The organism is Nonlabens sp. SCSIO 43208 (genome assembly GCF_050703575.1).
GTDB classification, from domain to species: Bacteria; Bacteroidota; Bacteroidia; order Flavobacteriales; family Flavobacteriaceae; genus Nonlabens; species Nonlabens tegetincola.
The window spans coordinates 2,249,046-2,306,716 of record NZ_CP065365.1 but is presented as its reverse complement, the minus strand read 5'-3'; the positions used below and the strand labels follow the sequence as shown (position 1 = coordinate 2,306,716).

The following is a 57,671-nucleotide window of genomic DNA, read 5'->3' as shown; positions in this document are numbered from 1 at the left end:
TCGATAAGTCGCTGGTAGGATAATGCAATTTCAATAGGATCTAAATCCTGACGTTGAATATTCTCAACAAGCGCCATTTCTAGCGATTCTTGATCATTTGCTATACGTACATAGGCTGGAATAGTGGTGAATCCTAGCATTTTTGAAGCACGACAACGACGTTCTCCCGATACTAATTCATATTTTCCAAACCCTTTTTTACGTACCGTAATGGGTTGAATAACACCTAATTCTTTGATAGAAGAGGCAAGCTCTTTTAAATGCTCTTCATTAAATGAGGTACGTGGTTGAAACGGATTCATCTCTATGTCTTCAAGAGGTAAATCAACTACGTTTCCTACAATTTTGTCTGCGTTTTTATCTTGTGCGGTATTTATTTCATTTGTCTTATCATTTAATAAGGCAGATAAACCGCGACCTAAGGCCTGTTTTTTTGTTGCTTTGGCCATGAGTTATGCGTTTTTATTTATCAATTCGTTTGCTAGACTCAAATAGTTCTCCGATCCCTTGCTGGATGCGTCATAATTAATGATACTTTCTCCATAACTAGGAGCCTCACTTAAACGAACATTACGTTGTATAATTGTTTTAAAGGTCAAACCTTCAAAATGCTGATTAACTTCTTCTACTACTTGATTGGATAATCTTAATCTACTGTCGTACATGGTAAGTAGTAATCCTTCTATATCTAAATCTGGATTGTGAATTTTTTGAACACTCTTAACTGTGTTTAATAATTTGCCTAATCCTTCAAGAGCAAAGTATTCACATTGAATAGGTATTAACACAGAGTCACTTGCAGTAAGAGCATTTAAAGTAAGTAATCCTAGAGAAGGAGCGCAATCTATAATTATAAAATCAAAATTATCCTTAATAGAGGATAAGGCTTGCTTCATCATGTATTCTCTTCGGTCAATATCTACTAATTCAATCTCTATAGCGACTAAATCAATATGAGCTGGAATTATGTGAACGTTAGGAGCATTAGTTTCCTTAATTAATGACATGGCCGGAGTGGAATTCTCTATCAACTGGTAGGTTCCTGCTTCTATAGTCTCTACATCGAGTCCTAATCCCGATGTCGCATTAGCTTGTGGATCAGCGTCTATCAATAAAACCTTTTTTTCCAATACACCTAGCGATGCCGCTAGGTTTACTGCTGTTGTTGTTTTACCTACACCACCTTTTTGATTAGCTATTGCTATAATTTTACCCATGCTTTTGTAAAGAAAATGTGAGCGATAAAAGTAATTATTTAGTTCTTATTTTTACTAGTCTGTGACGGCTATTTATTAACCTAGGTTTAAGCTGTTTTAACTCAATCGTTTATATAAACCTTAAAAACGTAAATCCATTGCAATCTAATAAAAAGCTATTAATTATTGGTGCTCATTGGCCTAACCCCAACGGATCGGGTACTGGTACAAGGATGATTCAATTAATCGAGACTTTTCAGTCTCAATATGAAATTCATTTTGCAACTGTTTTACCCGTTGATGATAACTTTTGTAATCGTCATACTATATATGGTCATCGTATTGAACTAAATAATCAATCTTTCAATGAATTTGTTGCAGATTATTCTTTCAGTCATGTTCTTTATGATAGGTTTATGATTGAAGAACAATACAGCTGGAGAATAAGAAAAGTTTTACCAGAGTGTATTCATATACTAGATACAGAAGATTTACACTTCTTAAGGAAGGCTAGGGAAGAGGCTTATTTAAAAGATGCTACTGTAAATTTTGATAATGAATTCACTTATCGAGAGATTGCTGCAATTCTTAGAGCTGATTATTCTTTAATCATAGCTAATTATGAAATAGAGTTGCTCAAGTTACACTTTAATATTCCATTAGAAAAATTAGTATTTGTCCCTTTCTTATTTGAAAATATTGAATGTCCAATAGTCAATTTTGATGAACGTGAGCATTTTGTTTTTGTAGGCTCAGGAAAGCATAGACCGAACTTAGAAACGATAAAATTGCTAAAAAATAGTATTTGGCCCTTAATAAGGCAATCTCTTCCTAAAGTAGAATTACATATTTATGGTTATGAATTACCGGCATTTGTGAATCAAATGTATTCAAAAGAAGAGGGCTTTATCGTTAAAGGATACTGTGAAAATATAGAGGAAGAGTTAACCAAATATAAATTAATGTTGGCTCCTATTCCATATGGTGCAGGTATTAAGACAAAAATATTTGATGCACTAAAGTGCAGTTTACCGATAAACGGGTCGGTATATTTATGGGAAGGGATTTCATCTGAAAAAATAGCTTTATACAGTATAGAAACAATTGATAAACAGTTATTTGTAAGTGAATCTGTTAAATTGTATAAAGATCATTCTTCATTAGTTGAACTGTTAATTTATCAGCTTGAACTATGTAATACTTTGTTAAAAAGACAAACAACTGTTAAAAAATTACTATTACATTCAGTACTAATTGGTAGTTCGTCGAAAATATCAATAGAACAACGCATGATCAGATATTTTAGTCAAAAACAATACGAATTTTTCTCACGTTTTTTAGAACAAAAAAATATAAATTCTTAAAACCCTTAAACTTTTTATCGATGAAATGCATCGATAAACTGTTATGCAGTAAATAATAAAAATAAGATAAAAAACTGTATATCAATATTTTAAATTTGTTTTTTGCGTTTTTTTAAGAAAAAATAATTTTAATTCAATTTGCAAAATCCATTTTCTCCATAGGCTGAAATTACTTTGTACAGTAGTTAATTATTAAGGTATGAAGAAGTTTTACTTAATTCTAGTTTTATTATCAGGAATAGCAAATGCACAGGTTACTATTTTCAATGCGGACTTCACGACCGGCCTTGGGGATAATGCTTGGACTGATGCTGCCAATCGCGGGCAATGGAGAAGAGGTTCTGATCTTGCAGCTCATGGAGTAGGTTTTTACAAATACATACGTAGAACGAGGTCTAATGTAACTTATGAGGAATTTGCCAGAATGTCAACAACAACTCCATTGATTGACTTATCCGGTTATGAAAGGATGGTGTTAAGTTTTCGATATAATCTAGATGTTATTCCAAATGGAGCTGATGGATTTAGAATTGAATTTGATAATAACGATGGTTTAGGTTGGAGAACCTTAGGTAGAGTAGGTGAGCCTGATTCTGTTAATTGGATGACAACTGATGACGCTAGTGCAGTAGGTGGTTATGGTGCATGGGCAAATGATTCTAACGGTTGGACAACTGCAAGTGTGAACTTGCCTTCACAAGCTTTTGACGATCAAAGTGATGTGCGTTTTAGAGTTTGGTTTCAGTCTGACGGTGCTGCCTATAATGCTGATGGTCTAGCTATCGATGACTTTAGGATTGAAGGATACTTACAGCTTGCAAAGGTTTATGTAGATTGCGGTAACGGAGTAGGACCAGACTTAGAACTTTGGTTAAATCCAGCAACTTTAGCAGATAATTATAATGATGGTGATCTGATTAGTGAGTGGAGAAACTCTGTCGCAATAGGTAATGTGACAATTGATGGATCTTATACTAATGCCACATCGAGTGGATCACAACGCCCTATTTACCAAGATAACGCCGCTGCAAATGCAAATTATAATCCGGTAGTGACATTTGACGGAAGCAAATCTATGTTTGGTAAAGGTGGCTTTTATTATAACGATATTTATGTGGTAATAAACCCTACCCAAGGCCTTAATGCTTCTCGTGGAACTGAAGATGTTTTCATGGGTGATGACTATAATACAAGCGGAAATAATCAAGATGTTACAGGTATTTCTATCAATAACACAAGTGCTAGGTATGGAACTAATCCTGACATTGTAGCTTACAATCAAGGTGCACAAAATGATTATGGTAAGGCAATTGTACATCCTACTCTTAATTATGACAGACCAGTTGTTTTTAATGTAAGAGTTAATGATTCCGGTGATGGAATGGAATTGTATCTAGATGGAGTCAATCTTGAAAATATTCCAGCTTTATCTGGTTTAATTCAAGAGGTTAATAGTACAACTATAAAGGAAATTTTAAATTCGAGATATTGGTTAGGAAGATCAGAATTTTTTGGATCTAGTTTTAATGGAGATATTTTAGAAATCATGTCTTTTTCTGAAAAGAAGTCAGATGATGAGCGTGAGAAAATAGAATCCTATTTTGCTATGAAATATGGAATAACTTTAGGGTTATTTCCTATAGATTCTATAGGTCTGCCTCATGTTCCAGGTTCTTATTATGATAGTTCAGGTAATGAATTGTGGAATGCTTCTATAGATCCTGGTTTTACTTATAATGTTACCGCGATAGGAAGAGATGATTGTATGCGATTAAATCAAAAACAGGCTAGAAGTATAGATCCAAATGCTTTTGTCTCAGTTGGTTTGGGTGATTTATATAATACGAATAACGCTAACCCTAATACATTTGAAGACGATTACGACTTCTTGGTTTGGGGAAGTACGTCAGAGGATCTTGACCCAATGCCAAGTCCTTTGGCTGTTACATTAGGTCCTGATTTAGTTACTACGTTTACTGATGTTACTAAAAGAACATGGAAATTTAAAGAAGTTTCTGAACAAGGAAATGACATACCTGAAGTAAAGGTAATCGTGGAAACAGCAGGTTTCTCTAGCTTGCCAGCCTTAGTTGGAAATGATGCTTACGTAATGATAGTTGCCAATGATGAAAATTTCAACGATGTATTGGAAACTATCTTTTTAGATGAAAATGGCGCTACACTTGAAACTACTTATGATTTCGATGGTGAAAAATATGTGAAATTTGGAGTAGCACATGAAGAAATTGAGCCTAGACATATTGATTTTGATGGTGAAAATGATTATGTACAAGTTGGAAATGAAATACAATTAAACGGAGCCTACTCAATTTCTGCTTGGGTTTTATCAAGAGGTGCTAATTCAGATGGAAATAATAGAACAATAGTATCTAAAAAAGGAACCGCAAATAATGGTTATTGGTTATTCCTTGATGCTGATAATCGAGTATCTATGAGACATCAAACCCAAACAAGAAAAAGCAATACTAGAATCGCCGATAATGTTTGGACATATATCACAGTTGTTTATAATGGGACATCAATTAATTTTTACATAGATGGAGTTCTTGATAAATCTCAAAATATAGCTGCGCTTACAACTAATAGTGAAGATTTTTGTATAGGAGCGAGATACATATCTAAAACAGATGTAAGAAATCAGTTTTATGGAAATATTGATGAAGTTAGAATTTTTACTACTGCTATAAATCAGGATCAAATCAGATTTATGATGAATCAAGAGATTGAAGAGTTTGGTGGCGGAATTAAAGGAGCTATTATTTCTTCTGGTGTAACTAAGAATGATATAGCAGCACTATCTTGGTCAAACCTAGAAGCATATTACAATATGAATACCTACATAGGTACGCACTTAAATGACGCTTCTGGTAACAAACACCGTGGTAGTTTGAGACAACCTTCAAATTTTACCATTATTGACCAAACAGCTCCTCTTCCATACATTTCTCAAACTAATGGAGATTTCTCTGATAATAGTACTTGGCAAAACGGTGGTGAACTATATAATCCAGGCAGTACTAGAGTTGTAGCAGGAGCTGTTTATGATATTGATTGGAACATCGTACAGTCATCTCATAATATAGAAATAACCGATAAGAACATTACACTTCTAGGCTTAAACCAACAGTCTAACGAACTTTCAGTAAAAAATGATTTAGGTTTAACAGTAACGCATATTCTGGAACTTGATGGTCTAATTGACCTGGAAGGTGAAGCACAATTAGTGCAAACTTTAGATAGTGATTTAATTGGTTCTAGTACAGGATCGTTAGAGGCAGATCAGCAAGGAACTTCTGATAAGTACAACTATAATTACTGGAGTTCACCTGTTAGTTCAACTACTAATGCTTTGAATAACGATGGATATACCATTCAAGGCTTTATGCATGATGGAACATTTGCCGATAATCCTAGACCTATGAATTTTACAAGTAGAAATGTAAGAGATGGAGCTCCTGGAACGGCTAGTACTGCTGCAACAATCTCTGGTAGATGGTTGTACAAATATTCCAACTTAAGTTCAGGAAATTATTCCAATTGGGAATATGTAGGTCCTAATGGATCCCTAAATACAGGTGAAGGATTTACAATGAAAGGTAATAGCGACAACATTTCAGGAGAGCAGAACTATGTTTTTATAGGTCGACCTAACAATGGTGTCATTGACTTACCTATTAACAATGGTAATGACTATTTAGTTGGTAATCCATATCCATCAGCATTAGATGCTCATGAGTTCATAAGAGATAATCCTCAGTTGGACGGTACGCTTTACTTCTGGGAACATTGGGGCGGAAACAGTCACGTGTTACTTCAATATCAAGGTGGTTACGCAACCTACAATTTCTCTGGTGGAGTTCCTAACGCTAGTATAGGAACAAGCAGTCCACAAGTAAATCAAGGTGGAGTTCCTACAAAAACTCCAGAGCAATTTGTACCAGTAGCACAAGGCTTTTTTGTAAGAGCAACTTCTAATGGTACTGTTAGATTTGAAAATGATCAACGTCAATTTATTAAAGAATCTACAGGTCCTAGTGTATTTGTTGCTGCACCTGGTAGCGGCGCTGCTGCTATTAGTCCAGACTTAGATTACAATGGACCTAATGATACTAGACAAAAAATAAGATTAGGTTTTGATAGCCCAGGGACAATACATAGACAACTGTTAGTTACTGAAGATGTAAGTGCTACGATGGGTTACGATAGAGGATTTGATGCTAAGCAACAAGATAATCAAATGGACGATATGTCTTGGTATTTCGGTGGAGACACTTATGTGATACAAGGTGTAGGTAGTTTTGATAACAATACCATCCTACCTTTGTCAGTAAAAATAAGTAACCCAGGTACAATCACTATTGGTTTAGATAATCTAGAAAATGTTAATCAAGATTTAAATATATTCCTGCATGACAACCTTACGGGTATGTATCATAATTTACGTAATGCTGATGCTTTAATCGATAATATGAGCGCAGGAACTGTCAATGATAGATTTGAACTTCTATTCAATGATCCTTCTACTTTGTCAAATAATACTGTGCAATTGGATAATCAAATTACAATCTATCAACCAGTTAATACTGATCAAATTCATGTTAAGGTTTCAAATGAACTTTTAGTAAATGGTATAACCTTATACAACACATTAGGACAAAAAGTAGTTCACATCGACAGTCCTGATTATCAAGATGTGATTACTATAGATACAAATGAAATGAGCGCAGGAGCTTATATTGTAACTATAGATTCAAATAGTGGCTCTTATAGTGAAAAGGTAATTGTAAAATAACCCAGAGAGTATATATAATAATTAACTACAAATGAAAAAGCCGCTTCTTATTGAAGCGGCTTTTTCTATTTATATAAATTATAATTTTATGGACTATACCTCTTGTTCAATGGATAAAGAAACCTCAACCTGATTACGTAAAATATCATCCATAGTTTCACGCTTTCTTATGACATGTGATTCTCCATTATACCACAAAATTTCGGCAGGTCTATATCTACTATTATAGTTACTCGCCATTGAAAAACAGTAAGCACCGGCATTTGAGAAAGCTAGTATATCACCTTCTGTAACCTCAGCAATTTGACGGTTATTACCAAAAGTATCTGTCTCACAAATGTATCCTACAACACTGTAATACCTCTTACGTCCATCAGGATTAGAAACATTTTCAATTTTGTGGTACGATCCGTATAACATAGGTCTAATTAAGTGATTGAATCCAGAATCAACGCCAGCAAACACGGTACTCGTTGTCTGCTTTACCACATTTACCTTAGTTAAAAAATAACCAGATTCACTAACTAAAAATTTACCAGGTTCAAATGCTATAGTTAGATCTTTACCATACTCGTTGCAAAAGGTATTAAATCGTTCAGTCAATTGTTCACCTAATTCTTCAATGTCGGTAGATACATCTCCTTCTTTGTAAGGAACTTTAAAACCGCTACCAAAATCTATGAACTCTAAATCATCAAATTTTGCTGCGGTTTCAAATAAAATCTCAGACGCATATAAAAACACGCCAATATCTAATATATCGCTACCTGTATGCATATGAATTCCATTAACACGCATACCTGTATTCTTGACAATTCTTAATAAATGAGGAATTTGATGTATAGATATACCAAATTTTGAATCTATATGACCTACTGAAATATTAGCATTTCCACCAGCCATCACATGTGGATTTATACGCACACATACAGGTACATCAGGATGTTTAGACCCAAATTGTTCTAGTATGGATAAATTGTCAATGTTTATTTGAACACCTAGAGCGGCTACTTGCTCAATTTCTTCGAGAGAAACACCATTAGGAGTGTAAATGATTTTTTTAGGATCAACACCAGCTGCTAGCCCTAGTTTGACTTCCTGCACACTCACGGTATCGAGTCCAGCGCCTAACTGTTTAAAAAGCTTCAAGATTGAGATGTTTGACAGGGCTTTTACAGCATAATGAATTCTTAGATTTTTCGCTTTCGCGAAAGCGGACTCTAATCGTTCATACTGTGATATAATGCGCTGTGCATCATAGACGTAGACAGGACTACCGTGCTCCTGAGCTACTGCAACTAAATCTTGTGCATTCATTTTATTAATGTTAAATTATTTAAGCTCACAAAAATAAGTGCACAGAGGTAGTTGATGTGAAAAAAAACTCTAATTTTTTGCCCAATCCTAGTAATTTACTAGGTAATATATGTATGGGTAACCTAATGTGTGTTTCTAGACCCAAAAATGGCACTACCTATACGTACCATCGTACTACCTTCTTCAATAGCTATTTTGTAGTCACCAGTCATTCCCATGGATAATTCTTTGAATTCATCATGAGTAAAGTAATCTTCTTTTAATTTGGAAAACAAGCTGCTTAACGATTTGAATTCCTTTCTAATTTGATCTAGATCATCTGTAAATGTAGCCATTCCCATTAATCCTGTGATTGAAACATGGGATAACTCCTTGAACGCTTCACTTGTGATGTAATCCAGTAATTCTTGTTTGTCAAATCCAAATTTATTCTCTTCTTGGGCAATATGAATTTGAAATAAACAATTAATAACACGATCGTTATTTTTTGCTTGCTTATTAATTTCCTTTAGTAACCTAGGTGAGTCTACACTATGAATTAAATGCACATAAGGAGCCATGTATTTAACCTTATTCCTTTGAACATGCCCAATCATGTGCCATTTGATATCTTTAGGCAAGTGTTCCCATTTTGACGTCATCTCTTGGACTTTATTCTCACCAAAATGTCTCTGACCAGTCTCGTAGGCTTGTTCAAGATCACTGATAGGTTTTGTTTTACTTACGGCAATAAGTGTAGCCTTGGGTTCTACGCTTTCGCGAAAGCGTAATATGTTTTCACTAATCTTACTCATTTTCAAATTCGTAAATTAATAGTCCGCTAGGAAGTTTAGGTTTTATATAAGTGCTTTTAGGAGGCATTACAAGATCTGCATCGGCGATTTTTTTTATTTGTTCTACCGTTGCAGGAAATAGACCGAAACCTACCGCGTATTCATTATTATCAACTTGCTCCTTCATGTCTAGTAGAGCATCCTTCCCATAATTGTAGGATAATCTGCGATCATTTCTAGGATCTTTAATATCTAAAATCGGTTGAAGCAGATAATCATATAACATTTGCGTATCAAGATCATCTAAAGGACTATCAATTGTCATGACCTGTTTACGCCAATATAGACTGTAGAATTCTCCATCCAAATACATACTGAAGTGGTGCTTTTTGGACGGTTTATACATTTCCTTACCTCGATTTTGAATTCTAAAATGTTGATCTAGTTTCATGAGAAAATTTTCCTTTGTAAGATCATTGAGATCTGTCACTAGTCTATTAAATTCAAAGATTTGTAGCTGACTTTCTGGGATTAGAAAACTCATGAAATAATTGTAGGAATCATGTTTGTTACCTAAATCCTGAGATAGTAAATACGAGCTAGCGCTGCGGTGATGACCATCTGCAATGTATAAATGGGGTAGAGCTGCAAAGGATTGTTCAATTTTATTACAATCCTTTGCATCATCTATGATCCACACTTTATGTTCATTGCGATCAGTTGTTTTAAAATGATATTCAGGCTCACGTTGTTTTATACGTGAAACGATATCATCAATATCCTGTTGATCAGGGTAAGTGATCAAAACAGGCTCTGCATTAAAGCCTACTGTTTTTAAATATTCTTTAAACAGTGTTTCCCTTACTTTAAGTGTATTCTCGTGCTTTTTAATCACATTGTTGTTATAGTCATAGGTGCTTGCGGCAGCAATAATTCCTACATACTCGTGACCGTTTTCTGTACATTGATACAGATAAAAACTGGGAACTGATTCACCTTTAAGAAATTGATCCTCTTTGAACTCTAAGTACCTGTTGCGAACTAGTTGAAAACGTTCATTCCCTGTACTTTCATGATTAAATTTATAACCAGGATTCAAAATATGCAGAAAACTAAACGGATTATATTTTAAGGTGCTTTTTAGCTCCTTTCGTTTGTAATCCTGATACGATCTGGATATTAAATGAGTAGCAATTTCTTTTGAGGCTCTTACACCTTTGAAGGGTTTTATTTTTGGCACAATTATGAGGTCTTAAGCAAAACTTGAACTTACCTTTTCTGCTTTTTTAGATTCTGAATAATCGTAAAAGCCTTCTCCAGATTTTACTCCTTTTTTACCTGCCATCACCATATTAACTAATAGTGGACAAGGAGCATATTTAGGGTTTTTAAATCCATCATACATAACCTCAAGAATTGATAGGCATACGTCTAGACCTATAAAATCGGCCAGCTGTAATGGTCCCATAGGATGTGCCATACCCAGTTTCATTACAGTATCAATTTCTTGTACTCCTGCAACACCGTTGTATAAAGTCTCTATAGCCTCGTTAATCATAGGCATAAGAATTCTATTTGCTACAAATCCAGGATAGTCATTAACCTCAGTAGGCGTTTTGCCTAATTGAATCGACATATCCATAATAGATTTTGTAACCTCATCACTGGTTGAGTAGCCTCTAATGATTTCAACTAGCTTCATGATAGGTACAGGATTCATAAAGTGCATTCCTATTACCTTTTCAGGTCGTGAGGTAGCAGCACCTATTTGTGTGATGGAAATTGAAGATGTGTTTGAGGCTAGAATACAATCTGCTGGAGCAAACTCATCCATTTGCCCAAAAATTTTCAATTTCAAATCAACATTTTCTGTAGCTGCCTCGACCACGAGATCAGCCTGTTTTACACCTTCTTTAAGATCTGTATAGGTGGTGATGTTATTAAGAGTATCTTGCTTGTCGGCCTCAGTAATTTTTTCACGGGCAATCATACGATCTAGATTTTTACTTATTGTACCTAGACCACGGTCCAATGCTTCTTGAGAGATATCTACAAGTGATACATTAAATCCTTTTTGGGCAAATGTGTGTGCGATCCCATTCCCCATGGTTCCTGCGCCGATTACTGTAATATTTTTCATTTTTTTATTCAAAATTTGATTCTAATAGTTCTGTTATGTTGACAAAGGTTTGCATTGCCTCTTTTGAGTTAATATCTGTGTTTACAAAATAAATAATTCCAAAATCATTTTCAGGTTTGAAGAACATGACTGTACCTACACCTGGATCTCCACCAGTATGGCCTATTCTTCCTTGTTCATAACTTAAGAAAATACCGTGATTTTGCTCATTTTTGAGATTTTTTAAGTTTTCCTTATTAGATAAATGTGTGGAATCTAAACTTTTAGTAAAAAAGAGTTTGTAAGTATTCTTATTAAGTAATGTACCTTGTCCTTGATACGCAGCTATTATTTCTGAAAATACTAATCCTAAATCATGAACACTGGTATACATCCCTCCATCGGCAAAAGTGATAAGCTTGTAGTCAGGATATCTTAAATCTATGGTGCTATATACCTTACTGCGCAACGTAGTATCTAGATCTGATAATCTCCAGCTCGTTTCTTTGAGTTTTAACTCATCAATCACATGCTGCTTACTATAATCTTTAAAGTCTATTTGTGTAGCTTTTTCAACAACATAGGCAGCTAGTGCTGCACCTATGTTTGAATATTCATGAATGGTACCAGGTTTATACTCGTTAAAAATATAATCTGAATGGGTACTGTCAGTGACTGTAAGTCCAGACTTAAGAAATTCTTCTAGACTGCGATCTTCTTCAATAGGCAGAAAGTACTCTAATTCTTCTTGATCAATCAAAGGATTTCCATTAGTGTCCTTTTCTAAATTTATATAGGAAGAACTGTAATATTCCCTATCACTAATTCCGCTTGTGTGATTAACTAAATGTTGGACTCTTATTGTATCGTTAGGAAATAAAGGATGCTTAACAGTAAACGGTAAGTATTTATTAATATCATCATCCAACTTTAGTTTTTCTTCTTCAATAGCCTTGGCAAGTGTAAGTCCTACAAATACCTTTGAAATAGAAGCTATGTTTTGAAAGGTGTGAGAAGTATAAGGTAAGCTTTTTTCAAGATCCCTATAACCGTATCCTTTGGTAAATAATATGGAATCTTTGTTGACAACCGCTACTCCAAAACCGTTAAAATAATTTAGATCGTTTATACTATCTAATTGTTTATCAATTTGTGATTCAAGTATCTGAAATTTATTCTCTACTGTATTTGAGTTTGAAACAGAGGATTCGGTATTATTTTGAGTTGCGGTATTCTTTTCTTGTTTACAAGAAAAACAAAGAAGTACTAAAAAACTACCTATTAAAATTCGTATCATAATGATTTAAAATTCTCAATCACCTTAAGAGCTACATCTAGTGCGCGAGTACCATCTTCAAGATTTACGATAGGTCTGGTGTTATTTTCAATAGCATCTGCAAAGGTTTCTAATTCGTCTAGGATAGCATTATTTGCACTTACCTCTGGGTTGTCAAAGTAAATTTGTTTGCTTTCACCTTCTGCATTTTTAAGAATCATATCAAAGTCGCCAGGCGTTTCAGGAGCGTCTTTCATTCTAACGACCTCGACAGCTTTTTCAAGAAAATCAACAGATATATAGGCGTCCTTTTGGAAAAATCTTGCTTTACGCATTTTCTTTAAACTTATGCGACTAGCAGTAAGGTTTGCTACGCAGCCGTTTTCAAATTCTATACGTGCGTTGGCAATATCAGGTGTTTTAGATATTACCGCAACACCACTCGCATTAATTGATTTCACTTCACTTTTGACAACACTCAATATAGCATCAATATCGTGTATCATTAGGTCTAGCACCACACTTACATCGGTACCTCGTGGATTAAATTCTGCCAGTCGGTGTGACTCTATAAACATAGGTTGGTCGATGTTATCCTTAACAGCCATAAAAGCAGGGTTAAAACGTTCTACCTGACCTACTTGACCTTTTACATTATGCTTTCGCGAAAGCGAGATTAAATCATTAGCTTCATCAACTGTTACTGTGATAGGTTTTTCTACAAACAAATGTTTTCCTGCCTCTAGAACTTTTACAGCACTGTCATGATGAAATGAGGTAGGAGTGACTACATCGATCATGTCACATGCCTGGATAAGTTCATCAACATTAGAAAAGTATTTGTAACCAAATTCTTTTTCAACTTGTTGAGCGTATTCTGGATTTGCATCATAAAAGCCTACTAGTTCGTAGCGCTCACTTGATTGAAGTAGTTTAAGATGAATTTTTCCAAGATGTCCTGCACCTAGTACTCCTGCTTTAAGCATATGAAATATGGTTTTCCACAAAAGTAACGAAAACAGCTCTTTATAAAATTGTAAAATTTGCCTAGTTTTTAAGGTATTTTATTAGAAACAGAAGTTTAAATTTGCCACCATCGAGGATAATTATATACATAAAGGTAAACGCAGGCAGTTAGTAAATTTACTAAGAGAAAAGGGTATTACTGATGAAAGAGTACTTGATGCTATTAATGAAGTGCCAAGACATTTATTTTTAGACAGTGGATTCCTAGAGCACGCCTACCAAAATAAAGCTTTTCCTATAGGAGCAGGACAAACTATATCTCATCCCTATACAGTTGCTTTTCAATCTCAATTACTGGAAGTGATGCCAGGCCAGCGTATCCTTGAAATAGGAACAGGTAGTGGATATCAATGTGCGGTATTGATCAAAATGAAAGCGCAAGTATATACTATAGAAAGGCAGAACGAGTTGTATAAAAAAACTACCCAATTATTTAAAAAACTGTTTTATCGACCTAGAAAATTTGTTTTTGGTGATGGGTACAAGGGTTTACCAGATCAAGGTCCTTTTGATGGTATTATAGTTACCTGTGGTGCTACCGATATTCCAAAAGCCTTGCTAGCGCAATTGAAAATAGGCGGAAGAATGGTTATTCCTGTAGGTGACGATTCTCAAATTATGACACTTATTGTACGCGAATCCGAGTCGAAGTTTGTTAAGAGTACATTTGGAGAATTTAGGTTTGTACCCTTTCTTGACGGAAAAGAATAGAGTGTTTAAATAATAGTGGTTGATACTGTCCTAACTCCATCTAAACTTAATAGTTTATAGAAATTCATTGATTAAAAACATTACAGAAAACTTTACTGATAGGTAAAACCTTTTTTGTAATAGGGTAGAAGTTACCTAATATAAAACATAAAAAAAACCGCCTTATTAAATAAGACGGTTGAACTTTTATAAAAGAATTAGAAATTATCCGATCACTTTTACATTAACGGCGTTGATTCCTTTTCTACCTTGTTGAGTTTCATACTCAACTTTGTCGTTTTCTTTGATTTCGTCGATTAAACCAGAGATGTGTACAAATACATCTTCTCCAGAATCATCAGAGGTAATAAACCCAAAACCTTTTGAGTCATTAAAAAATTTTACTTTGCCTTCTTGCATTGTTATTGAATTAAATTAAAAAAATGTTCTTCAGAACTTTTCACTCATGAGATACCGCAATAATTGCAGAAAAAAGTAATGATTGAATGAATAAGTAATGAAGAGAAGGCTCCTCTAAATACACCAATAAATAAAATAACTACTTTGAAAACAAGGTGTCAAGATTCCTAAGAATCATTGCAAAACTAAACTAATTTAATTGCCATACCTAGAATAGTATGTTTTATTTATGTAATTAAAGGGTTTTATAATTCTTAAGTTTTGTTTGAACCAGGCATATTAATGATTAAGGAAATCGTTGTAACAAATAAAAAATGAATCCTCCTGTTGCATAGCATACAAGATCCCATACATCGCCAGTATATCTTTCATTTACCTGTGGTAAATACCATTCAAAATAAATACTGTACAACAGGACTAGACTGGCTATACTTAACTCGTCCAGTCTTAAGCTTTTATTTCTTTTTATAAACCATAACACATGTAGACATATGACACTCACTATAGGTATTACCAATATATCATTCACATATCCCGTCACAAAATCACTGGCAACTTGATAAGATTTAGCGAGTTCGACTATAAAAAAACTAATGACACTTAATAAAAAATAGAGGTGTACAATTTTTAAAGGAAGTTTTTTGATCATGTTGCTAATAAGGCTATTAACCAAGCTAAAAACATCCCTATCGCCATAACAACAGTCCAAATGGATTGTAAAACTTTATAGGAAAAACGAGCCAATGGGTTGCTACTGTTTTCCCACCTATCCAAGAATGACTCATTCTTGGTAGGCTGCTTTGGGTCATTCTCACTATTCTTTTCGGCCGAATTAAGCATGTCAGAATCTTGCATTACATGGTTTTAAAACTAATTCAAAATTTTATTTGTGTACCACTACTGTTTTTACATTACAAAATTCTCTTATTCCATGATGGGATAATTCTCGTCCGTATCCTGATATACCTGTACCACCAAAAGGTAGGTTAGGGTTACTGGCAACTTTGGCGTTGATAAATACGGCGCCGTCTTTTATTTTTTTAGAAAGTTCTTGCATTCTACTTATGTCCTGACTAAATAAACTTGCGCCTAACCCAAATTTTGAATCGTTTACCATTTCTATAGCTTCCTCTTCCTCTTTAAAGGATAGAACAGCCATTAAAGGTCCAAAGGTTTCATCTTTAAAAACTGGCATGTCGCGAGTAATATCGGTCAAAATAGTAGGCTCAAAATAGGCGTTTTTACGACTTCCACCTAGGTGAACCTTAGCACCCATATTTACAGACTGATTCATGAGCTCTTCCAGCTCTTCTGCTAGATCTTTTCTAGCCATAGCTCCAATGTAGGTATCGTCATTTAACGGATCACCAGACTTGAGCTCCTTCACTTTATTGGTAAACTTATCTAGAAACTCATCGTAAACCTTTTCATGGATTATAAGTCTTTTACCTGCGATACAGCTTTGTCCAGTGTTTTGATATCTTGCGTTAACGCAAGTTTCAACAGATTTATCTATATCGGCATCTGGAAAAATAACTAATGCATTATTACCACCTAGTTCTAGTACAGTTTTCTTAATTTCTGAGCCAGCAGTACTTGCCACAGCACTTCCTGCAGGTTTTGAACCGGTTAATGTCACTGCCTTTATAATATCATTTTTAATAATATTTTCTACAGCCTTACTACTTATTACAAGATTTTGAAAACACCCTTCTGGAACACCTGCTTCAAGTAAACATTCTTCAATCATATTTGCTGTTCCCATCACGCTACTGGCATGTTTTAGAACGCCTACATTTCCTGCCATCAATCCAGGAATTATAAATCGCATTACTTGCCAGAACGGGTAATTCCATGGCATCACTGCAAGAACAACACCTAGTGGTTCATAACTTATATATGAAGAATGTGCATCATCTATATCTATGTGTTCACTAGCTAGGTAATCTTTTGCCTTACTAGCGTAGTGATCGCATAACCAAGCGCATTTTTCAAGCTCAGATCTTGATTGAGAAATAGGTTTTCCCATTTCCAGTGACATCTGCTTGGCATATTTCTCAATATTCTTTCTCAAAGTGTCACCTATAGATCGCACAGTAGCAGCCTTTTTATCATAGGAAGTAAATCTCCAATCATTAAATGCTTTTTGAGCTTTCTCTAGTTTCGATTGAATTTGGTCTTCGGTAAGTTCTTTATATTCTGCTAGCTTTTCTCCTGTATACGGATTGTAAGTAGTTATCATTTTTTATTTTAAAAGTACGATTAAAGCCAATAAAAAAGACTTCCTTTTGGAAGCCTTTAACTCGTTTTAGCATAGGTTTAGCGCTTACTGATTGGATAGCCATTGGTTCACGTTAGTTTCTATGCGTGACAGTATGTTTTCTGTGTCCGCTTTCGCGAAAGCGTGACCCGTTATATTTTCATACAACTCTACGTACCTATCACTCACAGAGTTTATATACTCATCGCTCATGTGAGGTATAGTTTGACCTTCTTTACCTTGAAAATCATTTGAAATTAGCCATTGACGTACAAACTCTTTACTGAGCTGTTTTTGAGGTTCGTTATTTGCTTGTCGTTCCTCGTAACCATCGGCATAAAAATACCTAGAAGAATCTGGTGTGTGAATTTCATCAATTAGAACGATTTTTCCATCTTTAGTTTTACCAAATTCATATTTAGTATCTACCAAGATAAGCCCTCGTTGCGCGGCAAGTTGGGTTCCTCGTTCAAATAACGCTCGTGTATATTTTTCCAATATCTCGTAATCTTGTTCACTTACAATACCTCTTTTAAGAATGTCCTCGCGAGATATGTCTTCATCATGATCTCCTTTTTCTGCCTTGGTTGCTGGTGTGATGATAGGTTGAGAAAATTTATCATTCTCTTTTAAGCCTTCAGGAAGTGGTACGCCACATAGCATGCGCTTTCCTGCTTTATATTCACGAGCTGCATGACCGCTCATATAACCTCTAATAACCATTTCTACTTTAAATGGTTCACATAAATGACCGATAGCCACATTAGGATCTGGGGTATCTATTAACCAATTAGGCACGATGTCCTCAGTGGCTTTCATCATTTGCGTGGCGATCTGATTCAATATTTGGCCTTTATAAGGTATTCCTCTAGGCATGACTACATCAAAAGCGCTGAGACGATCTGTAGCAATCATTATCAATAACTCATCATCAATGTTATAGACTTCTCTTACTTTACCTTTATAAACATTTTTTTGTCCTTCAAACTCAAACTGAGTATCCATTAAAGTATTAGGTACGCTCATGATATTTTAAATATGATTATAAAGCAAAGGTCTTATTATTTTATAAAAATTGAAATAGGATAACTGGATATTATAAAGAAGTTATACTAAGTTTTAAACAAGTTTTTGATACTGGTCAAACCATTTTCTTACTTGAGTATCGCCATACCCATATTGTGGGAATTTATCCTGAAATGCTATAAAGACTTGTTTAAAACTGAGGTTGGGATTTTGTTTAATTAGATTTTTCACAAATTCCTGTGGCTGCCCGTCACTATTGTTGTTAGGTAATCTATTAATGTGAGAATCTACCGCTGCTCGTACATGAGAATAATTACTTTTTAACTGTGTTGCAATTTGTAATAGGGTAGTGGTATTTCCATCCGAGTAAGATTTCCATAGATTACTCCATAATTCGAGTTGTTCTAATTTTTGTCTGTTAGTATAAATATGAATCAATTCATTATTTGAATGATGTCCATAACTATAAGGAAATGCGTTAAGTGGTCGAATCAAATAGAGTTTAATATTCTTTTTATTGATCTGATGGAACCTGTGTAAAACAAACCATAAATTAGATTGACAAAATAGATCGTCTTCAAACCAAAGATTCACCTCACTATTCTCAGGTATATTCGACAGCTTCTCAAGTTCCTTAATCACAAGATCGTTGTACTCTTGCTGAGTACTATTATACTCCTGTTTAATATACTGTGAACGATCAATTAATAATTGTTCGTAAGATTGTGCTTTTAAAGGGCCATCAATAAAACATTCTCTAAAAGTGATACACTTTCCGTTAAGTTCCGCAGGGAATCTATTTCTTAAGGAATCACCGTTGAGAATATGGTATTCTTGCATCAATAAGTTTAATCTAATTTAAATTCGCCACGAATATCCTCTACTTCCTTTTCTGGTAGTGAGTTAACAAATAAATACATGCAGCCATAAGCGATTGCTCCGCCACAAATTCCAACTGGAATCAAGGTTAGGTTATTTTCAACAGAAAACAACATTATGAAAATGAGTATCATAACAAATTCACAGAAAATCCATGAACCTACAAACATGGCTATATACCATCCTTTTTTATAGCCTTTCTCTTCAAGAATCTCTCCTAGCTTTTTAGAAAGCCAGATGACTAAAAATATTTCTAGCATTTTATTTGGGTTGTGTTAGTTGTCTCAAATTTAGGCTATTAAAACTTTTAAAATACACAATTGTTAAAAGAATTAACAAATTTTTAAAATCCTAGATTGAATCCTAAAACAAAAGCTCCGTAGTTTCTTCCAGATGTCATGCTGTATACGTAGTCGATTCTGAAAGGTCTAAAATTTCCAAAACCAATATTGTCGATCCCTGCGCTTAATTCAAAATAAGGTTTGCGTTCTGTAAAAAGTGCTTTTCCATTCAAAATCAAATCGTAATTTAATTGATTAAGCACTGGTATTTTTCCTAAAATAAATCCTTTGAAGTCATGTTGAACATGAAGTTGAGCATAATCCTTATTTGTACTGTAATCGTAATAGTTTAACAAACCGAAACCATAGGGATTAACTGCTTGTAGTTTATACCTTAATCTATTACCATTAAAATGTTGGTAGTCCACAAATGAAATATTATCGGCGTTAAGAAATGTACCAGCATTGGCATAATAGCTCGTTCTACCTAAATTTCCTAAATCAAAACCTTGGTACAAACTTGCCTTGAATTGATGGAAGTTGTAATTATCATTATTTGAAGCAAATCCACCTTCATAATTTAAAACAATCGTTGGGTATTTTTCATTGGAGATGTTGAATTTTTGGTTGGGATAACTTTGGTACTTTTGACCTGGACGTATGGTTAACGATACACCAGTTTTTAAAATCTCATGATCGTCTATTATCGCTTGTCTTCCTAAATCCAAACTCAAAGGATTATTGCTAGTGTAATCTATATCATCTTGAGGAAACCATACCTGATCTTCAGTATTTGTTAATGGTTGACGTCTTTCATATGAAACTGAGGTATTTACAAAAACACCATTTACCACTTCTTGTCCAAAGTTGATACTAGCAAAATCAACTTCATAGAACTTGGCAAAATTTCTTTCAAATAATAAACTACTTAATGAATTTTCTAGGTTAGAAATAGGGTTGCTATTATTTATTTGACGTACTTCAGTACCAGCTTTAAAGCCTAAATACCTACGATTGGTTCTATTGAATCTATAATTTCCAGTAAAGGTGTACCTTAACCTATCGTCACTAAATCCATAGTTGAATTTTGTCCCTAGGTATAAAGTTCTATTATAATCCTCGTCAAAGCCTTTAAAATAAGAGAGCCCAGAATTTATGGAAAATCCTTGTACTGTATTAAAACCAGAAAAGTTTGCTATACCATCGTATGTAATCGAGTAGTTTTTATTGCTATTTCGGTAGGAATAACCTGTAATGGGATCTAGTAACCTAAACTTATTGTTTACAGCATCAATTGAATCCTTGTATTTAGGATCGTTGCGTACTGCTGCAATACTGTCTTTTTTTATGTACTCTTTACTTTCTTCTGTATTTAAAGGAACAGGTCTTTGTTTTTTCCAAAATAGACTGTCTTTTTTATTGGCACCTTCTTCAAAACTCAAAACTTCAGCACCAAAAAAATCTTTTTCAAATTGTGGATTGAAATTATAATCCGTGTAGTTTGCGATAAATCGACCATTCCCTTTAAAACCTAAGAACTTAAATGAAAAGTCAATGCTTTGTGATCGTTTTACCCAATCCTTATTACTTTCTTCATAAGAAAAGTCTTGTTTAAAGGTTATCTCTTTAATGACAGGTACATTTATATTCATACCAGTTGTGGTAAGCTCAAGGCCGTAAATCGTCCATTGATCTTCTACTATGTAAATAATACCTTCAAATGTATTATCATTAGGCCTTTTACTTTTAACCTCTATTTTATTGATCAAAAAATTATTATCATCAAAAAAGGTTCCTAACAATTTATATTTATAATATCCAAAAGCATAATCTGCAATAGGAGATACGATTCGATTATTTAAGTCTATATTATTGTTGTAAAAATTAAAGTCGGCACTTTCGGCACTATTGGCACTAAAACCATTATCGTCACCACTTATCTTACTTGCTATTATGTGTTCCTTAAAATTATCAGGTGCTTCATAGGCAATTTTTGAAACCGTTTCAGATAGGTAGATAATACCCGATCTAGTTATAGAATCTAGTGATCCGTCAAGATCACCTATCTCTTGTCCCATAAAACTTTCTGGAACATCATTCATACGCCATAAACCACGCGAATAAAAATTTGCTTTATAACTGGAGAATTTTAATCTATTCTTTTCTCTATTATCAATAGCAGCTTGAATAACTCTATCTGCTGGGTTTTCATCACTATTTACAATTACTTCATCTAGTGAAGTGGCCTGTTCTTTTAAAATGACGTTTTGTACCTGATGTTCCTTTTGATAGTTGACTTTTATAGTTTTAGGAGCATAGCCTAAAGATTGGTATACAATTTCATAATCACCAAATTTGGGAAGCTTTAAAGTGTAAGCACCTTCATTATTAGTAGTTGTTCCCGTATAAGAACCTTTAATATAAATAGAGGCAAAGGCCAGCGAATCTCCTTGTGTTCCTGTAAGAGTTCCTATTAATTGCGCTTTGGCGAAAGCTAAACTGAAAACAAAAATGAGAGTAATATAATATTTCATAGAGTTGGTTTATGGATCCCAAAGTTAATTCAGAACCATAAAACTCTATGTCTTATAGAAGGAACTTAACCTTGTTTAACTACATAGACGTATATTGTTAAATAAGGTTGCCTAGATTGCATGAAATTACTTGAATTGTTTTTTTATTGCGTCTAGACGGCGTTTATTATCCCGATCTTTCATGGTTTCACGCTTATCGTAAAGTTTTTTACCCTTTGCTAGCGCTATGTCCATTTTTGCTAGACCATTTTCATTTACAAACAAGCGTAATGGAACAATGGTATTACCAGAATTAGTAACATCCTTTTCTAGTTTTTTAAGTTCCTTGCGGTTTAATAAAAGTTTACGCTCTTGTTTAGGTTGATGGTTAAAATAGGTAGCATGTGAGTATTCTTGTACTGTCATATTGATTACCCAAAGCTCGTTGTTTTGAAATTCACAAAAACTTTCGGCTATACTAGCTTTACCTAACCTTATAGCTTTAATTTCAGTTCCAGCAAGCACAATACCAGCAGTATACCTATCTAGTATCTCATATTCAAATCGTGCCTTACGATTTTTAATTTCTATTTTTTTGTTAATCTTCATATAATACTGCAAATATAAACAGACCAGCACATGCATGTCTTATATATTTGTGAAATGAAAAAGATTGTACTATTACTACTGTTGACAGCACTTGTTGCTTGTAAAGTTGATGATAAAGATTATACTGGTAAGGAGTTAATTCATAAGAGTATTCAAGCGCATGGCTCTCCTTTTTTGGACCAATCTACGATGGAATTCAAATTCAGAGGAACACAATACGAGGCTACAAGAAATAAAGGTGTGTTTCAATATTCTCGTGAGTTTATTCAAGATTCCTTAAGGATTAAAGATGTATTGAGTAACAATAAGAAAGAGCGCTATATAAACGATTCCTTAATTACCGTTGCAGATTCTTTACTTAACGGTTATGCCAGTAGCCTTAATAGCGTAGTGTATTTTGCACAATTACCGTATAGTTTAGATGGAGATGCTATAATCTCTAAAAAAATAGGGATTGATACGATTTTAAATAATAAATATTACGAGGTCAAGGTTACTTTTAAAGAAGAAGGTGGTGGCGAGGATCACGACGACGTTTTTGTCTACTGGATAAATAAGGACAATTATTTAATTGATTACCTGGCTTATTCTTATTGTGAGGAAGAATGTGGATATCGCTTTCGCGAAAGCGTAAATCGTAGAACGGTAAATGGTGTAATCATACAGGATTATAAAAACTATAAAGCAGTCAAAACAAATCCTGATTTATTGCAGTTGGATGATTTATTTGAAAAAGGTCAACTGGAGTTAGTCAGCGAGATTAAAACAGAGCAAGTAAAACTCACGTTAGATTAATACGAATATCAACTTATTGAATAGGTAATTCACTGTTCGTTACTTTGTAGTTTCTTGTAAAAAGCATGATTCTAGCATTTGGTAAATATCTGGATGTTTACGTTTCATAAGTTTTGGCCTAGAAAAGAAGTATTCACAAGCAACGGCAAAGAATTCGGCTTCACTTGTTCCACCGTAGGACCTTATGTCTGACTTGTCGTTATTGATTTGCTCCATTTCATGATGCATGATCTCTAACCAAGCTGCAACCATAGGTTGGTTCATCAATATTTGCGGAATGCCGTCTATTTTACCATCCATTTTATCTATGAGGTGAACAAACTCATGAACTGCGGTATTTAGTTTATCCGTATTGTTACGAAAACCGTGATAAAGCGCTTTTTGCGATAATATCATTTGATTCTCAAATCTTCCTGTACCTACTAATCCTAGGATATTACGGTTTTCATCTTTTTCGGCAAAGCCTAGTTCTTGATTGAATCGATCTGGATATAACCAGACGATTTTTAAGTTATTGTAATGCCAGTCTGGAAAATGAAATACAGGAATTACAGCGCTTGCCGCAATTAACATTTCATCCTTGTCTGCAACCTCAATGTGCACTCCTTCTATTTGAATCTCCTTTAAGAACAGTGCCATACGATTTTTAAATACAGATTGCTGCTCGTGATTCAAGGCCTTATAAAAAGGTACATATTTCAGTAAATCAACATGCCAAAAATTAGGTATTGATAATGCTGGGTTTTTCTTAGTGGTATTGAATTTAATTACAAAATAGATTAGAATAAGAGCTACAATAAATAACGTAGTTATCATAAGGTCATTTTACCTTGTAAAGGTACTAGCTACATTTCAGTCCACCTATTTTACAATTCGGTAACCTCTATTTTAAACTCATGTAGTTTGAATAGATATTTGTCACAGCTTTAAAGGAAAGACTTACTTTTAAGCTAGAAAAAAAGAACTCATGACCTTAAAAAAGTTTTTTAAATATTTTATTTATAGCATTTTACTTGCTTTTATTATCTTATTAATAAACGCATACGCTCGTGGTTATTTCTTCAACTTTCAAGAAGAAGCAATCAACTTTGGAATTAATTTCATGTTCACTGTAGTGTTAACAGCTGTAAATCAATGGTGGTTTAATTTCATATCAAAGTACTATGATTGGGAAACTCACACAGTAGGAAGATTGATTTTTGGTGCACTAGGTTCCATCATATTAACTATGATAGCTTTGTTTGTATGTTACATTATTGTGGTACTAGGGTTTTATCAAAAGTCCTTAGAGTTCTTCTGGGCAAATCAAAGTGCCGAGTATTATTGGTTGGGCCTCATAATTACGGTGATTGTGAGTTTGATCTACCACGCAGTTTATTTCTATAGACTATCATTAAATAAAAAGGTAAAGGAGCAGAAGGTAATAGCGCGCAGTGCCACAGCACAGTTCGATGCTCTTAAAAGTCAACTGGATCCACACTTTTTATTTAATAGTTTGAACGTTCTAGTTTCATTGATCGAGGAAAACCCCAAGGCAGCTACAAAATTTACAACGTCATTATCCAAGGTGTATAGATATGTACTAGAACAACGTAACAAAGAATTGGTAACAATTAATGAGGAATTACAATTTGCACGTACTTATGTGAATCTTCTTAAAACAAGGTTCGAGAATAGTATAGAAGTAATTATACCCAATGAAGCTAGCAATCCAGATGCACAGGTTGTGCCTCTATCTCTTCAATTACTACTAGAAAATGCAGTTAAGCATAACGTGGTTAGTGATACAAAACCACTTTTAATTGAGATTTTTGAAGATGGAGATATGCTTGCCATCAAAAATAATCTACAACCTAAACAAGTAGTAAAGCGCAGCAGTGGTGTAGGTCTTAATAATATAGCTTCTAGGTATGCTTTATTGAGCAACCGTAAAATGAGTATCGATAAACAGGATGATAACTTTAGGGTAAACATACCTATAATAACTGAAAAAGAAACAATTATGAATACAGTAGAAAACACAAGTGTCGAAGATATTAAACTAGTCAAGGCAAAAAGTAGAGTTGCCGATATAAAAGGACTTTACGATAATGCTTTTAGAAGCGCAGCCATTTTAATCTTCCTGTCTGCGGTGAACTATTTTACAAGTGATTTTCCTTGGATCATATTTCCTACCGTTGGGATGAGTATTGGATTAATTTACAATTATGCCAATGTTTACGATTATAAAATACCACTAGGTAAAGAGTGGGAAAATCGAAAAATCGAACAATTAATGAACGATAAAAACTTTTAATTATGAAACCACAAGAAACATATGAAGAACGCTACAAAAGGGCAAAAGAAAGAGTAGGAGAGATCCGTGGATTTTATTCTCACAGTGTGGTCTACATACTAGTAAATATAGGAATAGCGGGATTAAATTACTATCAAAATCAATGGGAATTTCCTTGGTTTTTGTTCACTCTTGGTGGATGGGGAATAGGATTAATTGCACATGCATTTGCTATTTTTGGCACTAATCCATTTACAGGTAAAAAATGGGAAGAGCGCAAAATTCAAGAAATTATGGAAAAAGAACTTAACTCTTAACAAAATGGAATCATTTACAACCCAAGAAGAGGCTCGTCAGAAAGCCGTAAAAAGAGTAAAAGAACTCAAAGGTTTCTACAACCATCTTATTTCATTTATGTTGGTTAATGGTGGTATTGCATTGCTAGTATGGTATTTTGGTGGTTCAATGGCATTTTTTATTTGGACCGTGACAATTTGGTGGGGTTTAGGACTGCTTATTCACGCTTTAAATACTTTTAAACTAAATCCATTTTTTGGTAAAAAATGGGAAGAGAAAAAAATCAAAGAATTATTAGAAAATGAGCATTAAAACCATAATAATAGAAGACGAAAAACCTGCTGCTCGCAGATTACAACGCATGTTGCACGAACTAGGTGTTGAGGTTATGACCATGTTACATTCTGTAGAAGAAGCTGTTAACTACTTTCACAACAACAGTTCTCCAGATTTAATTTTTCTTGACATTCAATTAAGTGATGGATTATCTTTTGAAATCTTTGATGAGGTTCAATTGGATAGCGCCATTATATTCACGACTGCCTATGATGAATATGCCTTGCAAGCATTTAAACACAACAGCGTAGATTATTTACTTAAACCTCTAGATGAAGATGACTTACAAGCTGCAATAAATAAGTTTGAATTACGCTTTCGCGAAAGCGGAAACTCATCATCCCAATCACCTCAAAATAGCCTAAGTAAAATAGATTTTTCACGCATAGCCCAAATGTTGGGTAACCCTATTGATAAGAATTATAAGAAACGATATACAGCTAAAGTAGGAGAACATTTAAAACTGTTTCATGTTGATGATATTCAATTGTTCTTTTCTGAAAATAAAGGAACTTATGTCAATCTATCTAATGGGCGCAATTACTTAATAGATAATAAATTAGAGTCTGTAAGTAATGAGCTTGATCCTGAACAGTTTTATCGTATTTCTAGACAAGCTATTATCAATATTAACGCTATAAAAGATATGATTTCATACACAAATTCACGTTTAAAGGTGAAAATTGATTCTTTTAATGAATTTGACCTTATCGTGAGTCGTGAGCGAGTAAAGGATTTTAAAAATTGGATGAATCAGTAAGACTTACAATAACAAAAACTAAGATTGTAACGACTACCGATTTTTAAATTAATTTTTCAAATTTATAAGGATCTCGATTTCCTATTTTTAAATTTTCCATAGCGTTTAAAGCAATATCCACCCTTTTTTGTTCTCCTTTTGCATTGTAAACCATAAAAATTATGTTGCGTTGTTTACCAGGTGTAAGCGTTTCAAATATTTCATAAGCCTCAAAATCACTCAATAGTACGGCTTCCAGCTCTTCGGTCATGGGAGCTTGATATTTGCTAGTGTCTTCTTGCATTTTTACCTTAACCGTGTCTCCTTGATCAACATCGAGTAATTTACGATTTGCTTTGGAAAACATGAGGTATACAGTCCCATGCTTTTTTGAAACGCCAGCGTGTAATTTTAGCTCCTTATTATTGGAAGTAATGGTTGCAACTACGCGTTTTATTTTATCTACTGCTAATTGATCGGCAATGTCCTCAGGAATTAGGATAGCTCCCATAAAGCCATCTGTTCCTAGAGTTGCTTCAAATTCAAAAACCATCTATTATAATCTATTTGTGATTACTTGTGTCTCACTGTGCAAGGTACGATGTACGGGACATTTATCTGCAATTTGTAACAAACGGTCAATTTGTTTTTCATCCAGGTCTCCAGTGATTTTTATAGCTCTTTTAAAGGTGTCAATCTTGGCAGAATTTTCCTCACAGTGTTCACAATCAGCTGCGTGTTCTTTACTATATGAAACATGACATTCAACATGATCTAGTGGCCATTGCTTGCGCCTAGAATACATGTGCAAAGTCATCACCGTACATGCAGCAAGACCAGATGATACCAGTTCATAAGGTGTTGGCCCAAAGTTATTGCCACCTACACTCAAAGGTTCGTCTGCTGTGATGTAGTGATCGCCTGCCTTAATAGAAGTAGTGTAGTCGTCACCAGCTTTTAAACTTGCAACAATTTCATGTTCGGATTTGAGTGATTGTTTTTCAGGAATGTTTAGATATCGCAAGGCCCATGCTGCGATTACTCTTCCTGTATAACTGCTATCTTTTTTGTTCATGAGTAGATGGTGAGCACCGTCTAGACTAATGAAGCTTTTAGGATGCCAGGCATTGACATATAATTTTTCTGCATGTTTAATACTTACATAATCGTCCTGCGGACTGTGCATGATGAGCACAGGTTTGCGTAAATTTTGTAGTACCTGAGTGAGATGATTTTCATTGAGACTCTTTACAAAATCGCTGGATATTGTAAATTCTCTTCCTGCTAATTGAACTTTTGCATTTCCTTTTGATTCAATTTCTTCCACTTTATCAGCAAATAAATGCTTCACATGTTTAACATCACTAGGAGTACCTATAGTAGCAACAGCCTTTATAGAGTTCGCTTTCGCGGAAGCAAAAATCGCAGCAGCACCACCCAAACTATGTCCAATAAGAAGTGAAGGCGCTTGATAGTGCTCTTCTAAATACTCAACGGCAGCCAGTAAGTCGTCAACATTACTCGAAAATGTCGTATCAGCAAAATCACCGTGAGAAGCTCCTAGACCGGTAAAATCAAATCGTAACACACCAAATCCTTGTGCGGTAAGTTCTCTCGAAATAATACGCACTGGAGTAAGATCCTTACTACACGTAAAACAGTGAGCAAATATTACAAAATTATGGGGTTTTTGAGAACTGGGTAATTCGACTATCCCAGTGAGTTTGTATCCTGTAGGACTATCAAAAGTTATGGTAGTAGCTTTCATAACTTTAAAAATACCAACTTTCTATTACAGGCTTAAAAACTTAACGTAATATTGTGAACGGAAAAAGACTTGAAATTATGAAATTGAAATCTCTTTGGGTGATTGTTATTATGATCGTTGTGAGTTCTTGTGGTAACACTAGTAAGCAAGAAGATAATAAGTTAACCACTTTTTATTTTATTAGGCACGCTGAAAAAGTCAAGGATCAAGGTAATGATCCAGAACTTACACCGAGCGGTATTTCAAGAGCAAATCAATGGGTGAATTATTTTTTCTTAAAAGATGTTGATAGAATATTATCCAGTGATTACAAGAGAACTAGACAGACAGCGGCACCACTAGCTAAATCAAAGAAACTACCCATAGAAATTTATGATGTAAGATCTTTGAATGGTGATAGCTTATTAAATAAATACAAAGGAGAGACAGTTGTGTTATATGGTCATAGCAACACTATTAATTCCTATACCAATGACTTACAATCTGATAGTATTTATAAGGAATTAGACGAGAAAGATTACAATCATTTTTTTAAAGTACAAATCGATAATAACGGTAAATCAAGGGCACAAAAGCTAGCCATGGATTTTATTGAATAACTTATGGAGCAACCTAATAATCCTTTACATGGTGTTAAACTAGCAGATATTCTAGAAAAACTAGTAAATCATTATGGCTGGTACGAGCTAGGTGGTTTAATACGCATTAATTGCTTTAATACAAACCCGTCAATTAAATCTAGTTTGAAGTTCTTAAGGCGCACACCATGGGCTCGTGAAAAGGTGGAGCAACTCTATTTAGACACTTTTCACTAGAATTGATTAAATGTTTAATGTATATTAAACGTATGGATCAAAAAGATTACAAAGGCGCTTATTATAGCTGCTATTATAGTAAAAAATAGAATACTTTTAAGAAGGTTATAATTGTTCTGACTTCTTATTCTAGAAGCTATTTTATTAAGGTCTTTTTTATCAATTGCTTTAGTTGCTATTTTAGCATTCAGCTTTGATTTAGTCTTGCCTAAAGGTGAATTGTCAAACCTTGATTTTCTTTCACGTTTGTTATTTTTTAAAGACAGCTGCATTGCAGAAAAGGAACTATGTTTCATAACGTGAGTTTAGTTATACGTAGCTTTTAAGCTTTAATTGTTACTTTGATAGATAAAAAAAACCTCAGAATAAAATCCTGAGGTTTAAGTTTTTTTATTGAAGTACAGTTTAAAACTGATAGCGAATACCTAACGCAACATCAAAATCATTTCCATCCCTAAAATCACCAAAATAAAATTCTGGTCTTACATCTAATGAAAGTATAAGTGGAATATCAAAGTTATATTCAATTCCTACCTGTCCACCTACAAATAATGAGGTTTCACTATCGTCAAAGCGATCACGTCCTGGAAAATCATCATCAAGATCTATAAAAGCAATTCCTGCACCTGGTCCTGCGTACCAATTAAAACCGCCATCGATATTCCAAACCCAGTGATAAATACCACTAGCCTTGAATCCATCAAAATTGTTTCCTGATTCAATACCCAAATCAATTTCTAAACGGTTGTTTCCTCCTAAATAACGTTGATAGGATATTTCAGTACCAAAACCATCACCATCACCAGCTCTAATTCCTATAGCATTGTTTGAGATTTCTTGTGCACTAATTAGACCACTTACTAGTAATCCAAAAAATAAAAATATTCTTTTCATGTTTATTGTTTTAACAAAAATCTTATTAAATCAATTTATTTATGGATATAAAAAGTTAATATTCTTAAATGTATTGTTAACCTTCAAACTCTATATCATCACCGCCGTCGTTGTTGAAGTTATTACGATCACGTCTTTTTTGTTCATTAAATCTGTAAACAAAGGTGACAATAAATTGACGCTCACGCCATTGGAATTCACTTTCTGAAATAAAATTTGGGGTAGTAACAGTTCCTTGTCTACGACGACTGTTTAATAAATCACTTACACTAGCTGTAATAGAAGCTCTTTCATCCCAAATATCTGTACTTGCAGCAAGGTTTATAGTTACAATACCATCGTTAGTTCCTTGAGCATTTTCACTTGCTCCACGATAATTAATTCTATTTTGAAGGTCTATTTTTCCAGGTAAGGTGAATTTTTGATTCAATCTGGCAAAATATGTGGTGTTATTAAAATCAAAACTTTGTCCGTTGAAATCTCCATCTGTCTCAACATTGAATACATTAAAATCAGAATTAATGGTCCACCATTTAAACGGTCTGTATGTTAAAGTGAGTTCGTATCCTAATCGATCTTGTGTAGAAAGGTTTACAGGAGTTCTTCTAATTATAGGATCTCCATTGTCTGTAAGCTCTCCAGTTTCTTCTTGAATAAATTCCCAATTGTCTTCACTACGATTAAAATAGACAGCTGTACTCAATGTAACTTTATTCCATTTTCTCAGGTAGGTAAGTTCTAAACTATTTGCAAAACTAGGATCAAGATCTACATTACCCTGGAAGATATTTGACTCGCTACTACGACTAGGAAATGGGTTTAAAAATCTTCCTCTAGGTCGTCTTACTCTTCGGTTATATCCCAAAGTTATATTCTCACCATCTCTAAACTCGTAACCTAAGTTTAAAGTAGGGAATAGGCTTCCGTAATTTTTTTCTGAAGTTACATTAGTTGTTTCTTGAAAAATATCAACATCTGTTATTTCATATCGCAACCCAGCTAGTAATGAAAATTTAGTCCATTTATGCCCATATTGCGAGTAAAAGGCATTAACTAATTCCTCATATTGGAATGTGTTATTTAAACCTGGATCTGGCACTAAGGGAGAATCTGGCGTGGTAAAGTCTAGTCTTTCAGCAAAAAATAAAGAAGTCGTAATATCCCTATAGTTTCCTCTATAACCAGCCTCAAAATTGGTGTTTTCACCAATCGGAAGCTCGTAATCTATTTGTAATAAAGCGTTTTGTTCTTCTGTTTCTTGATCTTGAAACTCAACATCATTAATTGTACTTGTAGTAGTTTCTTGTTCAATAATGTTAGCGATTTCCTCTTCAATTTCACCACCGTATTGAAAACTTATAGAAAGCTTTTGACCATCCTCATCAAGATCATTCAAATAATCTAGTGTGAACTGATAATCATCCTCATTTTCACCTTCCATTTCTCGTCGCAATGTAGCCTCATTCAAATTTCTATTAATATCAAATCTATCTATGGTATTAGTAGTTACATCGTCATCGTTACCATAGCGATAAACAAAGTTTGCAACAATATTACTGTTGTCATTTATATCATATCGAGCTCCTAAACTGGTAAAGAAATTACGTCCTAGTCTATCGAAATCTCTACGTTCATCCACAAACCTGTTGGCAGCATCAGGAGAAAAGAATTCTGTACTAGAGCTAGCATTTCCTGGAGTTGTTCTATAGCGCCATCCGGTATTTGTGAAAAAGTTCCAGTCGCCCGTGCGATAATTTCCATTAAAAGAAACTCCTAATCGTTCTGGTACACCTGATTCTAATTGTAAATTTCCATTGAAACCTTCCAAAGATTTTTTTCTTAAGATAATGTTTAAAATACCAGCGGTACCTTCGGCATCGTACCTTGCACTAGGCGAGGTGATTACCTCTATTTTCTCGATAGCCTCTGCTGGAATTTGTCTTAACGCTTCGGCGCCATTTAAACCGACTAGAGCACTAGGCCTACCATCTATAAAAATGGTTACGTTTTCATTACCACGTAAAGCGACATTTCCTTCTACGTCTACACTTACACTAGGTACATTATCTAATACATCACTAGCAGAACCACCTCTTACAGTAAGGTCACTACTTATATTATAAATCTTTTTGTCTAGTCGTATGTCTACGGTTGTTTTTTCGGCAATTACCACTGCAGCATCCAATTGTGCCACATCTACCACCATTTCCATGGTGCCAAAATCTTTGTCATTTTTAATAACAACATTTTGCTTTTCTATTGTTTTGAAGGTAATGTAATCCCATTTTACAGTATAGGTACCTGGACTTACTTTAAATTCATAGTTACCATCTAGATCTGTAACACCACCTTGAGCAGGAACATTTGGATCATTGCTTATAAAAGATATGGTAGCAAATTCCAATGGAGCTTTCGTGTTAAGGTCGACAAGAGTTCCTTTAATAGTATATTTTACTTCTTGTTTTTGAGCAATCGCAAATGATCCTATTAAGATCATTAATAACGTTAAGGTCTTTTTCATTTTTAGGTTTACAACTTTTGTGCAATGTATATCACGATAAGTTGACAAAAGCCTAAACTTAGGTTAAAGGAATATCAAATTATTTATAATTCGTCGCTAGGTTTCTCCTGACCTTGACTCATTAAGAAGGCCTTTAGAAAAGCGTCAATATCACCATTAAGTACAGCATCGGTATTTCCTGTTTCTTCATTAGTTCGTACATCCTTTACCAGTTTATAAGGATGTAAAACATAATTACGTATTTGAGAACCCCATTCAATTTTCATTTTACCAGCTTCAATTTCATCTCTGGCAGCATTACGTTTTTGTAATTCAATTTCAAAAAGCTGTGATTTCAGCATTTGCATGGCTTTTTCCCGATTTTCTAACTGTGAACGAGTTTCAGAATTGTGAATAACAATTCCAGTAGGATGGTGAGTTAGAATGGCCTTGGTTTCTACCTTGTTTACATTTTGACCACCAGCACCGCTACTACGTGCAAAATCCCAAGAAATATCAGCAGGATTAATATCTATTTCGATAGAGTCATCTGCTAGTGGATAAACATAGACTGATACAAATGAGGTATGTCGTTTTGCATTACTATCAAAAGGAGATATGCGTACCAATCTATGAACGCCATTTTCTCCTTTTAACCATCCAAAGCTATAATCACCATCAATTTCAAGAGTAACTGTTTTTACACCAGCAACATCACCAGCTTGAAAATTTAATTCCTTAACCTTGAAACCATGTTTTTCTGCCCACATCATGTACATGCGCATGAGCATCTCTGCCCAATCACAAGATTCTGTTCCACCAGCACCAGCAGTTATTTGAAGTACTGCACTCATGTCATCACCTTCATTGGATAACATATTTTTAAACTCAAGATTTTCAACTAATGAGGTTGCTTCATCAAACTTTTGTTGAACATCTTGTTCGGTTGCATCGTCCTCCTTAAAAAATTCATACAATACGTCCAGATCTTCTACTAGTGTAACCGCTCGTTGATAATCTGTGGTCCATTGTTTTTTATTACGTAACTGTTTCATAATAACTTCAGCCTCTTTCGGATTGTTCCAAAAGTCAGGAGAAAAGGTTTTCTCTTCAAGATTTGTGATCTCGATTTGCTTTGCTTCAATTTGTAAGTAGGATTTTAGATCTTTTACTCGATTCTCAAGATCTTTAATCTGTTCTGTAGTTACCATAAAAATTTATTGGACTCGCAAAAATAAAATTTTAAATATTAAGGGTACTATTATCCTCAATATATAAATGACAGTGTTTTTAGTATTCGCTTTCGCGAAAGCGTAATCCCACTTAGTATCTTTACATTTTAAATGTAATAAATAGAACATGATAGATTTACGTAGTGATACCGTTACCAAACCTACAAAAGGAATGCTAGAAGCTATGATGAATGCCGATGTAGGTGATGATGTTTATAAAGAAGACCCTACGGCAATAAAATTAGAAAACCGTATTGCCGAAATGTTTGGTATGGACGAGGCATTGTATTTTCCTACTGGTAGTATGGCAAACCAAGCTGCAATCAAATTACACACGCAACCTGGCGAGCAGCTTATATGCGATAAGTATGCACATGTTTATCATTATGAAGGTGGTGGCGTTTCCTTTAATAGTGGTGTAAGTTGTAAGTTATTGGATGGTGATAGAGGAAAGATCACCGCTTCACAAGTAGAAGCCGCAATTAATCCTCCTGATTTTTATCATAGTCCTCTTACGACCTTAGTAACTCTTGAAAATACAACTAATAAAGGCGGTGGTGCTTGTTATGATTTAAATACCATTAAAGAAATTAAAGAAGTTTGCAATAAACATGGGTTAGGTCTTCATCTTGATGGGGCTAGATTGTGGAATGCTCTAGTTGCTACTGGTCAAGACCCTAAAGAATATGGCCAATTATTTGATACTATATCTGTTTGTTTAAGTAAAGGATTGGGCGCACCTATGGGTACGGTGCTTTGTGGTAAATCTTCATTGATGAAAAATGCGATGCGAGTGCGCAAGGTGTTAGGCGGTGGTATGAGACAAATAGGCTATATGTGTGCTGCTGGATTATATGCTGTTGAAAATCATATCGATCGATTAAAAGAAGATCATCATAAAGCGCAAGAGCTTAAAGAAGTCTTACAAAAAATGTCATTTGTTAAAAAAGTTGAGCCTGTAGAAACTAATATCATCATTTTTGAAGTAAATGATCAAAATGAATTTATGACATTTTGTAATGCAAAAAAAATGATAATTAGTAACATGGGTGAAGGTAAAATGAGATTTGTTACTCATTACGATTATGATTCCTTACAACATCGTGAAGTAATTAACAATTTGATTGAATTTAATTCAATTAGTTAATCTTAAATATCGTGTATTTCACCGATAATAATGGTTATTTAACTAATGTAAAGTTTTTTTATTCTTAAATTTATGTTATAATAACCTGTAAATGGGACTTTTGTATCTCATTATTTAATTATCAAATTTCAATCAAAATGAAAAAATTATTACTATCAGTAGTAGCAATGGCGGCCGTAACAGCAGTTACCGCTCAGGATCTTCCTACAAATCCAGAGCCAGGTAAGTGTTATGTACGTTGTACTACACCAGATGTTTACGAAAACGAAGAAGTTAGTATCCAGTCGACTCCTGCTTATAAGAAGTTAAGAGTGGTTCCTGCTACTTATGAAACTGTTACAGAACGTGTTCTTGTAAAAGAAGCTTCAAAAAAATTACGTGTGATACCTGCAACTTATAAAACTGAGACTAGATCTTATGTTAAGAAGCAAGCAGGTTCTACCATCTCAATTGTTCCAGCTAGTTTTGGAAAGTCAACAGAGACTATCGAGATCAAACCTGCATATGCACAGTGGGAAATGAGTTCTGTACCACCAGCAGAATGTACATCTTCTAATCCAGATGATTGTCGTTACTGGTGTTATAAAGGTTACCCAGCAGAATACCAAACTGTATCTGTAACTACTCTTACAAACGACGCTTCTTTTAATAGAACAGCTGTACCAGAGCAAATGGGAACTTACACTGTACGTGTGGTTGATCAACCAGCTAGAGTAGAGGAAATTGAAATTCCTGCAGAATATGCAAATATCACAAAGACAATCCTTAAGTCTGATGCTTCTACAACTGAAGAAACAGTACCATCTACTTCTAAAACGATTACAAGAGAAGTATTAAAGCAAAAAGGTGGTCTTACTGTATGGAGTGAGGTTGACTGTAAGCTTGTAGAGTATAACGGTCTTCAAATCAACTGGAGATTAGGAAGTGCTACATTAACTGATGCTGATAAAGCTGAAATCGATGCTAAATTACTTTCTACTCTTAACAATACTCCAGGATCAAAAGTAGAGATCGCTTCTCACACTGACTCTAGAGGTTCTAAAACTTCTAACCAGGCTTTATCTGAAAGACGTGCACAAGCAGTTGCTAATTACCTTATCTCAAAAGGTATCAACGCTTCTCGTATTGTAGCAAATGGATATGGTGAGTCAAGATTAAAGAACAGATGTGCAGATGGTGTATCTTGTACTGAGCGTGAGCACAGAGCAAACCGTCGTACTGAATTCCGTTTAATCAATAACTAAGATTAAACCTTAATACATTAGAAAGCCTGACTTTTTAGTCAGGCTTTTTTTATTTTAATAAAAACTTTAAAGGGATTTCCATTCTTCTTTTCCAATTTACAGAATCCTCTATGAAGTTTTTATATTCAATCGAAAGGAGATTATCATCAGAATATCCTTTTTGCTTAAACTCCTTAAGGACTTTATTATTATTGCTTTTGTAATGGCTATCGGTCTTTAATGAATTGTGATCAAAATAGAACTTACTTGATGATGGGCTAGGAATATATTTTGGTAACGTTTCAACAAACGCGTCTCCTAAAATCGGAACATTCCAATAGGGTTCAAAGCAAGCAGTATTGCCAAAAATATCAGGATGCTTAATTGCTGCATACAAACTGAGTAAAGCGCCCATTTCATTTCCCATGATGACAGAGTCCTCTTTATTCGATGAAACTTGAAAATTCTTGATAATAAAAGGTCTTAACTCCTTCACTAGAAAATCTAAATATTCATCACTGTATAATTCATTATATCCTGTTTGTTTTTTTAATTCTGCTTTCGCGAAAGCGGAATTTAGAAGAGACTTAGGTTGCTCAGGCATATATTCATTAAATCTCTTGTCGCCAGAACTCCAAATTGCCACAACGATAGTTGGGGAGATGGAATTAGTAGCTTGTAGAGATCTAATTTGATTTCTAAAGTTTAGGGATTTATTAAATGATATAGTATCATTTTGAAATAGGTGTTCACCATCTTGGATATACAACACTTTATACAAAGTTTCTTTTTTAGGATACTGAGCTGGAAGTAATATTTCAATTCTCCTATCAGAAACGAATTTGGAATTAAATTTAGGAATGGTTACTAGTGTATCGCTGCTTGTGCTAATATTCTCATAATGAGGTAAGAGTTGCTTAATTTCATAGGTATTTGATGGTGAAGGATTATTAACGCAACTTATAAGAAGTACAAGAAGGGAACTACTAATAATGGCCGTGCTCCTGAATTGCATATTGAAGTAATTCACCTTTACCATGGAGATCTAATTTTTGCATCATATTTTTACGATGTTTAATGATCGTACTTACAGCAGTACCTCTGAAGTCGGCAATTTCTTGGTTGGTTTTACCTTGTGCTACTAGCTTAAGAATTTCCTTTTCACTACGAGATAACAACTGTTTACGTGAGGAGAATAACTTCAAATCCTTGATATTGAATTTAAGTTCGTTATCATAGTAATTTTTACCATCTGCTATTGTAAAAATTGCTTTTTTTAACTCGGTAAGTGGACTACTTTTAAGCATGTAGCCGTCAACTCCAGCGTCAATCATATCTCTAACTGCACCTTCATTTTCAAACATACTTAGGGCGAGAACTTTTGTTCTTGGGTATTCTTTTTTAATTCGTTGACACAGTTCAACACCATTCATTTCTGGCATGCTTATGTCTGTTAGAATTACTTCAGGCCTCATGCGTTCCAGTTTTAATAGCATTTCCTTGCCATTAGGAACTGTGAACATTACCTTGATGTCGTTATCTTGTTCTAAAAATAATTTGAGACCATCGCTTAGGGAAACATGATCTTCTGCAATTGCAATATGAATCATTATTTAAGGGGTATTTCTATCATTATAGTACTACCTTTTCCTGGTGCACTGTCAACTTCAAACGAACCATTCATGTTCTCAATTTTACGGGCTATGCTGTGTAGACCTATTCCATCTGTTTTATAATTAGGGTCGTAATTAAACCCTATACCATCGTCTTCAATGATAAGATCTAATTTATCTTGATAGCTTGTTATATTTATTGAGGCATTATTAGCCTGTGCGTGCTTAATAATATTATTTAGTAATTCTTGAATAATTCTAAACAAGTTCAATTCTTTAGAATTAGATATAGGAGTAGATAGTTCATTACTTACTACTTCGACATTGGTTTGCCCTGCTTGATTAATTTTGTCGCAAAGGTCTTCTAATGTATCTACCAGTCCAGATTCACCTAAAACACGACTATTTTGGGTATGGGAAATGGTTCTTACCTTAGAGTAGGTTTCACCTATAATATTCAAGGCATTGGTAAGTAAGGTTTGCGCGCTTTCTTCTTTGACGTTAGATTGAACCGATTCAATATACATTTTTACTGTGGTAAGTGAGCTCCCTAAATCATCGTGTAAATCTGATGCTATTTTTTTTCGCTCTTGTTCTTGACCGGCAATCATGGCGTCAATACTCGCAAGTTCTTGATCTTTACGTAATTTTTCCGCCTTCTCTTTTTCAGCAAGTTCTCTTGCTTCTAATACCTTCTTTTGTTTATAAGCATAAAGTATAAAAAATCCAGCTCCTGCTATTATGATTCCTAAAACTATAGAAAGTACATAAAGACTATTTTCAGCTTTTAATTTACCTGCTTTTAGTAAAGCATTTTCCTTTTCCTTTTCTGCTGTTGCGTATTTTGTCTGTAAATCTGCAATAGTACCTGCTTGACTTTCTTCTCCAACAGAGTCTTTTAAAATTAAATAACTTTGATAGTATTCAGCAGCTTCTTTGTATTTTTTATTAGCATATAAAATTTCAGCTTTGTTTCTTTTAATAAGAGCGTCCATTCCTACATTTTTGTAGTTTTTTAAATAAAGTTCAGAAATATTGATGGACTTAAGTGCTTCAGCGTTTCTTTCAAGTTCAAGTTGAACTTTTGCCATATTATTATACCGTTCCAGCATTGCGAATGAATCCTTAGCTTTCTCGTAGTATTCTATATTCTTTTTAAAGTAAAAAAGGGTTGAGTCAAAATCATTATTGTAATAATGAATAGTGCCTATAATATTTTCAATATTAATTTTCTCTCTTTCTAATTTCGCTTTTACCGCTATATTTTTCATTTGATAACTTAATTGAAGAGCATCAATAAAGTCTTCTTTTACAATGCTTTTATAGCATTGATTGTAAATACAATCTATAATTAATTTAGGTTGATTTAACTCGTAGGCAATCTTACAGTTTTCTTCGTCAAGAGCTTCAGCACTAGTACTAAATTCTGAAACCGTATTGGCAACTTTTTGAAGGTAATGATTTACAGTATAGATATTTCTTAAGGAAACATTTTCCTTATATTCTTTTGCTTTTAATAACGCTTTATAAGATTCAACGAATTTATCCTCTTGAAAAAACACCATTCCTTTGATTAAAAGAAATTTTACCTTGGAAGAATCATTTAATTTCTCAAAGTCTCTTAACTTCAATTGTTGCTCAACGTTTACAGCTTTTCCTTGATCTATATAGCTTATTATACTATCTAATGGGATTTCTTGAGAATAAGTCCAAAACGAGAATGTAAGGAATAAAATTGGAGTAATAAAATTGCGCATTTGATGGATAGTTGTATTACAAATATACAAGTTATTAAACAGCTAGTTATTTAAGTAATATCATCAAGAAGATAGATTTACAAGTCTTATTTAAGACCGTATTTTATTAATAGGAGTAACACAAAAAATCCTATAAACCCTATCAATACCCAAAATACACCACGATAATTTTTTTTGTGTAGTTTTTTATCCTTCCTGTACATAATGCTTATTATAATCACAAATGCAATAAAAAAAAGAAGTGCAAAAATTAATTGTCCGGTAGAGAACATAGGATCTTTTTGTAATAATATTGGGTACATCTGAAGTATTTTTTCAAATTTACAATCCTAAAAACTAATAAATGAAAAAACAATTAGAAAGCGTATATAAATTTCACGATTCATTTGGACTAGGAATCAAAAATTCACCAATTGCTGATATTTCTAGCAGGAGAATTAAACTAAGGTATGAACTCATGAAAGAAGAAAATGAAGAGTACCTTGAATCGGCTCAAAATAATGACATAGTTGAAGTAGCAGATGCACTAGGAGATATGTTATACATACTTTGTGGAACTATAATAGAACACGGCATGCAAGATATAATCACTAATGTCTTTGATGAAATTCAAAGTTCTAATATGTCAAAACTGGGTGCTGATGGAAAACCTATTTATAGAGAAGATGGTAAAGTATTAAAAGGACCTAATTATTTCAAACCAAATATTAAACAGTTTTTAAAATAGAATAAAAAAAGCGCCTTATTATTTATAAGGCGCTTTTACAATTTATCAATTAATAAAGTTATCTCTTCAGAGCAAAGTGTCCTCTAAAACTTCTTCCGTCACTTAATTCTACCATATACCAATAGTCACTAGAAGGCATAGGGTTACCATTATAAGTTCCATCCCATCCAGCACCTGTAGGACTTATTTGTTTTAATAACTTACCATATCTATCAAAAATATAAATGTTTGCATCTGGCACAGTTTCAATAGCAGTTACTTGCCATGTATCGTGATATCCGTCAGAATTAGGAGTGAAATAAGGTGGTCCACCTATAATAACGGCATCTTGAGAAACCGTTCCACACCCATTTTTATCTTTTACATAAACGGTATAAAATCCTGGAACTAGATTATTAAATCGTGGCGAATCTTGATATACAAAGTTATCCAAACTAAATTCATAATCTCCTGGACCAGTAACTATCGCTTCAAGTGTATTTGTATTTACTTCAAATTGGTTGACAGCAATTCTTTCTATAGTTGCTATATCAGATTCAATTACTCTAATGGTTGCTGTGGTATCACAACCATTGCTATTTGTTACCGTTACTGTATAGTCATCTTGTGAGTTTACTGTTATTGTTTGTGTGGTTTCACCAGTTGACCATAAATAACTTGAATAACCAGGACCTGCATCTAGAACTTCATCAATTCCTGCACAAATGGTTATTGGACCTTGATTATTGATATCTGGTCTTTCAAATACTTCAATTTCAAAGAAGGAAACATCGTAACAATCAGGGTTATTTCTGTTTTGAATTCTAGCATAAATTGTTTGAGCTCTTGATGTATTGGTATATGGCACGGGAAGAGCATTGCTATTTGAATCCGCATCAGCCTGATTTAAGTGATAAGTTATTTCAAAATCAGAAGCTGATTGACCGTTTAATACTGCACCATCTTGTTGCGAGAAATCAAAATCTTCAAAACCATCATTAGAAGGATCATCACAACCCACTATATCAGGAGCAAAACCAGCAGTTGGTTGTTCGCTTACTGTCAATGTAAAGCTCGTGAAATCCGCACAAACTGGATTAGCTACAGCTTCAATTCTAACGTATACTGTTTCTGGATTAGTACCATTATTATAAATCACAGGCAAAGTATTACTGTTATTATCCGCATCATTTTGTGTAGGATGGTAAGTAATGGTAAAATCTGATGGGTTTTGGTTACCTAAGACTTGACTATCTGCCATTGATAAATCAAAAGATTCTGTATCATCATTTGTAGGATCATCACATAGAACCATATCATTCACCGCATTTGCAGTTGGAGTAGGGGCAATGACAAAATTAAAACTGGTTGTAGTATAACAACTATTGTTATTTACATTATCAATTCTAACAAATATTCTAGGAGTAGAAGCACTTACAGAATAAGGACTTGAAAGTGGACTAGCGTCATTATCAGCGTCTGCTTGAGAAGCGTGATAGGAAACTACAAAGTCTGATGCTGATTGACCATTTAATATGGTAGAATCAAATTGACTAAGATCAACATCTTCAACACCATCATTGGAAGGGTCATCACATACTATTATATCAGCTTGAACACCTGCTTGCGGAGTTGTGTCCACAAATAAATTGATACTTATTGTATCATAACAGCTCGTGTTAGAATTAGTCTGTATTCTTCCTATTATAGTTGATGTTCCAGAGGTATACATGGTAGGTAATGCTGTTGCTCCGCCAACAGTTCCTAGATCAGCATCTGATTGATTAGCAAAATACTCAATGGTGAAATCTGCGGTATTCTGAGTATCTAAAATTTGAGGATTTAGAGTACTTAAATCAAAAGTTTCCTGACCATCGTTTGAAACATCGTCACACAATCTATAATCTGCTACCGAATTTGCAATAGCTTGTTCATTTAAAATAATAGTAATAGGTGCTGTAGCAGCACAACTTTCGTTATTTAAATTATCAACACGAACAACCAGATTTGTTGTTCCTAAACTTACTTGATATGGACTTGTCAACGGGTTTGAATCATTATCTGCATCAGTTTGATTGGCATGATAAGTAACTACAAAATTGGTAGAAGTTTGACCGTTCAATACATCATTATCAAATTGTACACTTAAATCCACATTTTCAACTCCGTCATTACTAGTATCATCACACAAGTCTAAAGTAGCAGGAGTATTGGCTAAAGGAAGTTCATCTACAATTAAATCAAAAGTAGTAGTGTCAAAACAATTTGTATTGTTAATATTTTCAATTCTTGCATACATGGTTTGCCCTGCACTACTATAATTTAAGGAAACAGGCGTTGCTCCACCAGCTGAACCTAAATCTGCATCGGCCTGTGAAACAAAAAATTCAACATTGAAATCTGCAGCGTTTTGTGATCCTAATACTTCCGAAATTTTTGTATTTAAGTCAAATACTTCTGAACCATTATTGGAAATGTCATCACACAGTCTGAATTCTGTTACTGTATTAGCAACTGCTTGAGTATCTAAGAATAAGTTTATAGATGTTGTATCGTAACAGTCAGTGAAATTGGTGTTTTCGATTCTAACATATATAGTAGTATTTCCTGTTAAAGCAAATGGACTTGTTTGAGGAGAACTATTTGTATCAGCATCAGATTGATTTAAGTGATAGGTTATAGCGCTATCTGAAGCATTTTGACTGCCTAAAACTGTTGCGTCAAAATCGGTTAAAAGAATATCTTCCGTACCGTCATTACCATTATCACAAAATCTTTGATCAGGTACAGGATTAGCTACTTTTGAATCGTATACATTTAATGTAATATCAATAGTATCAACACCTTGACAAGCAGTTCCAGGATCAGTAACAGCTCTTACATAAACAACTTCTGAGGTTGGTGTAGCATTTACATAGCTATTAAAATTGGTTATCGCATTAGTACCATTATTAGCATCATTTGATGTTGGATGGTACGTTACTTGAGCACCACCAGCACTTCCACCTGGAAATACCTGAGAATCGGAAGTTGTAAGATCAAATGTCTCAAAACCATCATTATCTGCATCACACAAATTTAATACCGCTGGTGACAAAGTAATACCACCTGCCTGTGATACTATAACGTCAAAAGTATCGGTAACAAAACAATCAATCGACGCAGGCGGATTTGTGTTATTAGAAATTCTTGCGTAAACGGTAGTTGTACCTAATGGAAACAGGTATGGACTATTAATAGATCCTACATTATTGTCGGCATTATTTTGAGTTAGAAAGTATGAGATAGTAAAATCGGTGGTACTTTGAGTACCATAAACAATAGGATCTATAACGGTTACGAGGTCTAATGGTTCGTCACCACTACCATCAGAATCACACAATCGTTGTATTGGAACTGGATTTATTATTGGATTTTCATAAACATTTATAACTTGAGTAGCCGTAGCAGAGTAGAAGCCGCTAGTTACCGTTAAAGAAACAGTGTAGACTCCAGGTCCAGCATATAAATGTGTTGGGTTTAATTGAGTACTTGTATTTCCATCTCCAAAATCCCAAAGAACGGTTGCTGTTGCACAAAGTCCACTAGCAGAACTATTAAATTGTATCGTACTACCATCACAATAGTCCGTTTGATTTCCATTATTACCGCCTCCAGAGCCATTATTAGCATCTTGTGCAAGGAATGAAGGTTCAAAAAATGAAGTGATAAATGGTGGTAATCCTTCTCTAGACTGCATAGGCGTAGCCAAAGCCACACCATCGTCAACATAGCCTGCAGCACCACCTAGTAAATTAGGACTTCTTATTACACCTAACCATGGTTGACAAGTACGTGCATGATAAATCATACCGTCAATACCTAATTGTAAAGCTCCACGACCAGAATTATTAGTTGCATTTGTAGGAATTACATTAGGTCTACTATTCCACATGGCTCCACCATTAATTTCATACTGTAGAATTTCTCTGGTGTTCCCAGTTCCACATCCATTACCAGTATCTTGGGTATTTCCATTTAAGTATACGAGTTGAGAATTTGGAGAAAACTCAGTACCATAATATCTTGAAGTGGTTCCAGTAGTGTTAGTAAGAGGTATAGGATTAGAAACAACACCAGTAGCGTTATCAAAGTCAGCTAGATAAGCCGTTCCAGCGTTCCCTATAGAGGTATTTGATACTTTTGATGCATCAGGTGATAATCTAATATAACCACGAGCATCACTCATTGCAGTTGTTGGTAATGGTGAGTCAACACCTTGGGCAGCAAGTATAATTCCGCCACCTGCAGGATAAGCACTATAAGTTCCATTTCCATCAAAAGTAAGAATCCAATAAAAAGTTTGAGAATCGTTGTAAGCTGCTGTAACTTTTTCCTGAGTACTTGCTTGTATTAATAAATCTCTTCTTCCTGCTACTACATCTCCTAATCCACTATTAAGGGACATATCTACGATACTATATCGCAATCCTGCACTAGAACTAATAGTAATTACAAAATACCTGACTGTGGACCCTAAATCGGGAATGATAATGGCAGACTGAGCACTAGAGGAATTACCGGATAGTCCGGTTCCATTAGGCATAGCATTACCATTTCTATCCCAAACTGTTGTTCCGTCTGAATACATTAATAAGGTACCACATTCATCTGATATGGTACTACAACCTTCAAATGTATTCAAGGAACCAGTTGGACCAGGAAGAGGTGCTCCACTATTAAAATCTAAACTTGCGTTTTGTCCAAAGAACCACCACGATGCCTCTCCTTGAGAATACATCGACAGAGGTGTCAATAAAATTAGAAAGAGTAAGAGTTTTTTCATTTTCGTCATTGATTAATCTACGCAAAGTAAGATTTTTTTATGACTTCAATGATATTATGTTAAGACCACCTTAAAATATATGATAAGTATTTGTTAATTAAATGTTTATGCTTTCGCGAAAGCGGAATAAAAAACGTTATGCATGTATAATAAATAGGGCTGGACGTTTATGAATATCTGGAATATTTTGCTTCCATTTTTTTACTGAAAAGGTTCTAATATATTCAGTTGGTAGAGTGATATCGCAGGCTATGCACAAACGCGTTTCTGGATGTAATGTGGTTAATAATTCTTCAATTAACTTATTATTGCGATAAGGCGTTTCTATTAAGGCTTGAGATTGATTTTCTCGTAAACTTAATGACTCTAATTGTTTAATTCTTTTTCGACGATCATGCTTATCAATAGGTAGGTAGCCATTAAACGCAAAACTTTGTCCATTCATACCACTAGACATCATTGCCATAAGGATGGAACTAGGTCCTACTAGAGGTTGAACTCTTATTCCTTGTTCATGTGCCATTGCTACAACCTGTGAACCTGGATCTGCAACACCAGGAACACCAGCCTCGCTCATAAGGCCTACATGTGTACCTTCATGACATGGTTTAAGAAAAGTAGGTAATTCACTAGGTTCGGTAAATTTATTAAGTGTTGAAAGTTGCAGGCTAGGTTGTGATTTTCCTGGGTGAATGCTTTTTATAAAGCGTCTAGCACTTTTTTCATTTTCTACTATATAATGATCAACTACCTCAATTACCTTTTTTACAGATATAGGTAATACCTCAAGAGGATTAATTTCACCTAGTGTTACAGGGATGAGAAACAACCTACCTTTTTCCATCATACTAATTTGTATTTATATATGTTTTTTCTTGTCTTGATATATTGATGTACCATGTTAAGAAAAATTCCTTTATCATCATTTAAAGGAATTAAAAGCTTGTTTAAAATTTCACTATTGGTTACCTGATATTTAAGATCGATATAGGCATAACCTTGAACCTTATTGTTGGAAATTTTAAGTACTGCGTGTTCTGTTGCTGTGCGACCTCTTAACTTAAGAATATAGGATCCATTCATGAAGTTAAATCCTTCTAATAAATCATCTATACTCTTACCGTTTTTTAAGTGTTCAATATCTGCCAATTGTTGTAACAATTCGTTATTGTCTATATAATCATCGGGAGATTGACAGGAGTTACTAAATAACCACTTAAGAAAATTAATAGCCTTTTTATCGCTTCTAAAAAATATTAAACCATCTCTAGAAGGAAGAGCTATTTTATTAATTTGAATACGATTGTCTTTATAATTGAGTACAGATTTTAAATGTATAGCTTTTCGCTTACGAACAAATTTCGGTCTTTGAGCCTTAATTTCTATGTATTCTTTTATTTCTGCAATTAAAAGGCTTCCTGTTTGTTCATAGGATACTCGATAAATTTTCTTAGTTAAGTTTGCTGCCCACTTTGCTTGTGAGGTTACAACTTGTCTAAGTTTTTTCTTCATATTTCTGCTTTTGGAAATATAAAGAGATTGATTTTTTTCATTAAAAAGATAAAGGACACCTGAAGTCGCAGGTACCGAATCCAAGAATTCTTGAAAGCCTTTTTTTACACTCTTTTGTGCTAATTGTTTTTGAAAGCTGTTTATAATTTTTTTTCCTGTATCTTTTTCAAGAAGAATCTTAAACAACTTTACTGTTGCTGCCGCATCACCTGTTGCTCGATGTCTCGAAGGAATTGGAATGCCCAATGATTTACAAAGTTTTCCTAGGTTGTAACTTTCTTCATCAGGAAGTAATTCTTGAGCTACTTGAACCGTGCAAATGCTTTCTCTTTGATAATCATAACCTAGGCTAGAGAACTCCTGGACTAACATGCGGTAATCAAACTCAGCATTGTGAGCAACTATGACACAACCTTCGGTAATTTCAATAATTCTTTTTGCAACCTCAAAAAATTTTGGAGCTTTGATTAACATCTTATTGTTTATACCTGTAAGTTGAACTACAAACGGTTGAATGGGTTTTTCCGGATTTACCAGGCTAGCAAATTGATCCACTATTTCATGTCCATCAAATTTGTATATAGCGATTTCGGTGATTCCTTCATCACCATAATTACCACCGGTAGTTTCTATATCTAGTATTGCGTACAATTAATTATTTTATTTGGTGAAACTACATAAAAAATGCCGTGATTATACACGGCATTTAAAAAGGTTATACAAAGGATATTAAATTTTTGGTCCGTAAATCTTATCATATAGATCCTGATACCTTGCTTTAATATTTCTTCTTTTCAATTTTAGGGTAGGAGTGAGTTGTTCATTATCGATAGACCAAACTTCTGGAGTAAGTTCAAATCGCTTTATGCGTTCCCATTTTCCAAATTGTTCATTATAATGATCAACTTCTCTTTGATATCTGTCAATTACTCGATCTAGTGCACATAATTCTTCGTAAGAATTGTACTTAAGTTCTTTACGCTCTGCCCATTCTTCAAGAAATTCAAAATTAGGTTGAATAAAGGCTGCTGGCATTTTTTCTCCTTCACCAATTACCATGATTTGTTCTACAAAACGACTTTGTTTAAGAACATTTTCAATTACTTGTGGAGCAACATACTTACCACCTGATGTTTTAAACATCTCTTTCTTTCTATCCGTAATTCTTAAGAATCCTTCTTGGTCAATTTCACCTATGTCTCCTGTATGAAAGTAACCATCTTTATCAATAGCTTCGGCGGTTTTTTCTGGATCCTTATAATAGCCCATCATACGTTGTGGACCATTAATTATTATTTCACCATCTTCGGCGATTTTAACATCGGTTTCCTTTAGTGGTTTTCCTACCGTACCTATTTTAAATCCGTTATTACGCATATCATTTACAGCAATAACTGGACTAGTTTCAGTTAGACCATATCCTTCCATTACTGGCACACCTGCTGCGTTGAACACACGTGCAAGTCTTGGTTGAAGAGCAGCGCTACCACTAGCTATGGCTTGTAGGTTGCCTCCTAATGCTTCTTGCCATTTTGAGAAAATCAATTTACGCGCTAGTTTGAGTTTTTGTTCATACCACCAGCCATTACGTCCATATGGTTCCCACTTTAATCCAAGTTCTACAGCCCAGAAGAATAATTTCTTTTTTATGCCGGTAAGATCTGTTCCTTTGGCGATAATTTTATCGTATACTTTTTCGAGTAATCGAGGTACCGCACTCATTACATCGGGTTGCACTTCTTTTAGATTGTCCGATATAGCTTCAATAGACTCCGCAAAATAAATACCACCACCTACATAGGTATACATGTATAATAACATGCGTTCATAAATGTGACAGACAGGTAAAAAGCTTAATGCCTTACCTTTTCCTTCAATGATAGGTAGTCGTTCTCTAGAAAAGATAGCGTTGCTACTAATATTTTTGTGAGAAAGCATTACACCTTTAGGTCTACCGGTTGTTCCAGAAGTATAGATAAGAGTTGCTAGGTCATCTTCCTTAATGGCAGCCATGCGATCCTCTAATTCTTTTTGGTTACTGTCGTCTTTACCTAATTCTAATACTTCTCTCCAGCTTTTACAGCCTTTGATATCATTATAAGAATAAACTTCCTGCAATGATGGAACCTTGTTTCTTATTGCTTGAACCTTATCATATACCTCTTGATCAGATACGAAAACAAATTTTGCCTCACTATGATTAAGAACATATGCGTAATCCTCTTCTGATATAGTAGGATAAATAGGTACATCTTGGGCACCTGTTTGCATAACTCCTATATCAGTGATGTTCCATTCCGTTCTATTGTTTGTTGATATAATACCAACTTTATCGTCCTTTTGAAGTCCCAATCGCATTAATCCACGTGATAGGGCACAGGCTTGATCAATATATTCTTGTGTAGAGGTTTTTTCCCATATTCCATTCTGTTTAGTAACTAGAGCATCTTCTCTAGGATAATTCTTTAATTGGTAATATGGAAAGTCAAATAATCGTTTGATTTGCATGAATTATTTTTTTCGGACGCTAAATATAATACTAGTATTATAAAAAAGTTAACAATCCGATCTAATAAATTATCTATTGATATAGATGTAACCAGCAAGATTTTCTTTATTCCCTATCTTAAGTACGTAGAAATAAGTACCTTCTGGTAGTTTTTCGTCCTGAGATGTGGTTACTCGACCTTCAGAAATTCCAGAAAAACTATTGTCGTAATTTTCTTTTTGATATACAGCCACACCCCAACGATTGTAAATGATAAGTTCGTTATCTGGTATATCTTCTAATCCTCGTATAATAAGTGTGTCATTTATACCATCACCATCTGGTGTAATTCCATTATAAACTAGAATATCATTGCCATTTTCAAGAATAGAAGCTAACGTATAAATAGTATACTCTTGTGTTGCATTAATTTTTGTAGTAATGGTACCTTCATTGACCGTTCCTGTAAAAGAGTCATTCCCTAAATTATCCCATTTATTGGTGGTAGCATTCCAAGCAGCTATTCTAAGTTGACTTAAATTGTTTACTAAACTACTTACATTACTACTCAATGTCCAGTGTAAAGTAACATCTGCAGTACCAGAGCTATCAAGATACCAAAACTCGGTTGTGGAGACAATATCTAAGCTAGGCTCAAAGACAGATGTGTCAAAGCCACTCACAAATGTGGTAGGAGTGTTAGGGTCTTCCTTAAAATAAGCTGCTACAAATTGTTTTTCTGTATAATTAGAAATTCCAAGTGGTTTAAGTTCAAATTCATCTCCAATTGGAAAAGTGAAATCTATTGAACCAGAAAATTCATTAAATCCATCAACATGTTTATTGTCATTTGAATCAAAATAAAAGTTATTATTTAAAAATTTGAGTCTGATGTTGGGATTAATTCTAGGTGTAATAAATCTACCAGATATAAAGTCTAATTCTCCCGTAATTCCTATGGAAGTTAATAAACTTAAATCATCATCTACTTCTAACTCCACATTCTCAAAATTCATTTGGTTGGTACCCGAGAAAGTAAGCATGCGATTATCATTGTAAAATCCGGCTAGTCCATCATTGTCATTCGATATTCCGTCATTTATGACATCTGTATGAAAACCTATCTGTCCTGTTGGATGTATTTTTAAATTACCATAATTATGTAAGGCAGTTTGCGCTTTCGCGAAAGCGTAAACCAATAACAAAGTAAAGAATAGATAATTTTTCATAATCTAAATTTTTGTAATACCAATGTTTGAAAAATTGGCGTTTAGTGTAGCACCATTTACATTTAATACATATCGAATGTTGATGACGTCATTTGCATTTAGACTAAACATAATTGTACCTGTGGTGCCCCAGTAATCTCTACTAGGGACACTTGCAAATCCTCTAGATAAATATCCTCTTCTTGATCCATTGATGAAAACTGCTAGGATATATTTATTATCACCTGCCGGCATATTGGTAGTTGATAATTCTCCAGATATAAGATAATTTCCTTGTTGAAGTATTGTGATTTCAGAAGTTCCAGATATTGTATAATAATCGTTATTTATCGTTGTAACGTGACTATTAGTCAATGGCAAATCATAAAAGGTGTTTATTGCAGTAGGTAAGGAGCCGCCATTACGATTTAATATTACAGTCTTGCTTTCATCTACCGATAGTTTTTTCCATGAAGTAGCATTTCGCAAGTACAAAGATTCATCTGTGGTATTGTAAACAATAGATCCCTCATTAGGATTAGAAATGCTGTTAATCTCGGTTGTGGTCAAAGTAGGTATACCCATTATAGAGTTGGGATCTATTTGAGCTTGTGAGAAAGCGAACCACACGGTAAAGATTAAACTACTTAGGAATAATTTCATGAGCAAGTTATTTGTAGGCTGTAAATAAAACCACTATGGCTTCATTGTTAACATCTGATGGTTGAACATTAAGTACTGGATTAGTATTATTTACCGTTATATCACCATTAGTATAAGTAGCATTTACGGTAAAACCATTTGTTGTAAAATTGGTTAAGGACGCTTCAATTATACCCAAATTAGATCCATTTTGATCACCGTATCTTATGCCAAGACAGTTTGAGCTACTTGAATATCTAGAAATGTCATTGATTGAATTTCCATGTCCGCCTACGTAAATACTTTGTTGAACAATGCTTCCTCCGTTATTTCTAGCAAAACCGTTTGAAGTTCCATATGAATTTGAAATTCCACGAGCATTATTTCCCACACCGTTATCTGCCGCTATATTATCCGATTCAATATTTGCATGAGCAACAAAACTTACTTGTGAAGGTTGAAATGGAACATCTGATATTGTAATTGATCCAGACGAGTTAATAGTGAAGCTACCTAAATAGACATTAGAATCAACAAGCATTTCACTCCAACCGGTATTTGTATATTCTAGCATTCTGTTACGGTCTGTATCATATACAATACTACCTTCTTGAACGCCTACTATTGAGTTGATTTCTGCGGTTGTTAAGTTTGATATCCTCATTAAGGAGTCTGGGTTTATTGCAGGCTGAATAAATGAGAATAACAACATTAAAAGCACTATGATAAAAAAGAAGTTTTTCATTTGAAATTAATTAAGGTAGTTTAATAATGGTGAACATGAAATCAAGATCAATGTCAACCTTAGGACTAGCACCATTATCGCTATCTCCTATATTCACGTTAAATCCATTAGCATCATTTCCGTAGTACGAAATTCCAGGATCATCGTAGTTTGAACCGCCAGCTGGTGGACAGTTTCCATTACAATCTAATACGGTTAACTGTATTACATATCCAGTTGTTATAGGAGTTGTAAAATTAATACGATAGTCTCCAGTATTAAGTCTAGTAATGCTCGAAGTTCCAAAGCTTGTGATGGTAGAACCATCTCCTGCCACGTTACCAGCTGCAGCAATAGTAGGACCAACAAAATAAGCTCCACCATCTGATCCAACTTGAATACTATTATTGGCATCGGCACTTACGACTTGTGCAGTGGTTGTTGTACCAGCCTCGTTGGTGTAAGTTATTTCTCCAGTAGCATTTGGATCACTAGAAGTTGGTGTGTCATTTTGTGAAAAAGTTGTTACAGTTTCATTGATAGTAAATGCCGAACCATCCTCATCGGTATACGTAGCAATGGTATTAGCATCACCAGCGGTTACTTCAGCATCTGTATTACCAGCAGCTTGAGCAAGTAGGGTAAGCGTTTCTAGGTTAGAGATATCGATAATAGTATCTACACCATCTTCATCGGTATAGGTAAAAGTACCGTCTGTGTTTTCAGCAATCTCTGTAAGCGTTTCTAAGTTAGTAACATCAATGATGGTGTCATTACCAGCTTCATCGGTGTAGGTTACTGTCCCGTTAGTGTTTTCTACTAATGCAGTTACAGTTTCATTGATAGTAAATGCCGAACCATCCTCATCGGTATACGTAGCAATGGTATTAGCATCACCAGCGGTTACTTCAGCATCTGTATTACCAGCAGCTTGAGCAAGTAGGGTAAGCGTTTCTAGGTTAGAGATATCGATAATAGTATCTACACCATCTTCATCGGTATAGGTAAAAGTACCGTCTGTGTTTTCAGCAATCTCTGTAAGCGTTTCTAAGTTAGTAACATCAATGATGGTGTCATTACCAGCTTCATCGGTGTAGGTTACTGTCCCGTTAGTGTTTTCTACTAATGCAGTAACAGTTTCATTGATAGTAAATGCCGAACCATCCTCATCGGTATACGTAGCAATGGTATTAGCATCACCAGCGGTTACTTCAGCATCTGTATTACCAGCAGCTTGAGCAAGTAGGGTAAGCGTTTCTAGGTTAGAGATATCGATAATAGTATCTACACCATCTTCATCAGTATAGGTAAAAGTACCGTCTGTGTTTTCAGCAATCTCTGTAAGCGTTTCTAAGTTAGTAACATCAATGATGGTGTCATTACCAGCTTCATCGGTGTAGGTTACTGTCCCGTTAGTGTTTTCTACTAATGCAGTAACAGTTTCATTGATAGTAAATGCCGAACCATCCTCATCGGTATACGTAGCAATGGTATTAGCATCACCAGCGGTTACTTCAGCATCTGTATTACCAGCAGCTTGAGCAAGTAGGGTAAGCGTTTCTAGGTTAGAGATATCGATAATAGTATCTACACCATCTTCATCGGTATAGGTAAAAGTACCGTCTGTGTTTTCAGCAATCTCTGTAAGCGTTTCTAAGTTAGTAACATCAATGATGGTGTCATTACCAGCTTCATCGGTGTAGGTTACTGTCCCGTTAGTGTTTTCCACTAATGCAGTAACAGTTTCATTGATAGTAAATGCCGAACCATCCTCATCGGTATACGTAGCAATGGTATTAGCATCACCAGCGGTTACTTCAGCATCTGTATTACCAGCAGCTTGAGCAAGTAGGGTAAGCGTTTCTAGGTTAGAGATATCGATAATAGTATCTACACCATCTTCATCGGTATAGGTAAAAGTACCGTCTGTGTTTTCAGCAATCTCTGTAAGCGTTTCTAAGTTAGTAACATCAATGATGGTGTCATTACCAGCTTCATCGGTGTAGGTTACTGTCCCGTTAGTGTTTTCCACTAATGCAGTAACAGTTTCATTGATAGTAAATGCCGAACCATCCTCATCGGTATACGTAGCAATGGTATTAGCATCACCAGCGGTTACTTCAGCATCTGTATTACCAGCAGCTTGAGCAAGTAGGGTAAGCGTTTCTAGGTTAGAGATATCGATAATAGTATCTACACCATCTTCATCAGTATAGGTAAAAGTACCGTCTGTGTTTTCAGCAATCTCTGTAAGCGTTTCTAAGTTAGTAACATCAATGATGGTGTCATTACCAGCTTCATCGGTGTAGGTTACTGTCCCGTTAGTGTTTTCCACTAATGCAGTAACAGTTTCATTGATAGTAAATGCCGAACCATCCTCATCGGTATACGTAGCAATGGTATTAGCATCACCAGCGGTTACTTCAGCATCTGTATTACCAGCAGCTTGAGCAAGTAGGGTAAGCGTTTCTAGGTTAGAGATATCGATAATAGTATCTACACCATCTTCATCGGTATAGGTAAAAGTACCGTCTGTGTTTTCAGCAATCTCTGTAAGCGTTTCTAAGTTAGTAACATCAATGATGGTGTCATTACCAGCTTCATCGGTGTAGGTTACTGTCCCGTTAGTGTTTTCCACTAATGCAGTAACAGTTTCATTGATAGTAAATGCCGAACCATCCTCATCGGTATACGTAGCAATGGTATTAGCATCACCAGCGGTTACTTCAGCATCTGTATTACCAGCAGCTTGAGCAAGTAGGGTAAGCGTTTCTAGGTTAGAGATATCGATAATAGTATCTACACCATCTTCATCGGTATAGGTAAAAGTACCGTCTGTGTTTTCAGCAATCTCTGTAAGCGTTTCTAAGTTAGTAACATCAATGATGGTGTCATTACCAGCTTCATCGGTGTAGGTTACTGTCCCGTTAGTGTTTTCTACTAATGCAGTAACAGTTTCATTGATAGTAAATGCCGAACCATCCTCATCGGTATACGTAGCAATGGTATTAGCATCACCAGCGGTTACTTCAGCATCTGTATTACCAGCAGCTTGAGCAAGTAGGGTAAGCGTTTCTAGGTTAGAGATATCGATAATAGTATCTACACCATCTTCATCAGTATAGGTAAAAGTACCGTCTGTGTTTTCAGCAATCTCTGTAAGCGTTTCTAAGTTAGTAACATCAATGATGGTGTCATTACCAGCTTCATCGGTGTAGGTTACTGTCCCGTTAGTGTTTTCTACTAATGCAGTAACAGTTTCATTGATAGTAAATGCCGAACCATCCTCATCGGTATACGTAGCAATGGTATTAGCATCACCAGCGGTTACTTCAGCATCTGTATTACCAGCAGCTTGAGCAAGTAGGGTAAGCGTTTCTAGGTTAGAGATATCGATAATAGTATCTACACCATCTTCATCGGTATAGGTAAAAGTACCGTCTGTGTTTTCAGCAATCTCTGTAAGCGTTTCTAAGTTAGTAACATCAATGATGGTGTCATTACCAGCTTCATCGGTGTAGGTTACTGTCCCGTTAGTGTTTTCTACTAATGCAGTAACGGTTTCATTGATAGTAAATGCCGAACCATCCTCATCGGTATACGTAGCAATGGTATTAGCATCACCAGCGGTTACTTCAGCATCTGTATTACCAGCAGCTTGAGCAAGTAGGGTAAGCGTTTCTAGGTTAGAGATATCGATAATAGTATCTACACCATCTTCATCGGTATAGGTAAAAGTACCGTCTGTGTTTTCAGCAATCTCTGTAAGCGTTTCTAAGTTAGTAACATCAATGATGGTGTCATTACCAGCTTCATCGGTGTAGGTTACTGTCCCGTTAGTGTTTTCTACTAATGCAGTAACAGTTTCATTGATAGTAAATGCCGAACCATCCTCATCGGTATACGTAGCAATGGTATTAGCATCACCAGCGGTTACTTCAGCATCTGTATTACCAGCAGCTTGAGCAAGTAGGGTAAGCGTTTCTAGGTTAGAGATATCGATAATAGTATCTACACCATCTTCATCGGTATAGGTAAAAGTACCGTCTGTGTTTTCAGCAATCTCTGTAAGCGTTTCTAAGTTAGTAACATCAATGATGGTGTCATTACCAGCTTCATCGGTGTAGGTTACTGTCCCGTTAGTGTTTTCTACTAATGCAGTAACAGTTTCATTGATAGTAAATGCCGAACCATCCTCATCGGTATACGTAGCAATGGTATTAGCATCACCAGCGGTTACTTCAGCATCTGTATTACCAGCAGCTTGAGCAAGTAGGGTAAGCGTTTCTAGGTTAGAGATATCGATAATAGTATCTACACCATCTTCATCGGTATAGGTAAAAGTACCGTCTGTGTTTTCAGCAATCTCTGTAAGCGTTTCTAAGTTAGTAACATCAATGATGGTGTCATTACCAGCTTCATCGGTGTAGGTTACTGTCCCGTTAGTGTTTTCTACTAATGCAGTAACAGTTTCATTGATAGTAAATGCCGAACCATCCTCATCGGTATACGTAGCAATGGTATTAGCATCACCAGCGGTTACTTCAGCATCTGTATTACCAGCAGCTTGAGCAAGTAGAGTAAGCGTTTCTAGGTTAGAGATATCGATAATAGTATCTACACCATCTTCATCAGTATAGGTAAAAGTACCGTCTGTGTTTTCAGCAATCTCTGTAAGCGTTTCTAAGTTAGTAACATCAATGATGGTGTCATTACCAGCTTCATCGGTGTAGGTTACTGTCCCGTTAGTGTTTTCTACTAATGCAGTAACAGTTTCATTGATAGTAAATGCCGAACCATCCTCATCGGTATACGTAGCAATGGTATTAGCATTACCAGCGGTTACTTCAGCATCTGTATTACCAGCAGCTTGAGCAAGTAGGGTAAGCGTTTCTAGGTTAGAGATATCGATAATAGTATCTACACCATCTTCATCAGTATAGGTAAAAGTACCGTCTGTGTTTTCAGCAATCTCTGTAAGCGTTTCTAAGTTAGTAACATCAATGATGGTGTCATTACCAGCTTCATCGGTGTAGGTTACTGTCCCGTTAGTGTTTTCCACTAATGCAGTAACAGTTTCATTGATAGTAAATGCCGAACCATCCTCATCGGTATACGTAGCAATGGTATTAGCATCACCAGCGGTTACTTCAGCATCTGTATTACCAGCAGCTTGAGCAAGTAGGGTAAGCGTTTCTAGGTTAGAGATATCGATAATAGTATCTACACCATCTTCATCGGTGTAAGTAAAAGTACCGTCTGTGTTTTCAGCAATCTCTGTAAGCGTTTCTAAGTTAGTAACATCAATGATGGTGTCATTACCAGCTTCATCGGTGTAGGTTACTGTCCCGTTAGTGTTTTCTACTAATGCAGTAACGGTTTCATTGATAGTAAATGCCGAACCATCCTCATCGGTATACGTAGCAATGGTATTAGCATCACCAGCGGTTACTTCAGCATCTGTATTACCAGCAGCTTGAGCAAGTAGGGTAAGCGTTTCCAGATTCGTTACATCAATTACGGTAGTACCACCATCTTCATCGGTGTAAGTAAAAGTACCGTCTGTGTTTTCAACGATAGTGGTTAAAGTTTCTAGGTTTTGTACTAAAGCCG

At 34.8% G+C, this 57,671-nt stretch carries 47 protein-coding genes (2 of these 47 cut by a window edge); 13 read left to right on the top strand and 34 right to left on the bottom strand.

Annotated elements, in window-relative coordinates; translation table 11 throughout:
- On the bottom strand, window positions 1-449 hold the 5' portion of the coding sequence (locus I5168_RS10570; protein ID WP_105018903.1) for a ParB/RepB/Spo0J family partition protein. It extends 448 nt beyond the left edge of the window; the window shows 449 of its 897 coding nt (coding positions 1-449); it begins with the start codon at window positions 447-449; its stop codon lies beyond the left edge, outside the window.
- Between the two features lie 3 nt (window positions 450-452).
- On the bottom strand, window positions 453-1,217 hold the full coding sequence (locus I5168_RS10565; protein WP_042278694.1) for a ParA family protein: 765 nt from the start codon (window positions 1,215-1,217) through the stop codon (window positions 453-455).
- Between the two features lie 137 nt (window positions 1,218-1,354).
- On the opposite strand from I5168_RS10565, the gene I5168_RS10560 reads away from it, so the two are divergent.
- Both I5168_RS10560 and I5168_RS10555 read left to right on the top strand, forming a co-directional pair.
- On the top strand, window positions 1,355-2,560 hold the full coding sequence (locus I5168_RS10560; protein WP_431471737.1) for a glycosyltransferase: 1,206 nt from the start codon (window positions 1,355-1,357) through the stop codon (window positions 2,558-2,560).
- Between the two features lie 199 nt (window positions 2,561-2,759).
- Window positions 2,760-7,373 carry a LamG-like jellyroll fold domain-containing protein gene (locus I5168_RS10555; RefSeq protein WP_431471736.1) on the top strand — a complete coding sequence of 1,538 codons (4,614 nt, stop codon included), beginning with the start codon at window positions 2,760-2,762 and terminating at the stop codon, window positions 7,371-7,373.
- Window positions 7,374-7,466: 93 nt separating this feature from the next.
- On the opposite strand, the gene lysA is transcribed toward I5168_RS10555, so the two are convergent.
- The 6 genes from lysA to I5168_RS10525 all read right to left on the bottom strand — a co-directional run bounded on the left by lysA (window position 7,467) and on the right by I5168_RS10525 (window position 13,844).
- On the bottom strand, window positions 7,467-8,690 hold the full coding sequence (gene lysA, locus I5168_RS10550; protein WP_431471735.1) for a diaminopimelate decarboxylase: 1,224 nt from the start codon (window positions 8,688-8,690) through the stop codon (window positions 7,467-7,469).
- Between the two features lie 122 nt (window positions 8,691-8,812).
- Complete coding sequence (locus I5168_RS10545; protein WP_431471734.1) at window positions 8,813-9,484, bottom strand: YggS family pyridoxal phosphate-dependent enzyme; 672 nt, start codon at window positions 9,482-9,484, stop codon at window positions 8,813-8,815.
- Window positions 9,477-10,703: a DUF1015 domain-containing protein gene (locus tag I5168_RS10540; RefSeq protein WP_431471733.1), complete on the bottom strand. Its 1,227-nt coding sequence runs from the start codon at window positions 10,701-10,703 to the stop codon at window positions 9,477-9,479. The genes I5168_RS10545 and I5168_RS10540 overlap by 8 nt, the downstream gene beginning before the upstream one ends.
- 12 nt (window positions 10,704-10,715) lie before the next feature.
- Window positions 10,716-11,603, bottom strand: a complete 888-nt coding sequence (locus I5168_RS10535; RefSeq protein WP_431471732.1) for a 3-hydroxyacyl-CoA dehydrogenase family protein — start codon at window positions 11,601-11,603, stop codon at window positions 10,716-10,718.
- Between the two features lie 4 nt (window positions 11,604-11,607).
- Window positions 11,608-12,879 (bottom strand): serine hydrolase domain-containing protein, encoded by a 1,272-nt coding sequence (locus I5168_RS10530; RefSeq protein ID WP_431471731.1) that lies wholly within the window; start codon window positions 12,877-12,879, stop codon window positions 11,608-11,610.
- Window positions 12,876-13,844, bottom strand: a complete 969-nt coding sequence (locus I5168_RS10525; protein WP_060522560.1) for a Gfo/Idh/MocA family protein — start codon at window positions 13,842-13,844, stop codon at window positions 12,876-12,878. The genes I5168_RS10530 and I5168_RS10525 overlap by 4 nt, the downstream gene beginning before the upstream one ends.
- A 109-nt stretch (window positions 13,845-13,953) precedes the next feature.
- On the opposite strand from I5168_RS10525, the gene I5168_RS10520 reads away from it, so the two are divergent.
- Window positions 13,954-14,595 (top strand): protein-L-isoaspartate(D-aspartate) O-methyltransferase, encoded by a 642-nt coding sequence (locus tag I5168_RS10520; RefSeq protein ID WP_431472767.1) that lies wholly within the window; start codon window positions 13,954-13,956, stop codon window positions 14,593-14,595.
- 204 nt (window positions 14,596-14,799) lie between these two features.
- Here the strand turns inward: I5168_RS10520 and I5168_RS10515 are convergent, their stop codons facing one another.
- The 9 genes from I5168_RS10515 to smpB form a co-directional block, all read right to left on the bottom strand.
- A complete protein-coding gene (locus tag I5168_RS10515; RefSeq protein ID WP_042278701.1) occupies window positions 14,800-14,994 on the bottom strand; it encodes a cold-shock protein in 195 nt (64 codons plus the stop codon).
- Between the two features lie 286 nt (window positions 14,995-15,280).
- Window positions 15,281-15,643, bottom strand: coding sequence for a hypothetical protein (locus tag I5168_RS10510; protein ID WP_431471730.1), 363 nt, complete (start codon window positions 15,641-15,643; stop codon window positions 15,281-15,283).
- Window positions 15,640-15,849, bottom strand: a complete 210-nt coding sequence (locus I5168_RS10505; RefSeq protein ID WP_167341931.1) for a hypothetical protein — start codon at window positions 15,847-15,849, stop codon at window positions 15,640-15,642. The genes I5168_RS10510 and I5168_RS10505 overlap by 4 nt, the downstream gene beginning before the upstream one ends.
- 28 nt (window positions 15,850-15,877) lie before the next feature.
- Window positions 15,878-17,236, bottom strand: a complete 1,359-nt coding sequence (locus I5168_RS10500) for an NAD-dependent succinate-semialdehyde dehydrogenase (protein ID WP_431471729.1) — start codon at window positions 17,234-17,236, stop codon at window positions 15,878-15,880.
- Window positions 17,237-17,320: 84 nt separating this feature from the next.
- Window positions 17,321-18,280, bottom strand: coding sequence for a phosphoribosylaminoimidazolesuccinocarboxamide synthase (locus I5168_RS10495; protein ID WP_060522555.1), 960 nt, complete (start codon window positions 18,278-18,280; stop codon window positions 17,321-17,323).
- Between the two features lie 93 nt (window positions 18,281-18,373).
- Window positions 18,374-19,120, bottom strand: a complete 747-nt coding sequence (locus I5168_RS10490; protein ID WP_431471728.1) for a DUF1835 domain-containing protein — start codon at window positions 19,118-19,120, stop codon at window positions 18,374-18,376.
- Window positions 19,121-19,128: 8 nt separating this feature from the next.
- On the bottom strand, window positions 19,129-19,419 hold the full coding sequence (locus I5168_RS10485) for a hypothetical protein (RefSeq protein ID WP_431471727.1): 291 nt from the start codon (window positions 19,417-19,419) through the stop codon (window positions 19,129-19,131).
- Window positions 19,420-19,502: 83 nt separating this feature from the next.
- A complete protein-coding gene (locus tag I5168_RS10480) occupies window positions 19,503-21,974 on the bottom strand; it encodes a DUF5686 and carboxypeptidase regulatory-like domain-containing protein (RefSeq protein WP_431471726.1) in 2,472 nt (823 codons plus the stop codon).
- A gap of 126 nt (window positions 21,975-22,100) precedes the next feature.
- Complete coding sequence (gene smpB / locus I5168_RS10475; RefSeq protein ID WP_105018915.1) at window positions 22,101-22,562, bottom strand: SsrA-binding protein SmpB; 462 nt, start codon at window positions 22,560-22,562, stop codon at window positions 22,101-22,103.
- A 54-nt stretch (window positions 22,563-22,616) separates the two neighbouring features.
- Here smpB and I5168_RS10470 point away from each other — a divergent pair, with 54 nt between their 5' ends.
- On the top strand, window positions 22,617-23,357 hold the full coding sequence (locus I5168_RS10470; protein ID WP_042278707.1) for a DUF6503 family protein: 741 nt from the start codon (window positions 22,617-22,619) through the stop codon (window positions 23,355-23,357).
- Between the two features lie 39 nt (window positions 23,358-23,396).
- Here I5168_RS10470 and I5168_RS10465 read toward each other — a convergent pair whose 3' ends face one another.
- Complete coding sequence (locus tag I5168_RS10465; RefSeq protein ID WP_431471725.1) at window positions 23,397-24,173, bottom strand: zinc-dependent peptidase; 777 nt, start codon at window positions 24,171-24,173, stop codon at window positions 23,397-23,399.
- Between the two features lie 151 nt (window positions 24,174-24,324).
- Here I5168_RS10465 and I5168_RS10460 point away from each other — a divergent pair, with 151 nt between their 5' ends.
- From I5168_RS10460 to I5168_RS10445, 4 genes are read left to right on the top strand one after another with little or no spacing between them, the layout of a single operon-like run.
- Window positions 24,325-25,653, top strand: a complete 1,329-nt coding sequence (locus tag I5168_RS10460) for a histidine kinase (RefSeq protein WP_169709757.1) — start codon at window positions 24,325-24,327, stop codon at window positions 25,651-25,653.
- Between the two features lie 2 nt (window positions 25,654-25,655).
- On the top strand, window positions 25,656-25,949 hold the full coding sequence (locus I5168_RS10455; protein WP_042278710.1) for a 2TM domain-containing protein: 294 nt from the start codon (window positions 25,656-25,658) through the stop codon (window positions 25,947-25,949).
- A gap of 4 nt (window positions 25,950-25,953) precedes the next feature.
- The gene (locus I5168_RS10450) at window positions 25,954-26,241 is read left to right on the top strand and encodes a 2TM domain-containing protein (RefSeq protein ID WP_060522549.1); all 288 of its coding nucleotides are present in this window, start codon (window positions 25,954-25,956) and stop codon (window positions 26,239-26,241) included.
- Window positions 26,237-27,025, top strand: a complete 789-nt coding sequence (locus tag I5168_RS10445; RefSeq protein ID WP_431472766.1) for a LytR/AlgR family response regulator transcription factor — start codon at window positions 26,237-26,239, stop codon at window positions 27,023-27,025. The genes I5168_RS10450 and I5168_RS10445 overlap by 5 nt, the downstream gene beginning before the upstream one ends.
- A 43-nt stretch (window positions 27,026-27,068) precedes the next feature.
- On the opposite strand, the gene I5168_RS10440 is transcribed toward I5168_RS10445, so the two are convergent.
- On the bottom strand, window positions 27,069-27,557 hold the full coding sequence (locus I5168_RS10440; protein ID WP_042278715.1) for a YdeI/OmpD-associated family protein: 489 nt from the start codon (window positions 27,555-27,557) through the stop codon (window positions 27,069-27,071).
- Between the two features lie 3 nt (window positions 27,558-27,560).
- Entirely contained in the window at window positions 27,561-28,772 is a 1,212-nt protein-coding gene (locus I5168_RS10435; RefSeq protein WP_431471724.1) for a bifunctional alpha/beta hydrolase/OsmC family protein, read from the bottom strand.
- Between the two features lie 77 nt (window positions 28,773-28,849).
- Here I5168_RS10435 and I5168_RS10430 point away from each other — a divergent pair, with 77 nt between their 5' ends.
- Window positions 28,850-29,371 carry a SixA phosphatase family protein gene (locus tag I5168_RS10430; protein ID WP_105018920.1) on the top strand — a complete coding sequence of 174 codons (522 nt, stop codon included), beginning with the start codon at window positions 28,850-28,852 and terminating at the stop codon, window positions 29,369-29,371.
- A 3-nt stretch (window positions 29,372-29,374) separates the two neighbouring features.
- Entirely contained in the window at window positions 29,375-29,587 is a 213-nt protein-coding gene (locus I5168_RS10425) for a VF530 family DNA-binding protein (RefSeq protein WP_042278719.1), read from the top strand.
- Between the two features lie 405 nt (window positions 29,588-29,992).
- Here the strand turns inward: I5168_RS10425 and I5168_RS10420 are convergent, their stop codons facing one another.
- From I5168_RS10420 to prfB, 3 genes are all read right to left on the bottom strand, one after another.
- Window positions 29,993-30,481, bottom strand: a complete 489-nt coding sequence (locus I5168_RS10420; RefSeq protein ID WP_060522544.1) for a hypothetical protein — start codon at window positions 30,479-30,481, stop codon at window positions 29,993-29,995.
- Window positions 30,482-30,557: 76 nt separating this feature from the next.
- Window positions 30,558-33,002, bottom strand: coding sequence for an outer membrane beta-barrel protein (locus I5168_RS10415; protein ID WP_431471723.1), 2,445 nt, complete (start codon window positions 33,000-33,002; stop codon window positions 30,558-30,560).
- Between the two features lie 83 nt (window positions 33,003-33,085).
- Complete coding sequence (gene prfB / locus I5168_RS10410; protein WP_431471722.1) at window positions 33,086-34,192, bottom strand: peptide chain release factor 2; 1,107 nt, start codon at window positions 34,190-34,192, stop codon at window positions 33,086-33,088.
- A 148-nt stretch (window positions 34,193-34,340) separates the two neighbouring features.
- Here prfB and I5168_RS10405 point away from each other — a divergent pair, with 148 nt between their 5' ends.
- Window positions 34,341-35,360 carry a threonine aldolase family protein gene (locus tag I5168_RS10405; RefSeq protein ID WP_431471721.1) on the top strand — a complete coding sequence of 340 codons (1,020 nt, stop codon included), beginning with the start codon at window positions 34,341-34,343 and terminating at the stop codon, window positions 35,358-35,360.
- Window positions 35,361-35,497: 137 nt separating this feature from the next.
- Window positions 35,498-36,604 (top strand): OmpA family protein, encoded by a 1,107-nt coding sequence (locus I5168_RS10400; protein WP_042278724.1) that lies wholly within the window; start codon window positions 35,498-35,500, stop codon window positions 36,602-36,604.
- 49 nt (window positions 36,605-36,653) lie between these two features.
- Here the strand turns inward: I5168_RS10400 and I5168_RS10395 are convergent, their stop codons facing one another.
- From I5168_RS10395 to I5168_RS10385, 3 genes are read right to left on the bottom strand one after another with little or no spacing between them, the layout of a single operon-like run.
- A complete protein-coding gene (locus tag I5168_RS10395) occupies window positions 36,654-37,598 on the bottom strand; it encodes an alpha/beta hydrolase (RefSeq protein ID WP_431471720.1) in 945 nt (314 codons plus the stop codon).
- The gene (locus I5168_RS10390; protein ID WP_042278726.1) at window positions 37,570-38,193 is read right to left on the bottom strand and encodes a response regulator transcription factor; all 624 of its coding nucleotides are present in this window, start codon (window positions 38,191-38,193) and stop codon (window positions 37,570-37,572) included. The genes I5168_RS10395 and I5168_RS10390 overlap by 29 nt, the downstream gene beginning before the upstream one ends.
- Window positions 38,193-39,953: an ATP-binding protein gene (locus I5168_RS10385; RefSeq protein ID WP_105018925.1), complete on the bottom strand. Its 1,761-nt coding sequence runs from the start codon at window positions 39,951-39,953 to the stop codon at window positions 38,193-38,195. The genes I5168_RS10390 and I5168_RS10385 overlap by 1 nt, the downstream gene beginning before the upstream one ends.
- A gap of 343 nt (window positions 39,954-40,296) precedes the next feature.
- Between I5168_RS10385 and I5168_RS10380 the strand changes: the two genes are divergently transcribed.
- The gene (locus I5168_RS10380) at window positions 40,297-40,680 is read left to right on the top strand and encodes a hypothetical protein (protein WP_431471719.1); all 384 of its coding nucleotides are present in this window, start codon (window positions 40,297-40,299) and stop codon (window positions 40,678-40,680) included.
- Window positions 40,681-40,738: 58 nt separating this feature from the next.
- On the opposite strand, the gene I5168_RS10375 is transcribed toward I5168_RS10380, so the two are convergent.
- The 8 genes from I5168_RS10375 to I5168_RS10340 form a co-directional block, all read right to left on the bottom strand.
- Window positions 40,739-45,484: a T9SS type B sorting domain-containing protein gene (locus tag I5168_RS10375; protein WP_431471718.1), complete on the bottom strand. Its 4,746-nt coding sequence runs from the start codon at window positions 45,482-45,484 to the stop codon at window positions 40,739-40,741.
- Between the two features lie 136 nt (window positions 45,485-45,620).
- The gene (locus I5168_RS10370; protein ID WP_060522536.1) at window positions 45,621-46,331 is read right to left on the bottom strand and encodes an SAM-dependent methyltransferase; all 711 of its coding nucleotides are present in this window, start codon (window positions 46,329-46,331) and stop codon (window positions 45,621-45,623) included.
- On the bottom strand, window positions 46,328-47,647 hold the full coding sequence (locus tag I5168_RS10365; RefSeq protein ID WP_431471717.1) for an exonuclease domain-containing protein: 1,320 nt from the start codon (window positions 47,645-47,647) through the stop codon (window positions 46,328-46,330). Before I5168_RS10365 ends, I5168_RS10370 begins: the two co-directional genes overlap by 4 nt.
- A gap of 78 nt (window positions 47,648-47,725) precedes the next feature.
- Window positions 47,726-49,504, bottom strand: a complete 1,779-nt coding sequence (locus I5168_RS10360; protein WP_085774663.1) for an AMP-dependent synthetase/ligase — start codon at window positions 49,502-49,504, stop codon at window positions 47,726-47,728.
- Window positions 49,505-49,573: 69 nt separating this feature from the next.
- Entirely contained in the window at window positions 49,574-50,713 is a 1,140-nt protein-coding gene (locus I5168_RS10355) for a gliding motility-associated C-terminal domain-containing protein (RefSeq protein WP_431471716.1), read from the bottom strand.
- A gap of 3 nt (window positions 50,714-50,716) precedes the next feature.
- A complete protein-coding gene (locus tag I5168_RS10350; RefSeq protein WP_431471715.1) occupies window positions 50,717-51,355 on the bottom strand; it encodes a hypothetical protein in 639 nt (212 codons plus the stop codon).
- 7 nt (window positions 51,356-51,362) lie between these two features.
- Window positions 51,363-52,079, bottom strand: a complete 717-nt coding sequence (locus I5168_RS10345; protein WP_431471714.1) for a hypothetical protein — start codon at window positions 52,077-52,079, stop codon at window positions 51,363-51,365.
- 10 nt (window positions 52,080-52,089) lie between these two features.
- Window positions 52,090-57,671, bottom strand: partial view of a hypothetical protein gene (locus I5168_RS10340; RefSeq protein WP_431471713.1) — the 3' portion only. It continues 4,105 nt past the right edge of the window; the window shows 5,582 of its 9,687 coding nt (coding positions 4,106-9,687); its start codon lies off the right edge, out of view; it ends in the stop codon at window positions 52,090-52,092.

What these genes read in the sequence shown, in the direction of transcription:
- I5168_RS10565 (WP_042278694.1), bottom strand. Translation starts at nt 1,217, where the DNA reads ATGGGTAAAATTATAGCAATAGCTAATCAAAAAGGTGGTGTAGGTAAA.
- I5168_RS10555 (WP_431471736.1), top strand. Translation starts at nt 2,760, where the DNA reads ATGAAGAAGTTTTACTTAATTCTAGTTTTATTATCAGGAATAGCAAAT.
- lysA (WP_431471735.1), bottom strand. Translation starts at nt 8,690, where the DNA reads ATGAATGCACAAGATTTAGTTGCAGTAGCTCAGGAGCACGGTAGTCCT.
- I5168_RS10545 (WP_431471734.1), bottom strand. Translation starts at nt 9,484, where the DNA reads ATGAGTAAGATTAGTGAAAACATATTACGCTTTCGCGAAAGCGTAGAA.
- I5168_RS10535 (WP_431471732.1), bottom strand. Translation starts at nt 11,603, where the DNA reads ATGAAAAATATTACAGTAATCGGCGCAGGAACCATGGGGAATGGGATC.
- I5168_RS10530 (WP_431471731.1), bottom strand. Translation starts at nt 12,879, where the DNA reads ATGATACGAATTTTAATAGGTAGTTTTTTAGTACTTCTTTGTTTTTCT.
- I5168_RS10525 (WP_060522560.1), bottom strand. Translation starts at nt 13,844, where the DNA reads ATGCTTAAAGCAGGAGTACTAGGTGCAGGACATCTTGGAAAAATTCAT.
- I5168_RS10515 (WP_042278701.1), bottom strand. Translation starts at nt 14,994, where the DNA reads ATGCAAGAAGGCAAAGTAAAATTTTTTAATGACTCAAAAGGTTTTGGG.
- I5168_RS10510 (WP_431471730.1), bottom strand. Translation starts at nt 15,643, where the DNA reads ATGATCAAAAAACTTCCTTTAAAAATTGTACACCTCTATTTTTTATTA.
- I5168_RS10505 (WP_167341931.1), bottom strand. Translation starts at nt 15,849, where the DNA reads ATGCAAGATTCTGACATGCTTAATTCGGCCGAAAAGAATAGTGAGAAT.
- I5168_RS10500 (WP_431471729.1), bottom strand. Translation starts at nt 17,236, where the DNA reads ATGATAACTACTTACAATCCGTATACAGGAGAAAAGCTAGCAGAATAT.
- I5168_RS10495 (WP_060522555.1), bottom strand. Translation starts at nt 18,280, where the DNA reads ATGAGCGTACCTAATACTTTAATGGATACTCAGTTTGAGTTTGAAGGA.
- I5168_RS10490 (WP_431471728.1), bottom strand. Translation starts at nt 19,120, where the DNA reads ATGCAAGAATACCATATTCTCAACGGTGATTCCTTAAGAAATAGATTC.
- I5168_RS10485 (WP_431471727.1), bottom strand. Translation starts at nt 19,419, where the DNA reads ATGCTAGAAATATTTTTAGTCATCTGGCTTTCTAAAAAGCTAGGAGAG.
- I5168_RS10480 (WP_431471726.1), bottom strand. Translation starts at nt 21,974, where the DNA reads ATGAAATATTATATTACTCTCATTTTTGTTTTCAGTTTAGCTTTCGCC.
- smpB (WP_105018915.1), bottom strand. Translation starts at nt 22,562, where the DNA reads ATGAAGATTAACAAAAAAATAGAAATTAAAAATCGTAAGGCACGATTT.
- I5168_RS10470 (WP_042278707.1), top strand. Translation starts at nt 22,617, where the DNA reads ATGAAAAAGATTGTACTATTACTACTGTTGACAGCACTTGTTGCTTGT.
- I5168_RS10465 (WP_431471725.1), bottom strand. Translation starts at nt 24,173, where the DNA reads ATGATAACTACGTTATTTATTGTAGCTCTTATTCTAATCTATTTTGTA.
- I5168_RS10460 (WP_169709757.1), top strand. Translation starts at nt 24,325, where the DNA reads ATGACCTTAAAAAAGTTTTTTAAATATTTTATTTATAGCATTTTACTT.
- I5168_RS10455 (WP_042278710.1), top strand. Translation starts at nt 25,656, where the DNA reads ATGAAACCACAAGAAACATATGAAGAACGCTACAAAAGGGCAAAAGAA.
- I5168_RS10450 (WP_060522549.1), top strand. Translation starts at nt 25,954, where the DNA reads ATGGAATCATTTACAACCCAAGAAGAGGCTCGTCAGAAAGCCGTAAAA.
- I5168_RS10440 (WP_042278715.1), bottom strand. Translation starts at nt 27,557, where the DNA reads ATGGTTTTTGAATTTGAAGCAACTCTAGGAACAGATGGCTTTATGGGA.
- I5168_RS10435 (WP_431471724.1), bottom strand. Translation starts at nt 28,772, where the DNA reads ATGAAAGCTACTACCATAACTTTTGATAGTCCTACAGGATACAAACTC.
- I5168_RS10430 (WP_105018920.1), top strand. Translation starts at nt 28,850, where the DNA reads ATGAAATTGAAATCTCTTTGGGTGATTGTTATTATGATCGTTGTGAGT.
- I5168_RS10425 (WP_042278719.1), top strand. Translation starts at nt 29,375, where the DNA reads ATGGAGCAACCTAATAATCCTTTACATGGTGTTAAACTAGCAGATATT.
- I5168_RS10420 (WP_060522544.1), bottom strand. Translation starts at nt 30,481, where the DNA reads ATGAAAAGAATATTTTTATTTTTTGGATTACTAGTAAGTGGTCTAATT.
- I5168_RS10415 (WP_431471723.1), bottom strand. Translation starts at nt 33,002, where the DNA reads ATGAAAAAGACCTTAACGTTATTAATGATCTTAATAGGATCATTTGCG.
- prfB (WP_431471722.1), bottom strand. Translation starts at nt 34,192, where the DNA reads ATGGTAACTACAGAACAGATTAAAGATCTTGAGAATCGAGTAAAAGAT.
- I5168_RS10405 (WP_431471721.1), top strand. Translation starts at nt 34,341, where the DNA reads ATGATAGATTTACGTAGTGATACCGTTACCAAACCTACAAAAGGAATG.
- I5168_RS10400 (WP_042278724.1), top strand. Translation starts at nt 35,498, where the DNA reads ATGAAAAAATTATTACTATCAGTAGTAGCAATGGCGGCCGTAACAGCA.
- I5168_RS10395 (WP_431471720.1), bottom strand. Translation starts at nt 37,598, where the DNA reads ATGCAATTCAGGAGCACGGCCATTATTAGTAGTTCCCTTCTTGTACTT.
- I5168_RS10390 (WP_042278726.1), bottom strand. Translation starts at nt 38,193, where the DNA reads ATGATTCATATTGCAATTGCAGAAGATCATGTTTCCCTAAGCGATGGT.
- I5168_RS10385 (WP_105018925.1), bottom strand. Translation starts at nt 39,953, where the DNA reads ATGCGCAATTTTATTACTCCAATTTTATTCCTTACATTCTCGTTTTGG.
- I5168_RS10380 (WP_431471719.1), top strand. Translation starts at nt 40,297, where the DNA reads ATGAAAAAACAATTAGAAAGCGTATATAAATTTCACGATTCATTTGGA.
- I5168_RS10375 (WP_431471718.1), bottom strand. Translation starts at nt 45,484, where the DNA reads ATGAAAAAACTCTTACTCTTTCTAATTTTATTGACACCTCTGTCGATG.
- I5168_RS10370 (WP_060522536.1), bottom strand. Translation starts at nt 46,331, where the DNA reads ATGATGGAAAAAGGTAGGTTGTTTCTCATCCCTGTAACACTAGGTGAA.
- I5168_RS10360 (WP_085774663.1), bottom strand. Translation starts at nt 49,504, where the DNA reads ATGCAAATCAAACGATTATTTGACTTTCCATATTACCAATTAAAGAAT.
- I5168_RS10355 (WP_431471716.1), bottom strand. Translation starts at nt 50,713, where the DNA reads ATGAAAAATTATCTATTCTTTACTTTGTTATTGGTTTACGCTTTCGCG.
- I5168_RS10350 (WP_431471715.1), bottom strand. Translation starts at nt 51,355, where the DNA reads ATGAAATTATTCCTAAGTAGTTTAATCTTTACCGTGTGGTTCGCTTTC.
- I5168_RS10345 (WP_431471714.1), bottom strand. Translation starts at nt 52,079, where the DNA reads ATGAAAAACTTCTTTTTTATCATAGTGCTTTTAATGTTGTTATTCTCA.